Below are 56517 nucleotides of genomic sequence, written 5' to 3'. Positions count from 1 at the left end.
CGCCCGCGCGCACCTTGCGGAAAGCGGCCAACGCGGCTGCCTCGCCCGGGAGTTCATCGCTGCTCAGCCAGGGTTCGGCGGCCAGTGCACCGAGGGCCTCGGCGAGTCGGTCCACCTGTTCGCGGGTACCGGCGTCGACGGCTTCCAGCGGCTCTCCCCGCAGCAGGCGCTCCGAGGCATCGCGGTCCAGCCACCTGTACTGCTCGTCGGCCATCACATGTCCTTCTGCGTCCGCGAACGCGTATGCGTCACACCGGCGGACGTCACCGCGCGGGTGCGCGAACCTCGTTGCGGGGGTACGGCGTCCAGTGCGCCGGCGGATTCCGGATCGGCTCCGAGCAGCTCCGCGAGTCGTTTCAGGCCGCGGTGCGCCGCCGTGCGGACGGCTCCGGGGCGCTTGCCGAGGGTCTCGGCGGCCGTCTTGGCGTCGAGGCCGACCACGACGCGCAGGACGACGGCCTCCGCCTGGTCCTGCGGGAGCTGGGCTATGAGCGAGAGGGTGCTGTCGGTCGACAGCGCCTCGATCGCCTCGATCGCGGTGTCGGACTCGGCGGCCTGGCCGGTCAGCTCGGTCTCGTCGCCGCCTATCGCGGGGCGGCGTCCACGCATGCGTATGTGGTCCAGGGCGCGGTTGCGTGCGATCCTCGCCGCCCAGCCGCGGAACCGGTCCGCGTCCCCGCTGAACCGCTCCAGGTCACGGGCGATCTGGAGCCAGGACTCGGACGTGACGTCCTCCGCGTCCGGCTCGCCCACCAGCGTCCTCACGTACCCGAGCAGGCGTGGGTGCACCGCTCGGTACACAGTCCGGAACGCGGTCTCGTCCCCGGCCTGTGCAGCAAGTACCGCGGCGGTCAGCTCCGCGTCGTCCCCCAGCACCCCCGCGCCCCTCTTTGCGCCTCGACCGGCGCCGCTCTCGCGGACCGGGTCCTCGCCGTTGTCGTCCCTCGATGGACGGTTGTGGTCTCAGGTCCACGTGGTACTGGTCTCAGGTCCCACGTGGTCGCGGTCCCCGGATCCACGCATTCGTGGTCCCGGATCCCTCGTGGTTGCCGTCGTCCGTTCTCCGCACCCGGCGCGAAAGGAACGTTACGGCCTGAAACAGCTCCCCGTCCATGTTCGTACAACACGCAACTACATGGTGACGGAGCGAGGTGTGACACAAAACGCAGTCGCGGCGCTGTAGAGAATACGGGTCGCCGCGCGGCCCGTGCCGCGCGACGGTCGGGGCCTCTCCTGTGGGGGGTGGCGGCCCCGGCCGTTGCCATCGGCAGGGACGGACGCCGTCGCCGTCCGCAGGATGTGCGCCGTCGCCCTCGGCGAGGACGCGCGCGGCCGGACAGGCGAGAACATGCGCCGCGCGCCCACCGCGTCCCGAGACTCCCGCCCGAGAACGGGCTCACCCGCATCCCCGGTCACGTGCTCCGTGCCGCCCGGACCGGCCCGGGCGCCACGCCCCGCCGATCCCGGCCCGCCTACCGCCCGCCCTTGGCCTTCGTCGGCTTCGGCGTGACCGCCGAGGCTCCCGGAGCCGGCGTCCCGCCCGCGTTCCCGCTCTTCCCGCTCTTCCCGGTCCGCTTCGCGTCCTTGGTCCCGCTGTCATCGGCCAACCGCTCGGCGCAGAACGCCTCGACCTTGTCCTCGCCGCCCGCGGCCGTGACGAGCCGCTGCCAGGCCGTCGCGTTCAGGGCGTCGCCCCGGCCCCTGACCGAGGCGTACGCACGGCAGTGGGCCTCGGTGTCCTGGGCCCGCGGCGGACGGCCCGTGAGGCCGGGCGCCACGGAGCCGCCCGGGGTGGAGACACCGGGAGCCCCCGGACCGGCGGACGGCGCGGCCGCGGCGGGAAACCGGTCCTGGACGCTGTTCGACGGCCGGGCCCCGGCCCGGTCCCGGTCGCCGTCGCCGTGCGAGGACGACCCGATGGCCGCGACGGCGACGCCGCCGAGGGTCAGACCGGCCAGCAGTACGGCGAACGTGACCCGCACGGAACGAATCGGCGCCCACCGTTCCCTGGGGCGCCAGTCGTCCCGCCGCCGGGTGCGCGCGCCGTGCGCGCCACCGTCCCGCGCGGCCCGGAAGGCGGCCACGGCATGCGCCTCCGCCTCGGTGCCGTCCGCCCGGCCGCGGATCGCCGCGGCGAGGCGCGTCTCCAGCGCGGCCTGTTCGCTCCCGGGGTCCACCGGATGCGCGACCCGACGGTCGGGGGTCCCGCCGTCACCGTGCCGTTCACCCATGTCCGGTTCCATCTCCGCCTGCCGCTCCGCCCGACAACTCCTCGCCGTACGACGCCTTCCCACCGAACGGCGGCGTCTCGCCGTTCGGCGCCCCGGCTCCGCCCGGCAACCGCCCGCCGCACCAGGGCAGTTCGCCGTCCGGCGGTCCTGCGTCGTCCAACGTCCGGCCGCCGTACGACGGTTCCGTTCCGGGCGCCGACGGGGTGCCGGACGTCGCGTTCATCCCGACTCCCCCAGCGTCCGGGGCTCCTCATCCGTCACACCCGTGACGCCGAGCTGGCGCGCGAGCCGCTTCAGGCCCCGGTGGGCGGAGGTGCGCACCGCGCCCGGGCGTTTGCCGAGCACGCGCGCCGCGGCCGGTCCGTCGAGGCCGACGACCACCCGCAGGAGCACTGCCTCGGCCTGGTCACGCGGCAGTCCCGCGACCAGTTCCAGGGCGTACTCGGTGGACAGGCTCTCCAACGCCTCGTCGTGCGTGCTGTGCCTGCCGGGCAGGTCCAGCACGTCCTGCTCGAGGGTGGTTCCTCTGGGCCGAACCTTCAGCCGGCGCAGATGGTCCAGTGCCCGGTGCCGGGCGATGGTCGCGGTCCAGCCGCGGAACCCGGCGCCGTCCCCCCGGAACCGTCCCAGATCCCGGGCGATCTCCAGCCAGGCGTCGGAGGCCACGTCCTCCGCGTCGTCGCCGACGATCCCGCGCAGATATCCGAGCAGTCCGGGCTGCACGATCCGGTACGCGACCGCGAAGGCGGCCTCGTCCCCGTCCTGCGCCCGCGCCACGGCCACGCCCAGTTCCGCGTCGTACGGCTGCGCGCGGCGGGGTTCCCCTCCCTGGCCCAACACTGTCCTCGTTCGCACCGAGTTCGCTCGAATGTGCCCTGCCGACGCGGTCGGCCGCGTCGACACCCCCATGGTCATCAGCGTCGGGCCTCAAGGAAATGTCACAGTGCGTCAGAGGACCCACCCGCCTCAGGCGGATCACCGACCGCAGGCGGCAGGCGGCCACTGAACCCGAACACCCGCGCTCGCGGCCCGGGTCGAGCTCATCGACGTCGGACCAGGGCTTGCCGGCGGCCCAGCGCGCGACCCGGCCGGCGACCCGGGCTCGGCGCTGGTGTTCCCGAACTCGGCGCCGAAGGGCATGGCGCCCACATCGGCGATGTTCCGGACGTACCCCCGGCCTTGCGGACACGACGCTAGCGCGTGGCCTCCCGGCACAGCAGTCGGAGGGAGCCGTCGCCCGCGTAGCAGCGGCGGGCCTCCTCGATCGGGTCCCAGAGCCGCCCGTCGGGCGTGCGCAGCCAGTGTTCGCCGCCCGTCTCCCACCACTCGGCGCCGGTCTGACGGGCGACGACCTCGCCGGCGTACGCCCCGAATCCGCGCAGCACGCTCTCGACGGCGGCGTACGGCGCACCGTCCCGGCGGATCTCCTCGATCATGCGGTCGACACGCCACAGACTCTGCCCCGAGTAGTCGAGACGCAGCCGGGCGCCCTCGCGCATGGTCGCGACCGTGTCGGCCGCCCAGCGAACGGGCTTCGTCGCAGCTGCGGGCCTGGTTGCTTGAGTTGCGTTCACACTCGTAGAGCGTGACGGCGGCCGGATTCGTCACCCGCTCGGACGAGGGTTCGCGACACCGGCCCAGGACCGCCATCTCCGCCCCAGGACCGTCACAGGAACCCCGCAGGAACCAGGTTTGGGCGCGCCGGAGCCGCACCCCTCCTCCGGCGCACCCGCGTCCCGGTCTACGCCCGCCCGCGCGCCCTGCGCGACACCACCGCCCGCAGCACACGTCGCCCCTCCGTCGACGCGTCCAGCGCGAGCCGCAGTCCGCCCGCGCCGTGCTCGGCGAGCACTTCCAGGATGACGACCTGCCGGCGCAGCTCGGCGGCCACGAGCGGGGACATGCCCTCCGTACGCCCCTCGCGGCGGGCCGTCACACAACCCTCGGCGTCGTCGGCGTGGTCGAGGAACCGGTGCACCTGCAGCGCCGCCACCGAGCAGGCGTCCGCCCAGGCGCGGAGTTCGTCCCCGGAGGGCTCCGTGGGGACGGCGTCGAGCATGCGGCGTGCGAGTACGGCGGCCTGGTCCTCGTCGGTCACGGCCGGCCCGGGGTCCTCCGCGTCCAGCTTGGCGCGCGCCTGCTCCAGACGCGTGCCCCACTCGGCCCAGGTGTCCGCCTCCGCGAGGCTCGCCCACAGGGGCCGCAGGACATCGTCGTCCCCGCCCAGCAGCGGTACGCACCGATCCAAACAAGCCAGACCGCTCGCCGCCAGACCTCGCTCGTCCGCCTGAGCGATCAGTTCCACCAGACTCATCACGACTCCCTCGAAATGCCTCGACAGGGCGCCCATGCCTCACGGAGCCCGCACTTCCCCTTACTGCGTGCAACGGTCCAGGAGTGTCACAGTGGGACCACACCGAGCCGGTCGAGGAACTGGAAGAACAGGTTTTCGGCCAACGGCCCGGGCTCGGCACCCAGCACGTCGAGGAGCGGTCCGACCGCCACGGAGAGCCCCGCCTCGGCGGCCCAGGCGACCGCGCGCTCGGCCGCGTCGGCCGGCTCCAGGAAGTAGTCGTCGACGCCGAGTCCGCCCTCGGCGCCCTCGAGGTAACCGGCCATCGCGTCCCGCGCGAGACACGTGGTCCACGCGCCGCCCGACGGCGCCGCCGCCTCGACAGCCACGCAGGCGCTGTCCATGACGTATCCGAAGAGCGCGGGCGCGCCGGTCTCCCGGGCGAGCGCGTTCATGTTCCCGATCCCGCCGTCCCCGCTCGGGTACTCCCACACCTGCCAGCCGCCGGGCGCCGTGCTCCGCGCCAGCAGGCCCGGCGCCCCGGCCAGCGCGATCGTCTCCGCGAGCGGTGCCTCGCTTCTGCCCACGACGTAGTAGCCCCAGTAGCCCATACCGGTTCCCCCCGGGTGTGTCGGTTCAGCGGCTGGGGCCGAATACACCACAGCGGCGCGGGGGTTGGCCAGCGAAACGGACGAATCGGCGCGCGTCAGGCGCCGTGCGCGAGCGGACCCTCGTGCGCCTTCCGGTCCTGCATGCGGGTCAGCCTCAGCACGACGAGGATCGCGAGGCCCGCGGTCACGATGTCGAGGAGGTCGGCGACCATGACCTGGCCGACGGCGTCCCGGATCTCCTGGGCGGTCTCGGCCTTTCGGTACGCGGTGAAGGAGGCCCGGTTGGCCAACAGCCCGATGATCCAGAAGGTCCACCAGGTCTGGACGAGCCCGCGCCCGTTCCGGGCGCCTGCGGGGCCGCTCGCGTCCCAGATGTCCAGCATGATCCGCCGCGGGAACCAGAGGTTCACCACCGGCACGAACCAGCCCCAGCCCGCCCAGGCCCGGGACTTGGTGTGCCCGAACGGGTTGAAGACCTCGGCGTTGACGCGGACCCGCAGGAACCAGATCAGGTAGACGACGACCGCCGCCACGAGCGTCAACATCTGCGCGTTCCCGGCGATGGCGTAGAGCGAGTCCGCGTGATCGGCCCGCCGCTGAACGGCGTCACCGAACTCGCCGTCCGCGAGGGCGCCCGTCACGTCGAGCATCGTGTTGTCCGCCCAGAGCGCGAAGAGGTCGGCGGCGATCACCAGGCCGAGCAGCGCGGCGGTGGCCTTTCCGAGGGCGACCGGCGAGCGCAGCCAGGCAGCGCCGTGCGGCGGGGCGAGCGGCGGCAGCGGCGCCAGGGGGAGCGGCGATACGGGTCCCTGCGGCATGGGCTGCGGCGGGACGGGTCCCTGCGATGGCGGCATGGTCATGAAAACCCCCCGGAGGTGCCGGCACCGCGTGGTGACGACACAGGAAACCGGGCGCGCCCCTCCCCAGGGATCACGCCCGGCATACGAACAAGTAACCGGAAGATACGGTTCGGCGCGTCGCCGCGTCCAGCCCGTTCCCGACGCGCCGGTCCCGGCTCAGCCCAGCCGGTCGGCGAGCGCCCTGAACTCCGCCCAGGACAGGGCCGGCTTGCGCGGATCCCACAGCTTCTGGGTCAGGGCGCGCAGCGGCATGCGGATGCCGGCCGCGACCTGGTCCTGGGTCTGCGAGCCCGCGAGGTCGCACCAGACGGCGAAGGACGCGCCGAGGATCTGGGGGTCGTACTTCGCGGGGACCGGTGCCGTACCGCGCAGGACGAGGGGGGTCCACTGCTCGTAGATACGCTGCCCGGTCGGATAGACGAAGGTCTGGGGTTCACCGAGGACGTAGTAGAGGAACTCGTCGTTGTAGTTGATGACCTTGCGGCCCGTGCTCAGGTACGCGACCGGCGGCCGGGCCCCGATCTCCTTGCCGGTCCAGTACGCCACCTGGAGATCGCTGTCCGCCTGGACGGTGCCCCCGCTGAAGATGCCGTCGTTCCAGACCCGCGCCGTCCGGTCGTGCCCGTGGATCACCTTGGCGCGGTCGTTCAGCCAGCCGGTCGCGAGGTCGGCGACGCTCGCGCCCGCCCCGAACCTGTTCCGGGCCGCGGTGGCCAGCTGCGGGAAGGACGCCGCCGGGTTCGCCACCGTCAGAGCCTGGTACTCGTCGCCGCCGAGGTGCCAGTAGGCGCCGGGGAAGAGGCCCGCGTACTCGTTGAGCAGCTCGTCGACGATCTTCGCCGAAGCAGGCTTGGAGATGTCCACGGCGCCGCGTGTGGGGACCCCCGACACATTGCGCAACTGGAGGTCGGGGTGTGCCGCGATGACCGCGCCGAGGTGTCCCGGCGAGTCGATCTCGGGCACGACGGTGATGTGCCGGCTCGCCGCGAGGGCGAGGATCTTGCGCACCTCGGCCTTCGTCAGATGCTGCTGCGACACGATCTCGGGGTGCGTGTCGGACTGGATGCGAAAGCCCTGGTCGTCGGAGAAGTGCAGGCCGAGCTGGTTGTATTTCAGGTCCCCGAGCTCGCGGACCCGGTCCTCGATCCAGGCCGCCGTGAAGTGCTTGCGCGCGATGTCGAGCATGAACCCGCGGAACGGCTTCGCGGGCCGGTCGCGTACGACGCCCTCCGGCGCCGTACCGCCTCCGTGCACCTCTTGTTTGAGGGTGCGCGTGCCGTAGAAGACACCGGTCTCGGCGGGCCCGGTGATTTTGACCCGGCTGTTCTTGACGGTGAGGGTGTACGACTCCGGGCCCGCGCTCCCCTTGTCGAGGCCGAGCTCGACATCGCCGGCCTTGGAGCCCGTCCGCCCCGCGTACTTCAGTTTGAGCTCGCCGGCGAGCAGCTTGCCCTCGTCGGCGAGGTTGCTGTCGTTCACGACCACCCGGGAAGCGGCGGCCGGGCGCCAGCCGGGACCGCGGGCCGCGGTGTGCTCCCGTACGGCGGGGATGGTCGAAGGGGCCCGGGAGAGGGCGTAGCTCCGGCTCGGCGAGGGACTGGCGGCGGGCGACACGCCGGCGGTCGCGGCCTTCGACCGGTCGCCGGCCGGCACCCCCGCCCCGGCCGGCTGCCCGTCGCCGCCGGGCCAGACCGCCACGGCCACCGCGACGACGCCGGCGACCGCCAGACCGCCCGCTGCGAGCCCGGCCCGGCCGGTCCGCCCGGTCTGCCATGTCCGCCGCCGGGGCGCCCGCCGCCTGCCACCACTCACTCCGCAACCCTCATTCCGCCATGCTCATTCGCCACACTCATGCCGCCACGCTCATGTCGACACCGGGGTCCGCCCCCCCATCCAGGTGTACTCCTCCATCGGGAAGTCCACCTCTCCAGCCTCTCCGCACCACCGCGAACTCTGCCCCGACCGTCACCGTGACCGTCCACCGCACGCTCCGAAACTCTCCCGTGCGGGTGAAATCCGGGCATCCGTCGGACACCTCTCGACACACCTCGATAGCGTGAGCGGCACACCCTTCACTTCTCCCCCTGCCGAAACACACGTACCGCGCACACGTCACGCTCACGAGACGTCGCGCGTTTCCATCCCACCGCCGAGGACCCACGCTGACGTCGCACCGTCTCCCACGCCTCCCCGGCCAGGTCGCCCTCCCCGAGCAGAAGAGCGCGGCGCCGTCCCCGGCCCGCCTCGACGGATTCAACTCCGCACCCCTCGATGTGGTCACCCGCGCCCTGCTCACCTGCTGCCGCAGCCTGCGCTGGGCCCACCGCCTGGCCGACCACCGCCCCTACCCGGACCTCGGCGCCCTGCTGGCCGCGGCCGACGAGGCGGCGTACGACCTGACCTCCGCCGACCTGGCCGAAGCCCTGGCCGGCGAATCGCTCACGCTGCTCCCGGACGGCTCGTACTCCGCCGCCCACACCGCGCTGAGCGCCGCGCACGCCGCGTACGAAAGTCGATTCGGACATGTATTCGTCATTTGTCTGGACGGATTCGCCCCCGGGGAAGCCCTCGACCAGGTGCTCGTCGGCATCCGGTCGCGATTGACGCACGACCCCGAGGAAGAACGGGTCATCACCGCCGACGAGCTGCGCAGACTGGCCCGCGGCCGGCTGGCCCGACTCGCGCGCCAGTTCGCCGACGAACCGCGCCCCGCCGACATCAGGCGCCCGCAATAGCCCGAACGTGCCTGATTGATTGCCAGTTTGATCACATTGATAGGGCCGCTGTAAGCGTTCCGACAACACGTCGCTACGATGGCCGGGGCCGGTGGACCGTACCCGGCCGGGCCCGACCGACAGAGAAGCCGGCGCGGCCCCAATCCCCGCTTTCGGAGGGTTCTTCCGTGCCGGCTGGAACGCTGTACCGCGGCCGGGAAGGAATGTGGTCCTGGGTGGCTCATCGAGTCACCGGCGTCCTCATCTTCTTCTTCCTGTTCGTACACGTGCTGGACACCGCTCTCGTCCGTGTCTCCCCCGAGGACTACGACAAGGTCGTGTCCACGTACAAGACGCCGATCGTCGCGCTGCTGGAGTACGGCCTCGTCGCCGCCATCCTCTTCCACGCGCTCAACGGCCTGCGTGTCATCGCCGTCGACTTCTGGTCGAAGGGCCCGCGCTACCAGAAGCAGATGCTCTGGTCCGTCGTCGGCATTTGGGTCGTGCTGATGGCCGGGGCGCTCTACCCCGTGCTCGGGCACGCATTCCGCGAAGTCTTCGGGAGCTGACGCAGATGTCCACTACTGACACCGCCGCTTCCGGCATCGGGCCCGTCGAGGGTGCCGGAGAGTTCTCGGCGTACAGCGTCGACAACCCGGCCCCGTTCATCGAGGCCCCCCGCAAGCGCACCAAGAAGACCCCGAAGTCGACCCGCGGCAACTTCGAGATGTACGGCTGGCTCTTCATGCGCCTGTCCGGCATCGTCCTGGTCGTCCTGGTCATCGGCCACCTGCTCATCCAGCTCGTCCTCGACGGCGGCGTCTCCAAGGTCGGCTTCGCCTTCGTGGCCGGCCGGTGGGCGAACCCGTGGTGGCAGGTCTGGGACCTCGCGATGCTGTGGCTCGCCATGCTGCACGGCGCCAACGGCCTGCGTACCGTCATCAACGACTACGCGGAACGCGCGGGCACGCGCCTGTGGCTGAAGGGCCTGCTGTACACCGCCACGGTGTTCACGATTCTGCTGGGCACGCTGGTGATCTTCACCTTCGACCCGAACATCCGCTAGGCACGGGGCTGAGGCAACCACTCATGAAGATCCACAAGTACGACACCGTCATCGTCGGCGCCGGCGGCGCCGGCATGCGCGCCGCCATCGAGGCGACGAAGCGCAGCCGCACCGCCGTGCTGACGAAGCTCTACCCCACCCGCTCCCACACGGGCGCCGCGCAGGGCGGCATGGCCGCCGCGCTCGCCAACGTGGAAGAGGACAACTGGGAGTGGCACACCTTCGACACGGTCAAGGGCGGTGACTACCTGGTCGACCAGGACGCCGCCGAGATCCTGGCGAAGGAGGCCATCGACTCGGTCCTCGACCTGGAGAAGATGGGCCTGCCGTTCAACCGGACGCCCGACGGGAAGATCGACCAGCGCCGCTTCGGCGGTCACTCCCGCAACCACGGCGAGGCCCCGGTCCGCCGGTCCTGCTACGCCGCGGACCGCACCGGTCACATGATCCTCCAGACGCTGTACCAGAACTGCGTCAAGGAGGGCGTGGAGTTCTTCAACGAGTTCTACGTCCTCGACCAGCTCATCGTCGAGGTCGACGGGGTCAAGCACTCCGCGGGCGTCGTCGCCTACGAGCTCGCGACCGGCGAGATCCACGTCTTCCAGGCGAAGGCCGTGATCTACGCGTCCGGTGGCACCGGCAAGTTCTTCAAGGTGACCTCCAACGCGCACACCCTGACGGGTGACGGCCAGGCGGCCGTCTACCGTCGCGGGCTGCCGCTGGAGGACATGGAGTTCTTCCAGTTCCACCCGACCGGCATCTGGCGCATGGGCATCCTGCTGACGGAGGGCGCCCGCGGTGAGGGCGGCATCCTCCGCAACAAGGACGGCGAGCGCTTCATGGAGAAGTACGCGCCGGTCATGAAGGACCTCGCGTCCCGTGACGTCGTGTCCCGCTCCATCTACACGGAGATCCGCGAGGGCCGCGGCTGCGGTCCCGAGGGCGACCACGTCTACCTCGACCTCACGCACCTCCCGCCGGAGCAGCTCGACGCCAAGCTGCCCGACATCACGGAGTTCGCGCGCACCTACCTCGGCATCGAGCCCTACACGGACCCGATCCCGATCCAGCCCACCGCGCACTACGCCATGGGCGGCATCCCGACGAACGTCCAGGGTGAGGTCCTCTCGGACAACACCACCGTCGTTCCGGGCCTGTACGCCGCCGGTGAGGTCGCCTGTGTGTCGGTGCACGGCGCGAACCGTCTCGGCACCAACTCGCTGCTGGACATCAACGTCTTCGGACGCCGGGCCGGCATCGCGGCCGCGGAGTACTCGGCGAAGGCCGGATACGTCGAGCTGCCCGAGGCCCCGGCCTCCCAGGTCGTGGCCCAGGTCGAGCGCCTGCGCAACTCCACGGGCACCGAGCGGGTCGCCGCGATCCGCCTGGAGCTGCAGGAGTGCATGGACGCCAACGTGATGGTGTTCCGCACCGAGCAGACGATCAAGACGGCGGTCGAGAAGATCGCGGAGCTGCGTGAGCGCTACCTGAACGTCTCGATCCAGGACAAGGGCCGGCGGTTCAACACGGACCTCCTCGAAGCCATCGAGCTGGGCAACCTGCTCGACCTGGCCGAGGTCATGGCCGTCTCCGCGCTCGCCCGCAAGGAGTCCCGCGGCGGTCACTACCGCGAGGACTACCCGAGCCGCGACGACGTCAACTTCATGCGCCACACCATGGCGTACCGCGAGGTCGGCGACGACGGCACCGAGTCGATCCGTCTCGACTACAAGCCGGTCGTCCAGACCCGCTACCAGCCGATGGAGCGTAAGTACTGATGGCTACTCCCACCCTGGACAAGGCGGACGCGGCCGGCACACCCGAGCCCGGTTTCGCCGACTCCCCGTACATCACCGCCACGTTCCGCATCCGCCGCTTCAACCCGGAGATCTCGGCGGAAGCGGTCTGGGAAGATTTCCAGCTGGAGATCGACCCCAAGGAGCGTGTCCTCGACGCGCTGCACAAGATCAAGTGGGACCAGGACGGCACGCTCACGTTCCGCCGCTCCTGCGCGCACGGCATCTGCGGCTCGGACGCCATGCGGATCAACGGCAAGAACCGCCTCGCCTGCAAGACGCTGATCAAGGACCTCAACCCTGCCAAGCCGATCACGGTCGAGGCCATCAAGGGTCTGACGGTCCTGAAGGACCTCGTGGTCGACATGGACCCGTTCTTCCAGGCGTACCGCGACGTGATGCCCTTCCTCATCACGAAGGACACCAACGAGCCGACGCGTGAGCGTCTGCAGTCGGCCGAGGACCGCGAGCGGTTCGACGACACGACGAAGTGCATCCTGTGCGCGGCGTGCACGTCGTCCTGCCCGGTGTTCTGGAACGACGGCCAGTACTTCGGTCCGGCCGCGATCGTGAACGCCCACCGCTTCATCTTCGACTCGCGTGACGAGGCCGGCGAGCAGCGGCTGGAGATCCTCAACGACAAGGACGGTGTGTGGCGCTGCCGCACGACGTTCAACTGCACGGACGCCTGCCCCCGAGGCATCGAGGTCACGAAGGCGATCCAGGAAGTCAAGAGGGCGCTGATCACTCGGCGGTTCTGACGCCTTTCGCTGCACGAGCCTGTAGGCCCCGTTTCCGGATTCGCACCGGAGGCGGGGCCGACGTGCATCCGGCGAGCCTCGTCGTGCCTGCCTCGAGCGCGTTGCCATGCGCTGTGGGCAGAAGGACATTCGCGGGAGGGCGGGTGGCGAGCCGACGGTGGGCATCCGCGGTGACCCGTGCGACAGCCGCGTCCGACGCGACCCGCCGTGACCGCGTCCACAGAGCTGCCCGCCTCCGCCGCTGGATCTCCGTCAACACGCCGGCGAGGCGGGCAGTTATCGGCCACCTGTCCCAGTACCCCTCCAGCACTCGCACCGACCGTACTTGGAACGGATGCAGCAGCAGGGCGAGCACGCATGCACACGCCACAACCCCGAGGAGGGCCGAGGCCCAGTCGATGAGGGATGGAGGAGGAGCTTCGCTCCAATTACCCGGACCGTCGTAGCTCCCGGAGAAAAGCGGTCTGCGGACTCGTGAAGACGAGACTCCCGTCGATCAACTCCGTGTGCGGCGGGAGGCCCGGAATCCGGTCGAGGTCGTCCGCGGTCCAGCCCTCGGGGGGCGGGATCGGCCGGCGGTACGCCGGCTCGTCGTCGAGCCCGTTCCCGGATGCGGCGCTCATCAGTGCTCCCATGGACCGGAGTCTCGCCTGTCGATTCAGCGCACCCAGGGGGAATGGGAGGCGCTTCACCTCAACGGGTGATCACATGTTCGGGCCGCGGTCAGCCCGTCCCGTCTCTCCGCGGTCCGCTCCTAATCTGATGGCATGTCAGATGACGTGTCACACGAGCTTCTGGGGCTCGACAACGTGCTGCTGCCCGTCGGGAATCTGGGCGAGGCTGTGAGCTTCTACGAGCGGGCGGGGTTCCCGCCGGCCTTCCGGCTCGACGAGGCCGGCATCGCGGTACTGAAGGTCGGCAAGGAGACGCCGGGCGTGCTGTTGCGGCTGGACGACGAGCTGAGCCACCGGCCGCCGCCGTGGGCGTCGCCGCGGCTGTGGCTGGAGGTGGCGGATGCCCGGGCCGCGGCCCGCTCACTGGCCGCCGCCGGCATCACCGCCCTCGACGAGCCGTTCTCCGGAGCCACCGGCTGGACCGTGGAGATCGCGGACCCCTGGGGCAACGTCATCGGCCTGACGGACTACACCAAGCGCCCCGAACTGGCCCGCAGGGCCCAGCGGTAGCCCCCCCGGCGGCCCCCGGCAGCCCCCGCGCGCCACCCCTGGACACCGTGCGGCCCGAGCGCCGGGGGCGCGCTCACGAAACCCGACTTGAACATGTTCAAAAGCAGGTCTACATTCATCCCTGACAGCGTTTTGAACGCGTTCAAGAAGGGGTGGGGATATGGATCTCACGGTCGTCGCGTACGTCATCTATCTGCTGGTCAGCATCGCGCTGACGGTCTGGGTGGCACGCACGCTGAGCCACAACGGGCGGATCTTCCTGTCGGACGTACTGCGCGGGAACGAGAAGCTCGCCGACGCGGTGAACCATCTGCTGGTGGTGGGCTTCTACCTCGTCAACCTGGGCTTCGTCGCGCTCTATCTGCACCAGAGCGACGAGATCTCCAACGCCCGCGAGATCTTCGAAGCCCTGTCGACCAAGCTGGGCGTCGTCCTGCTGGTGCTCGGGGTCATGCACCTGGGGAACGTGTACGTGCTCAACAAGATCCGGCGGCGGGGTGTCATGGAGCGGGAGCAGACGCCGCCGGTGCAGCCGACGGACTGGATCGCCCCCGCGGCCGGGGCGTGAGACCGATGGCCGGCACCTCAGCCACCCGGGACCGGGGCGCGGCGCGCGTCCCGGTCCTCGGGCTCACCGTCCTCTACGACGCGCGCTGCTCGCTGTGCGCCTTCCTGAAGCACTGGCTCGCCAGGCAGGCCCAACTCGTCCCGCTCCGGTTCCTCCCCGTGGGTTCCGAAGAGGCCCGGCGGCGCTTCCCGCGGCTCGATCACCGCGCCACCCTGAGCGAGATCACCGTGGTGGGGGACGGCGGACAGGTGTACCAGGGAGCAGCCGCCTGGGTCGTCACCCTGTGGGCGCTGCGCGAGTACCGGGCGCTGGCCCATCGGCTGAGCACTCCCACGGGCGCCAGGCTGGCCAGGGGCGCGACCCTCGCCGCCGCCAAGTGGCGCGAGGCCCAGGCGTCCGAACGATGGGGCGGTGGCGCGTACCACTGGGGCGACGGGTGGAGCTACGACCCGACCGCGGGATGGACGTACGCACCCCCCGCCTGCGACAGCGGCGAATGTTCCACCGCTCCCACTCGTTAGGCTCGTCCCGTGCCAGCACCGACAGACAGCCCCGGCCCCATCGGGTCCTCCGAGCCCTCCAGTGCCTCCGAGAGCTCCGCGCCCTCCGAACCGGTGGACAAGGAGGCGGCGAAGAGCCCCGCCAAGAGCGAGCAGACCCGGGCCCTGATCCTGGAGACGGCGATGCGGCTGTTCCAGGAGCGGGGATACGACAAGACGACGATGCGGGCCATCGCCAAGGAGGCCGGGGTCTCCGTCGGGAACGCGTACTACTACTTCGCCGGCAAGGAGCACCTGATCCAGGGCTTCTACGACCGGATCGCCGGCGAGCACCAGGAGGCGGTCCGGGAGGTGCTGGACCGCGAGACGGACCTGGAGGCCCGGCTGGGCGGTGTCCTGAAGGCGTGGCTGGACATCGCCACGCCGTACCACGAGTTCGCGGTGCAGTTCTTCAAGAACGCAGCCGACCCGGACAGTCCGCTCAGCCCCTTCTCCCCCGAGTCGGAGCACGCGCGCATGGAGGCCATCAGCGTCCACCGGGAGGTGCTGGCCGGGGCGAAGACCAAGGTGCCGGAAGAACTGCGGGACGTGCTGCCCGAGCTGATGTGGCTCTCCCAGATGGGGCTCGTCCTGTACTGGGTCTTCGACCGTACGGAGGGCCGTGAGCGCAGCTACCGGCTCGCCGAACGCGGCGCACGGCTCACCGCGCGTGGCGTCTCGCTCTCCCGTTTCCGTCTCCTGCGGCCCCTCGTCCACGAGGTGCACGAACTGTTCACGGACTTCCTGCCCGGGATGACCAAGGCGCTGCCCGACCCGGCCAGGAAGAAGGACTAGGAGTCGGGGGCGCCCGCCGAAGGAGGAGGCGCGCCCGCCGGGCGAACACCCCTTGCCCGGCGGACACCCCTCACCCGGACGGTTCTCGCGTCCGGCCGCCTCAGCCGACCGCGTCGGCGTCCACCTCGCCCTCCGCCAACTCCACGTCGTACACGAGCGGTTCGTCCGTGACGACCACGTGCCGTGCCCGCGCCCCGTACGAACGGGCCGTCGCCGACAGCAGATACGTCCCCGGAGCGGGGACCGAGACGATGTACGAACCGTCGGCCAGCGAGGTCACGCGGTCCAGTTGACGGCCGCCTTTGGACAGCAGGGTGAGGACGGCGCCGTCGACGGGCGCGCCCTCCGCGTCGCGGACGAGGCCGTGGACGACCGACGCGCCGCCCTCGACGGGAACACCGTCCTCGGACGGCGCCTCCGCCGGCTCCACCGCCAGGTGCGGCAGCCGCTTCTCCAGGCCCGCGGGCAGCCACCAGTTGGAGTCGCCCAGCAGGTGCATCGCGGCCGGCACCAGGGCCGTACGGAGGATGAACGCGTCCAGCGCCACCGCGGCCGCGAGGCCGACGCCCGCCATCGCCGCTCCCGAGTCACCGCTCAGGACGAAGGCGAGGAAGACGCACACCATGATCAGGGCGGCGGAGTTGATGACCCGGCCGGTCTCGGCCAGACCGACCCGCACCGCGCGCGCGTTGTCCTTCGTGTGCACCCATTCCTCGTGCATGCGGCTCACCAGGAACACCTGGTAGTCCATGGAGAGGCCGAACAGGAGCGACAGCATGATGACGGGCAGGAAGGCGTTGATCGGGCCCTCCTTGCCCAGGCCGAGCAGCTCCAGGCCCCAGCCCCACTGGAAGATCGCGACGAGGACGCCGAAGGACGCGGCGGCGGCGATCAGGTTCATCAGCGCGGCCGTCAGCGGGACCACCAGGGAGCGGAACGCGATCAGCAGGAGCAGGAAGCCGAGCCCGATGATCGTGGCGACGAAGTACGGCAGCCGGTCACCGGTGATCGTGGCGAAGTCCTTCGAGACGGCGGTGACGCCACCGACGTGGGCCTGCGCCCCCGCGTCCGGGATCACCCGGTCCCGCAGAGTGTCGATCAGCCGGTCGGTCTCCACCGACTGCGGTGACGTCGTCGGCACCACCTGGATCACCGTCACGCCGTGCGCGGCCGGCAGCGCGGCGGCCTGCGCGACTCCGGCGGTGCCGTCGATGCTCTTCACCAGGGCGTCCGTGTCGCCGCCGGTCACGACCACCTGCAAGGGGCCGTTGAAGCCGGGCCCGAATCCCTGGGCGAGCAGGTCGTACGCCTGCCGGGTCGTCGTGGTGGCGTCGTCGTTGCCCTGGTCGGTGGCGCCGAGGCGCAGCGAGAGGACCGGGATCGCGAGGATCGCCATCACGGCCAGGGCGAGGGCGGCGATCGTACGGGGTCGGCGCTGCACGCTCATCGACCAGCGCGCCGCGGCACCGCTCGCCCGCTCCGGTTCGGGCCCCCGCGCCGCCAGTTTGCGCCGCTGGCGACGGCTCAGCACCCGGGTGCCGAGAAGTCCCAGGAGCGCCGGCAGGAGGGTGGTGGCCGCGAGCACGCTGAACACGACGGTGAGGGAGGTGCCGATGACCACGCCGTCCAGGAAGCGGAGGTTCGTCACGAGCATGCCCGCGAGCGCGATGCACACCGTGCCGCCCGCGAACAGCACCGCCCGGCCCGAGGTGTTGAGGGCGACGACGGCCGACTCCTCGGGTGCCATGCCGCGCAGGATGCCGCGACGGTGCCGGGTGACGATGAACAACGCGTAGTCGATGCCGACGCCGAGGCCGATCAGGGTGGCGAGCAGCGGGGCCAGGTCCGGGATGTCCGTGGCGTGGCTGAGCAACTGTGTGGAGAACAGCCCCGTACCCACGCCGAAGATCGCGATGCCGATCGGCAGCAGCATGGCGAAGAGCGAACCGAACGCGAGGAAGAGGACGACGGCCGCCGCCAGGATGCCGACCATCTCGGCGAGCCCGGTGGGCGGTTCCTGGACGCGCTGGATCGCCTGACCGCCCAACTCGACCTGGAGTCCGCCGCGTTCGGCGTCCTGCGCGAGGTCGACGACGTCCTGCACCAGCTCTTTGGGCACGGCGTTCGCCTGTTCGGCGAAGGTGATCTGCGCGTACGCGATCGTGCCGTCACGGCTGATCTGCGCGGCGCCCCCCTTCCCCTCGTACGGCCCGGCGACCTGGCCCACGCCCTTCATGCCGGCGATCTCGTCCAGCACGGGCTGGATCCGGGAACGCACGGACGCGTCCCTGACCGTGCCCTCGTCGACCTTCCAGACCACCGTGTCGGTGTCCCCCGCGCTGTTCGGGAAGGCCTTCTCCATCTGGTCGTACGCGCGCTTTGAGTCCGTGTTCGGGAGGGAGAAGACGTTCGCGTAGTCCGTGCCCGCGGTGGTCGCCGCGAAGCCCAGACCGAACAGTGCGCCCACCCACAGCAACAGGACCACCAGCCGGTGCCGATAGCACCACCGTGCCAATACCGCCACGTTCAACGCTCCTTAGTCGGGTCGGTCGGTCCCCCAGGTCCTGGCACCAGGATTGGTGGCGGCGCGCGTGCGGGGACACGACCCGCCCATGACTCTCAAGGAACTCCAAGGCGCGAACCGTGCGCGCTGCCGGTGGCCCCGCCGATACTGGGGGCATGACCGCTCACGAGGGAGCCACCGTCCTCGTCGTCGAGGACGAGCCGAGCATCGCGGACGTCCTGACCATCGCCCTGCGCTACCACCGCTTCGAGGTGATGGCGGCGGGCACCGTCCGCGAGGCGCTCGCGCTCGCCGAGCGCACCCGTCCCGACGCGGCGCTGCTCGACGTGATGCTCCCGGACGGCGACGGCCGGGCGCTCGGCCGTGAACTGCGCTTGCGACAGCCCGAGTTGGCCGTCGTCTTCCTGACCGCGCGGGACGCGCCCGCCGAGATCGTCGGCGCGCTCGGCTTCGGCGACGACTACATCACCAAGCCGTTCAACATCGACGAGGTCGTCGCCCGGATCACGGCCGTCCTGCGCCGTACGCGGCCCGACGACGTCCTGCCGCAGCGCCCGCCCCTGCGCTACGGCGATCTGGAGCTGGACGAGACGACGTACAGCGTCCACCGCGCGGGCACCACGGTCGAGCTCACCCCCACCGAGTACGCCCTGCTGCGCTTCCTCGTCCGCAACGGCGGGCGGATCGTGCCCAAGGAGCAACTCCTGCGCCATGTATGGCAGTACGAGCACCCGGCCGAGTCGACCGTGGTGGAGACGTACATCAGCTATCTGCGGCGCAAGCTGGAACCGCTGGGGCCGCCGGTGATCCAGACCCGCCGGGGCGTGGGATACGGACTCGCGTGAGCCTGATCGTCCGGCCCGGACTCCGCCTCCCGCGCTGCAAGCACGGCGTCCACTCGCTGAGGGGCCAGCTGACCCTGGCGAACGTGGGGCTGCTGGCCCTGGGCATCGTGGTGGCGACCGCCGTGAGCCTGATGGGCATGCGGCACTATCTGCTCGACCAGGTGGACGCGCAGCTCGTCAAAACGCGGGAGTCACTGGGTGTTTCGCAGCTCACCATGAGCCAGATCGACTCACTGAGCGCCCTCGCGTTCGTACGGGACCGGATCGGGCCCGCGGTGGACGAGTCACCGAACCCGGACTCGCTGTTCGTGGCCGTCGACCGGCGGGGTGAGGCGATCGAGGTGGCCGGTTTCGAACCCACCGCCACACAGCGCGCGTTCGCCGCCGCCGTCGACGAACCGGGCGCGCTCGCCCGCGACACCGAGCCGCGCGACATCACCGTGCGCGGCGCCGACTACCGGGCGACCGGAGGACGGCTCGCCGACGGGACGTACGTCCTGTTCGCCGCCTCGACCGACGGACTGCACAAGGGCATCGCGAAGGCGCTCAAGCTCGATCTGACCGTGGGCACCCTGCTGTTGGCGCTGCTCGCGTGCCTCACGATGTTCAGCGTGCGCCGCCGGATGCGGCCGCTGGAGGCCATGGTGGAGACCTCGTCGGCGATCGCCGAGGGGGATCTGACCCGGCGCGTGCCCTCCAGTCACCGTCCGACCCAGGAGGTCGAACAGCTGCGGCTCGCGCTCAACTCCATGCTGCAGCAGGTCGAGTCGGCCTACCGGACGCGTGAACACAGCGCGGCACAGCTGCGCCGGTTCGTCGGGGACGCCTCGCACGAGCTGCGTACACCGCTGGCGGCGATACGCGGCTACCTCCAGCTGTACGAGAAGGGGATGCTGACCGATCCGGCCGAGCGCAGGCGGGCCTGGGACCGGATGAACGGGGAGGCCGACCGTATGGGCCGGCTCGTCGACGAGCTGCTCACCCTGGCCCGCCTCGACCAGCGGCCCGAACTCCGCTTCAGGAACGTCGACCTGAGCCGGCTCGTGCGGGACGCGGCCGCGGACCTGCGCGCCCAGCAGCCCGGCCGCCCGGTGACCGTGGGCGCCGACGGCACGCTGCTCGTGCAGGCCGACGAGTCGGGGCTGCGGCAGGTGCTGGGCAATCTCGTGGGCAACGTACGCACGCACACGCCCGACGACGTGCCCGTGCGGCTCGGTCTGGAGCGCGCGGACGGCGCCGTACGGCTGTGTGTCGCGGACAAGGGTCCCGGGCTCACGGAAGAGGACGCGGCGCGCATCTTCGACCGCTTCTTCCGGGCCGGCGGCGGCGCGGGCAGCGGGCTCGGCATGGCGATCGTGCAGGGCGTGGTGCGGGCACACGGAGGCACGGTCGCGGTGCGGACGGCGCCCGGAGAGGGCCTGGCGGTGACGGTGACCCTGCCGGTGCGGTGAGGCCGCGGACGCCGGTGGGGTGATGGCGGCGTCTCGGGGCCGGTGACGCCGCCGAGCCTGCAGTGCGGGCCGGGAGGCCTCGTTCGCACCGCTGTGACCTGCTGGAACGGGCTTTGTGACCTGCTGGAACGGACTTGGGGAGAAGCTGACCGAGGCGGTTGAACACGGGCCGCCGTGGCGCCGTACACCACGATGAGGGCGGAATCGGTGTCATCCGGTCGGACCGCCACGCCACCACCGCGCTTCGCACGGAAGGACCGCCGGGTTGTCGTTCAAAACGAGCTCTCGACAGCTGCCGAAAACGGACGGGTCGCCTCCGCGGGACGAGCCGGGGCCGGAGCCGCTCGCGGACGCCGAAGCGGCCACGGAGGAGGGCGCCGCCTCGGGCGAGGGGGAGGGGGAGGCGGAGGCCGCGGCGGCCGAACCCGAGTCCGAGATACCCCGGGCCGACGCCACGGCCCCGGCCACGCCGACCGACGGAACCCCCTCGCTCCCGGCCGGGGACGACCCGGTCGGCACCCCGCCGGAGGCAGCAGCCTCCACCGCACCGGAAACCCCTTCCGGAACCGACACCGGCACCGGCTCCACCCCGACCGGGACCGAGGGCACTGCCGAGGTCGGCGCGGGCACGGGTGGGTCCTCGGCCCGGGCCGAGGACTCCGTGGAGGGTGACACCGGCGCCCCGGACACAGCAGCCGGGGACGGGGACGGGGACGGGGAGGAGCCTCCGGGCGGAGCGCCGCCCGTGCGCGGACGGTGGCGCGGGTGGCGGGGCCGGCATCCCGCCGCCGCCCGCATCCTCGCGGCGACCACGACCGTCCTCGCCGCCGCGCTCGTCCTGTTCGCGCTGCTCATGCCCAGCCAGTCGGACCGGTTCCGGCCCGCCGAGTTCCTGCGTCTCCCGGTGGAGGCGATCTTCGGAGCCGCCCTGCTGATGGTCCTGCCCCGCAAGCCGCGCACCGCCGTGGCGGCGCTCTCCGGGCTCGGCCTGGGCGTCCTGACCGTCCTGAACCTCCTCGACGTCGGCTTCCACGAATACCTCGGGCGAGGCTTCAACATCGTCCTCGACTGGTCGCTCCTCGGCGACGCGCAGGCCTACCTCCAGGACACGTTCGGCGAGGGCGGCGCCCTCGGCATCGCGGTCCTCGTGGTGGCGCTCGTGATCGCCGTACTGGCCCTCATGACGGCGTCGGTCGTCCGGCTGGGCAACCTGGTGGCCCGGAACTCCGAGACGGCGACGCGGACGACGCTCGTGCTGGCCGTCGTCTGGGTCGTCTGCGCGGCGCTGGGCGTGCAGTTCACCGGGGTGCCCATCGCCGCCGAGCACACCGCGCTGGTCGTCCAGGACCGGGCGGAGCGGGTGCGCAACACGCTGCGGGACGAGGCGGAGTTCGGCAGGATCGCGAAGAAGGACACCTTCGCGAACACGCCGCCCAGCCAGTTGCTCACCGATCTGCGCGGCAAGGACATGATGATCACGTTCATCGAGAGCTACGGCCGCAGCGCCATCGAGGACCCGGTCATGGCACCGGGCGTCGACGCGACACTCACCTCGGAGAACGAGAAGCTGACCCGCGCCGGCTTCGCGGCGAAGAGCGGCTGGCTCACCTCGGCGACCTACGGCGGCAGCAGCTGGCTCGGCCACTCGACGTTCCTGTCGGGTCTGTGGGTCAGCAACCAGCAGCGCTATCGCACCGTGACCGCGGGCGATCACCTGACCCTGCCCGGTGCCTTCAAGAAGACGGGCGACTGGGACACCGTGGGCATCATGCCGGGCATCCAGAAGGCCTGGCCCGAGCAGAAGTTCTACGGCATCGACAAGCTCTACGACTCCCGCGATCTCGGTTACCAGGGACCGAAGTTCAGCTGGTCGACCATGCCCGACCAGTACGCCCTGGCCGCGTTCGAGCGCCTGGAGCACGGCAGGAAGCACGACAAGCCGCTGATGTCGACGATCATCCTGACCTCCAGCCACCAGCCCTGGGCGCCGATCCCCAAGACGGTCCCCCAGGACCGGATCGGTGACGGCTCGGTCTACGACGCCATCGAGAAGGCGGGCAAGAGGCCCGGGGACATCATCACCAGCTCGCAGAAGTCGAAGGAGGAGTACGGCAAGTCGATCCAGTACTCGGTGACGAGCCTCATCGACTACCTGGTGCGGTACGGCGACAAGGACACCGTGCTGATCTTCCTCGGCGACCACCAGCCGATGGCCCGGGTCAGTGGCGACCACGCCAGCCGTGACGTGCCCGTCTCCATCGTCGCCAAGGACCCGAAGGTGCTCGGCAGGATCGCCGACTGGGGCTGGACGGACGGCCTCCGGCCCGAGCACAAAGCCCCGGTGTGGAAGATGAGCGCGTTCCGCGACCGCTTCCTGACGGCGTACGGGTCCACACCCCACCCGTAGGGCACCACCGGCTCGCCCGCGGGCGGCGTCACGGCGCGAGCCGCCGTCGCCGCCCACGGTCCCGGACTGACCCCGAACCGACCGGACTGACCCCGAACCGACCGGGACGGTCACCGCCGTCCATTTTCGCGGCGGGCTCTCAGGCCTCTCGCGAAGCCAGCTCCACGACCGTGATGTCCGAGGGCGCGCCGACTCGGGTCGGCGGCCCCCAGGCCCCCGCTCCCCGGGAGACGTACAACTGCGTGTCGCCGTAGCGCTCCAGGCCCGCGACCGTCGGATTGGCGGCGGCCGCGATGAGGTTCCCCGGCCACAGCTGCCCGCCATGGGTGTGTCCGGACAGCTGGAGGTCGACCCCGTGGCGCACCGCATCATGGATCTGCACCGGCTGATGTGCGAGCAGCACACAGGCCCGCGTGGTGTCCCGGTCCCCGAGCGCCTTGCCGAAGTCGGGCCCCTGCCCCTCGCTCTCGCCCTGTACGTCGTTGACGCCGGCGAGGTCGAATCCGGCCAGCTCGGTCCGCGCGTTCTCCAGGGGGTGGATTCCCAGCTCCCGCACCTCCCGGACCCACTGCTCGGCTCCGGAGAAGTACTCGTGGTTCCCGGTGACGAAGTAGGCCCCGTGCCGGGCCCGCAGCCCTGCGAGAGGGGCGGCCGCCGGTCCGAGATCCTTCACGCTGCCGTCGACGAGGTCACCGACGACGGCGATCAGATCGGGCTGCGTGGAGTTGATGGTGTCGACGACCTTCTGGGCGAACCCGCGTCCGAGCACCGGCCCCAGATGAATGTCGCTCACGACGGCGATCCGGAAGCCGTGGGCGGACCGGGGCAGTCTGGCGAGCGGCACGGTGACCCGCTTCACCGCGGGCCCGCGCAGTACGCCGTACGTCCCGTATCCCACGGTCCCCACCGCGACGGCCGCGGCGGCACCACCCACGACCCGGGAGACGAACAGGCGACGCGACGGCAGGCGAACCGTCCCCGTCGGCTCGGTCGACCCGGTGGGCTCTGTTGATTCGGTCGGCTCGGTCGGCTCGGTGGGAGCGGCCGATTCCGCCGGCCCCTCCGAGCCCACATGCCCGATGGATTCCGGCTGTTCCGCGGGTTCCGGCCGTTCCGCCGGACGCGTCGAGGACGACGAACCGGAGAGTCCGGTCGGCGCGGTCCGCGCCCCGGTCCCGCCGTCGCCTCTACCCGCCGCCGCGCCGGACCGGGAACGGACGCTCTCGCGCGGACCCGCCTGCCCGGCCGCGGCGGGGGACGCCGACCCGTCGGCCTCCTGCCGTCCGCCTGCCCGGCGTTCCCCGAGCCTGCGCAGCACCGGCCGCACGAACTCGCCCGCCAGCAGGGCCAGCACCAGGTAGAGCAGCAGCGCCATCCACAGGAACCCGGGCCAGGCCAGCGTCCGCTGGAGCCAGAAGGGAGCACCCGCACGCTCACTCGCGACGGCACCGAACATCAGCAGCGGCCCGGCGGCGAAGGCGACCGCGCCCACCCGGCGGACCGCTCCGGGGCCGGCCGTGGTGTCCCGCACCAGCCGTCTCCAGGCATACCAGTGCGACCCACCGAGCACGGCCAGGACGGCCACACCCACCAGCACGAACACGATGACCATGACGCCGTATCCCCCGTTATGACGTCTGGCGCAAAGCGCGTACGCCGCGCAACCCGATGACCCCGACGACCGTCCCCAAGACAAAGGAAACGACGGCGAGCGTCAGATGCACCCAGAAGTACGCCGTCGGATCGCCCGCGTCGTCGAACGCGAGCCCGCTGCCGTCCTTGTACAGGTTCTTTATGAAAGTGACCCAAATGACCCAACTCCACACCCCGAAGGCGAGCAGGAACCAGGACACGGGGCGGCTGAGCTTCATGCGTTCAGTATCGCCGTCGCCGACCGTGACCCGGCGCCGGGGTGGAGAGGGCGAGGAGGCTTCCCCGAGAGGTGATGGGACTTCCCGTCGTGAGCCCTGTACTTTCTCGACCGTGCCTGCCTCGAAAAAGACCGCCAAGCGATCCTTGTCGGTCGCTTCCGCCACGCTGTTGGCCCTTTCGCTCACAGCACCCGCGTTCGCCGACACCGCCGACGAAACGAGCCCGGCGAAGAGCCCCACGGCCTCGCCGTCGGCCACTCCCCCGGCGGACATGTCGACCGTCGGCGGTGAGCAGCTCGGCCGGTCCGGGAACCAGGTGAACCTCGGCAGCGGCGTTCCCGTCCTGCCCAAGGACATCACCGCCCGCTCCTGGATCGTCGCCGACGCGGAGTCGGGCGACGTCCTGGCCGCTCACAACGCGCACTGGCGGCTGCCCCCGGCGAGCACCCTGAAGATGCTGTTCGCCGACACGGTGCTGCCCAAGTTCCCGGGGACCACCCCTCACAAGGTGGCCTCCTCCGACCTGGCGGGCATCGGCTCGGGCTCCAGCATGGTGGGCATAAAGGAGAACGAGACGTACACCGTCCACGACCTGTGGCTCGGTGTCTTCCTGCGCTCCGGCAACGACGCCGTGCACGTGCTGTCCGCGATGAACGGCGGCGTCGACGAGACGGTCAAGGACATGCAGGCGCACGCCGAGGACCTCCAGGCCCTCGACACGCACGTGGTGAGCCCGGACGGCTACGACGCCAGGGGCCAGGTGTCTTCGGCGTACGACCTGACGCTGTTCGCCCGTTCGGGGCTCCAGAAGAAGGACTTCCGGGAGTACTGCTCGACGGTGCGGGCGAAGTTCCCCGGCGCGACGGCCAAGAACAAGAAGGGCAGGACCACCCGGGAGTCCTTCGAGATCCAGAACACCAACCGGCTGCTGACCGGCGACAGCGACGTCACCACGTACCAGGGCATCGCGGGTGTGAAGAACGGCAACACCACCAACGCGGGCGCCACCTTCACGGGTGTCGCCGAGCGCGACGGCAAGGTGCTGCTCGTCACGGTGATGAACCCGGAGAAGAACGAGCACAACGAGGTCTACAAGGAGACCGCACGGCTCCTCGACTGGGGATTCAAGGCCTCGGGCAACGTCCAGCCGGTGGGCGAACTGGTCCCGCCCAAGGGCGTCGACACCTCCGCCCAGCCGGGTGCGAAGGCCTCGGACGGGGCGAGCTCGGACAGCGCCTCCACCAAGCCGGTGGCGGCCGCCACCGCCACGAAGAAGGGCGGTGCGAGCGGGATCGGCGTCGCGCTCGGCCTCACAGGCGGCTTCCTCGTCCTTCTCGCGGCGGGCGTCTTCCTGGTCAACCGCCGCTGGCCGCTGCCGGACCTGATGCGCCGCCGCCGCTGATCCCCCGGGGCTCCGGAGCCTTCGCGTTCTTCGGAGCCCCCGAGGTCCTGCGGCCCTCCGACCCGGACGCCTCGTCCGGCTCCGCCGCTTCGTCCGGGTCCGCCCCTCCCCGCGCGGCCTCCGTCCGCTCCCCCGCGTCGGCCTCTTCCTCTCCCCGCGCCGACTCCTTGCTCCTCGTCGCCGTCCAGGCGGCGCAGTACAGGAGCAGTTTCGACGTGAAGTTGATCCACAGGAGCAACGCGATCGGCACCCCGAAGGCGCCGTACATGCTCTTCGACGCCACACCCCGCATATAGCCGCTGAGCAGCAGCTTGAGCAGCTCGAACCCGGCGGCGCCGATCAGCGCCGCGACCATCAGCCGACGGCGCGGCGGCTCGACCCCGGGCAGCAACGTGAGGACGTACAGCAGGACCAGGAAGTCGGCGAGCACGGCGACCGTGAAGGCGACGGCCTGCAGGACGACGCTGCCCCAGCCGTTCTCGTCGAGGCCGATCTGGCGCGCCGACCAGCCGACCGCCGTGGACGCGAGCGTCGAGACGGCGATGGTGAGGAGCACGGCGCCGCCCAGCCCGACGAGTACGCCGCCGTCCTTGAGCTTGCGCAGGAGGGGGTTCTCCTCGCTGTCGGGCAGCTCCCAGACCGCGCGCAGGCACTCCCGCATCGAGCCGACCCAGCCGATGCCGGTGACCAGGAGCAAGGCGCCCGCGATGAGCCCGATCGTGCCGGCGTTCTGCACGAGGCTGTTGATGTCCAGCTGGTCGGAGATGCCCGGCACCTGCTCGGCGAGCTTGTCCTGGAGGTCCTTCTGCTGCTGACTGCTCAGCGTGGCGGCACCGATCGCCGCGGCCACGGTCAGGAGCGGGAACAGCGCCACGAAGCTGATGAAGGTCATCGCCGCGGCGAGCCGCGTCCACTTCACCCGGTCCAGCCGCTCGTACGACCGCCACGCGTGCGTGGCCATCAGGCGCACGACCAGGGGTCCCACGCCGGGAATCTTTTTCAGCCAGTCCATGATCCGACTCTGCCCTCGCCTCGGAAAACCAATGACCGAGCACCCCAAAAACGCAGGACAGTGGCGAGCGCCATGCCGATTCCCGCGCCCGAGACGGTGTCCGCGCGCTGCGAGGTGAACCCGAGTCCGTAGTGGCTGACGGCGAGGCACAGCAGCTGCACGAGAGCGCCCGCGATGTTCACCGCGAAGAAGATCATGTACTGGCGCGGGCCACGGGCCGCCGCGTGCCGGTAGGTGCCGAGCGCGTTTCCGGCGTACGCCACCGAGCAACCCGCCAGGAAGGACAGCGCCTTGGCGGTCAGCGGGTCCAGACCCACCGGGCCGCGCAGCCAGACGAAGAGGCCGAGGTCGGCGGCGTAGGCGAGGACCCCGACCGAGGCGAACCCGAGAAGTTCACGCAGGAACGGCTTCCGGAGGCCGATCGCCCCGGGGGGCATCACCGTCTCCCTGGCTGCGATCAGCTCCGTGACCGCGGTCCCCGGGGCGATCGGCTCCGTGACCGCGGTCCCCGGGACGATCAGCTCCGAGGCGGCGGTCCCCGGGGCGATCGGCTCCGAGGCGGCGGTCCCCGGGTCGGCCGGCTCCGCGACGGCCGCTCCTCGGGCGACAGGGAGCCCGGGGCCGGGCCGGCCCTCGGCGACGCTCACCAGTTCGCCACCGCGAGCCCGTACAGCGCCAGCCACACCAGTCCGATGAGGACGAGCGCGCGATCGCGCAGGACCACGTCCTCCGGCTCGCCCGCCGTACCCCGGTCGGCAAAGACGGCGTAGCGCAGGACGGCCAGGATGAAGGCGATCATCGACAGCTGGCGCCACGGCAGCACTCCGGCGCTCGGTACTCCGCCCTCCTCCAGGGCCCACAGGCAGTAGCCGAGGACGGAGACCCCGGCGGCCAGCTGCCAGACGAAGCGCAGGTAACCGGTCGTGTACTCGGTGAGCAACGCGCGCGTGGCCCCCGCCTTCCCCGCCATCTGCACCGCCTCGGAGTACCGCTTCGCCGAGACCATGAAGAGCGCCCCGAAGCCGGTCGTGATCAGGAACCAGCGCGAGAGCGGGATACCGAGAACCAGCCCGCCGATCATCGCCCGCATCAGGAACCCGGTCGTGACGACGACGAGGTCCACGACGAGCACATGCTTCAGGCTGACGCAGTAGGCCAGTTGCATGCCGATGTACGCGGTCAGCAGCGCGCAGACGGCCGGTGCGCAGAACCAGGCGGCGACGGCTGGAGCGAGGACCGCGAGGCTGCCCCCGACGGCGTACGCGACCGGGACGGGGACCTGTCCCGCGGCGACCGGGCGGTGGCGCTTCACCGGGTGGGCCCGGTCGGCGACGACGTCCCGGGCGTCGTTGATCAGGTACACCGCGGCGGCGCAGGCCGTGAACAGGGTGAAGACGAGCGTGAGTTGGCCGAGCGCGTGCCGGGAGAAGAGCTGGCCCGCGGCGGCCGGGGCGGCCACGACGAGCACGTTCTTCACCCACTGGCGGGGACGCGCGGTCCTGACGAGGCCCCGGACGACGCCGGTCAGGCTCCGTGGCGGCGGGGCGGCGGCCGGGGTGCGCTCCAGGAGCGCCGTGCGCTCAGCCATGGCCGGCCCCGATCCAGCGGGCGCCCAGTCCGGCCGCCGCGGCGCCCAGGGCCGCGCCGGCGGCGACATCCGTGGGGTAGTGGACCCCGACGACGAGCCGCGAGAGGCACATCGCGGCGGCGAGCGGCGGGACGGCGTACGCGCCGAGCATGCCGTAGGCGACCGCCGCCGCGGCCGCGGAGGTGGCGTGCGAGCTGGGGAAGGAATGCCGTCCGGCCGTGCGCACCAGCGGCGTGACGTGCGAGGGGCGCGGGCGGCGCACGATCCGTTTCACGCCCATGCTCGCGAGGTGCGCGGTGGCGGTGAGCGCCGTCGCACGCAACCACGCGCCGCGTCGCTCCCGGTCGGCGGCCGCCCCCACGAGTCCCGCGGCGAGCCACAGAGCTCCGTGCTCCCCGCTCCAGGACAGGGCCCGTGCGACGACCGCGACGCGCGGGTCCCCGCCGTACGAGTGGAGCGCGGACAGCAGCCGACGGTCCACGTCATCGAGCCGACGGTCCACGTCATCGAGTCGGCGGTCCATGGCGTACGGCTGCCGGTCCATGTCGTCGTGATCGTCATGGTCGTCGAGCCGTCGATCCATGCCGTCATGGCGGTCACGTTCGTCCGGCCGTCGGTCCATGTCACCGCGGTGGCCATGGTCGTCAAGCCGCCGATCCACGTCGTCACGGTCGTCAAGGTCGTCCATGTGATCCCACTCTTCTAGGGCGCGGTCGCAGAACTACGGCAATCTAGGACGACATCCCATTAATCACCCATTTCGGTGAGGAGCCGTGAGGGCCGGTTAGATTGCCCCGTTGTGCACCCTTGGCGGCGCTACGGTCACGGTCATGCCTGCCGACACCGTCTCCGTCACGGGTTGGGGCCGCACCGCCCCGACCTCCGCCCGTCTGGTCCGCCCGCGCACCTACGAGGAGGCGGCGGCCGCCGTCCGGGAATGCGGGGCACGGGGAGGGATCGCCCGAGGGCTCGGGAGGGCGTACGGCGACGCCGCGCAGAACGCGGGCGGGGCGGTGCTCGACATGACGTGCCTGGACCGGATCCACGCCATCGACGTGGCCGGCGGCACGGTCCTGTGCGACGCGGGGGTGTCCCTGCACCGGCTCATGGAAGTCCTGCTCCCCCTCGGCCGGTTCGTGCCCGTGACGCCGGGGACCCGCTATGTGACCGTGGGCGGCGCGATCGGCGCGGACATCCACGGCAAGAACCACCATGTGTCGGGCTCCTTCGCCCGGCACGTCCTCTCCTTCGAGCTGCTGACCGCGGACGGCGAGATCCGGACGGTCGGGCGCGGCACCCCGCTGTTCGACGCCACGGCGGGGGGCATGGGGCTGACCGGTGTGATCCTCACGGCGACCGTCCGCCTCCAGCCGGTGGAGACCGCCCTGATGTCCGTCGACACCGAACGCGCGGTGGACCTGGACGACCTGATGGCCCGGCTCACCGCCACCGACCACCGGTACCGCTACTCGGTCGCCTGGATCGATCTCCTCGCGCGCGGGGCGCGGATGGGGCGCTCGGTCCTGACCCGCGGCGATCACGCGCCGCTGGACTCGCTGCCCCCACGCGCGCGCAGACACCCGCTGACGTTCCGCCCCTCGCAGCTGCCGGCCGCCCCCGCCTTCGTACCCGAAGGGCTCCTCGGGCGGACGACGGTGGGCCTCTTCAACGAGCTCTGGTACCGGAAGGCGCCCCGCGCGCGGACCGGTGAACTCCAGCGGATCCCGGCCTTCTTCCATCCCCTCGACGGGGTCCCCCACTGGAACCGCGTCTACGGGCGCGGCGGCTTCGTCCAGTACCAGTTCGTCGTCGGACACGGCCGGGAGGAGACCCTGCGCCGGATCGTGCGGCGCATCTCCGAACGCCGCTGCCCCTCCTTCCTCGCCGTCCTGAAGCGCTTCGGAGAGGGCGATCCGGGCTGGCTGTCCTTCCCCGTGCCCGGCTGGACCCTCGCCCTGGACATCCCGGCGAACCTGCCCGGCCTCGGCGCCTTCCTCGACGAGCTGGACGAGGAGGTGGCGGGCGCCGGAGGGCGCGTGTACCTCGCCAAGGACGCGCGGCTGCGGCCCGAACTGCTGGCCGCGATGTATCCGCGGCTCGACGCGTTCCGGTCCCTGCGGCAGGAGTTGGACCCACGAGGAGTCTTCACCTCCGACCTGTCCCGCCGACTGTGCCTGTAGCCCGGCGTTCCCGGTCGCCCGTCTTCGTTCCCTCGTCTCAAGGAGCTGTCATGAAGGACGCTTTCGGTATCCCCCAGTCCCTGCTGATCCTCGGCGGTACGTCCGAGATCGCGCTGGCCACCGCGCATCGGCTGATCACCCGGCGCACCCGTACGGTGTGGCTCGCCGGACGGCCGACGCCCGCCCTGGAGGAGGCCGCCGAGCAGCTGCGCGCGCTGGGCGCGGACGCCCGTACCGTCGCCTTCGACGCCCTCGATCCCGAGTCCCATGAGGCCGTGCTCGGCAAGGTCTTCACCGAGGGCGACATCGACATGGTGCTGATGGCCTTCGGAGTGCTCGGCGACCAGGCCGTGGACGAGAAGGAGCCGGTCGCGGCGGTGCGGGTCGCGCAGACGAACTACACGGGCGCGGTGTCGTCCGGCCTGGTGTGCGCGCGGGCGCTGCAGGCGCAGGGGCACGGCTCCCTGGTGGTGCTGTCCTCGGTCGCGGGCGAACGCGCCCGCCGCTCGAACTTCATCTACGGCTCCAGCAAGGCGGGCCTGGACGCCTTCGCGCAGGGCCTGGGCGACGCCCTGTACGGCACGGGCGTGCACGTCATGGTCGTACGCCCCGGGTTCGTCCGTACGCGGATGACGGCCCATCTGGCGGAGGTGCCGCTGTCGACCACTCCGGAGGCGGTGGCCGCGGCGATCGAGCTGGGGCTGAGGCACCGTTCCGAGACGGTGTGGGTGCCGGGGGCGCTCCGGATGGTCATGTCGGCGCTGCGGCACGCGCCGCGAGCGGTGTTCCGGCGGCTGCCGATCTGAGGTTCCGCGGACGGCCGTGACCACGGAGGCCGGGGCCCGGGGCGTACGGGCCGGTCGTCCTAGAGCGCCGGGAGTGTGGTGTCCCGCTCGGGGGCGCCCGCCTGCGGGGGTACGACGGCGCTGCCGAAGGCGAACTCGCGGAGCTTGCGCCACACGTCGTCGGCGCCCTGCTCGTAGAGGGCGAATCCGGTGCAGGGCCACTGGGCCTCGTATCCGGAGAGCGCCTCGAAGGCGCGGTCCATCGCCTCGTCCTCGATGCCGTGCGCCACGGTGACGTGCGGGTGGTACGGGAACTGCAGCTCGCGGGCGACGGGTCCTGAGGCGTCCCTGACCTGCTTCTGCAGCCAGGTGCAGGCCTCCGCGCCGTCGGCCACCCGTACGTACACGACGGGCGACAGGGGGCGGAAGGTGCCGGTGCCGGACAGCCGCATCAGGAACGGGCGTCCGGTGGCCGCGACCTCGACGAGGTGCGCCTCGATCGCGGGCAGCGCCGCGTCGTCCACCTCGGTCGGCGGCAGCAGGGTGACGTGCGTGGGGATACCGGAAGCCGCGGGGTCACCGAAGCCCGCGCGCCGCTCCTGGAGCAGGCTGCCGTGAGGCTCCGGGACCGCGATCGACACGCCGATCGTTACGGTCCCCACGTCGTCTCCTGTCGTTGTTCGATGGTCCGGGCTGTGCGGTGGTACTGCGCGGGCAGGGGCGGTTGTGCGGCCTGCCCGGCTATCGACTGTACGGCGGTATCGCCCGCAATCGGCTGCCGTACGAGTGTCGCGCTCGTCTCGTACTGACTGCCGAGGGGGCTGTGGTAGAGGGCCGTGCCGCCACCTCGGGGCGGCCGGACGGCCGCGGGTACGGTGGCGGCCCCGGCCGTCAGTGCTTGGCGGGCAGGAATCCGACCTTGTCGTAGGCCTGGGAGAGCGTCTCCGCGGCGACGGCACGGGCCTTCTCGGCGCCCTTGGCCAGGATCGCGTCGAGGGTCTCCGGGTCGTCCAGATACTGCTGGGTGCGCTCCCGGAACGGCGTCACGAAGTCGGTCATGACCTCGGCCAGGTCCGTTTTCAGCGCACCGTAGCCCTTGCCGGTGTACTTCTGCTCCAGTTCCCCGATTCCGGTCCCGGTGAGGGTCGAGTAGATGGTCAGCAGATTGCTGATACCCGGTTTCCCCTCCGTGTCATACCTGATGACCGTGTCCGTGTCGGTGACCGCGCTCTTGACCTTCTTGGCGGTCGCCTTCGGCTCGTCGAGCAGATTGATGAGCCCCTTCGGCGTCGAGGCCGACTTGCTCATCTTGATCGACGGGTCCTGGAGATCGAAGATCTTCGCCGTCTCCTTGAGGATGTACGGCTTGGGGATCGTGAACGTCTCGCCGAAGCGACCGTTGAAACGCTCCGCGAGGTCGCGTGTGAGCTCGATGTGCTGGCGCTGGTCCTCACCGACCGGGACCTCGTTGGCCTGGTACAGCAGGATGTCCGCGACCTGGAGGATCGGGTACGTGAAGAGGCCGACGCTCGCGCGGTCGGCGCCCTGCTTGGCCGACTTGTCCTTGAACTGGGTCATGCGGGAGGCCTCGCCGAAACCGGTGAGGCAGTTCATGATCCAGGCGAGCTGCGCATGCTCGGGGACATGGCTCTGGACGAAGAGCGTGCACCGCTCCGGGTCGAGGCCGGCGGCGAGCAGCTGCGCGGCGGCGAGCCGGGTGTTGGCACGCAGGTCCGCGGGGTCCTGCGGAATCGTGATCGCGTGCAGGTCGACGACCATGTAGAACGCGTCGTGGGACTCCTGGAGGGCCACCCACTGACGGACGGCGCCGAGGTAGTTGCCGAGGTGGAACGAGCCTGCCGTGGGCTGGATTCCGGAGAGCACGCGAGGACTGTCAGAGGCCATGTTCACCATTCTCTCAGGTGCCGGGGCCCGCTCCGGAACTGGCTGGAAACAGTTGCGCCGCGGGTGGGAACCGATGGGCCGCGGGCGGTGTAGCAAGAGTGTGAGGACGCGGGAGGGGGGCCGCATCGTCGTAGACGAGGCCGTGGTGATCGCACGTGTACGCGCCGGGGAGCCGGAGGCGTACGCGGAGCTGGTCCGTGCCCACACGGGCATCGCGATCAGAGCGGCCAGGGCGCTCGGAGCGGGTGCGGACGCGGAGGACGTGGTGCAGCAGGCCTTCATCAAGGCGTACTGCTCCCTGGGGCGATTCCGGGACGGCTCGGCTTTCAAGCCGTGGCTGCTGTCGATCGTCGCCAATGAGACGAGGAACACAGTGCGGACGGCGGTGCGTCAGCGGACGCTGGCCGGCCGGGAGGCCGCGCTGGCGGAGGCGGCGCCGCCGATACCGGAATCGGCGGACCCGGCGGTCGCGGCGCTGGAGTCCGAGCGGCGCGCCGCGCTGCTGGCCGCTCTGGAGCAGCTGAGCGAGGACCACCGCCTCGTCGTCACCTACCGCTATCTCCTGGAGATGGACGAACCGGAGACGGCCCAGGCCCTGGGCTGGCCGCGCGGCACGGTGAAGTCCCGGCTCAACCGCGCCCTGCGCAAGCTGGGCCGGCTGCTGCCCGCTTTCGAATCCCGGGAGTCCCGGGAAGGGGGTGACGAGCGTGAGTGAGTCCTACGAGGACGGAGGTGGCGCGGAGTCCGGCCGCGAGCGGGCCCGGCCGGCCCGTGCGGACGTCTCCCGGCTGCCGGACGAGCTGCGGGCGCTCGGGCGGTCGCTGGACGGTCCGGGTGCCGACGGCGACGAGTCGATGGTCGAGCGGGTGCTGGAGGACATACTCGCGATGGGGGTACCGCCCGTGCCTTCCGGGCGGCTGGAGGGGATCCGGGTCCCACCGGCCGGGACTGCGGGGCCCCGCGAGCGGCTGCGCGCGGTGCGCCGCTGGGCGCGGGCCCGCCGACGCGCGCTCACCGCGGGCCTGTGCGGAGTGCTGGCGGTCCTCGTGCTCACGCCCCCGGTGCGGGCGGCGGTCGTCGACTGGTTCGGCTTCGGCGGGGTCGAGGTGCGGTACGACCCGTCGGCGGTGCCCTCGGCCGGGGCCCGGGTGCCGGGGTGCCCCGGGCGCTCGCTGACGCCGGCGCAGGCCGGGCGGCGGGCCGGGTTCGAGCCTCTCGTGCCCGATGCCCTCGGCGCGCCGGACGCGGTGACCGTGACATCCGGGCCGGGAGGACGGCTGCTGATGAGCCTGTGCTGGCGCGAGCACGGACACACGGTCCGGATCGACGCGTATCCGGCGCGGCTGGACATCGGCTTCACCAAGACGGTGCGGGAGCCGCCGGAGTGGCTGCGGCTGGACGGCGACGAGGAGTTCGGCGACCCGGCGCTGTGGTTCCCGAAGCCGCACCTGCTGAGCTTCTGGCTCGTCGACGCGGACGGCGACCGCTTCACCCGCTCCGAGCGGACCGCCGGGCCCACGCTGCTGTGGACGCACGACGGCGACGTGACGCTCCGGCTGGAGGGAGTGTCCTCGAAGAAGCGGGCGCTGGAGATCGCCAGGTCGGTGAAGTAGCCGGGCTCGCCGCCGGGCCGGACTCGGAATTCGCGGACGCCGGACGGGAACCCCGGCCGGTCGAGCGGTGTACCAGAAGTGACACACGACGTGCGGACGGGCCGCACGTCGATCCACCGGCCGGGCGGGGGTTCCATGCGCAGAGTTCGTGAACTGCTCACGGTGGTGGGGGCGTTGGTGGCGGGCCTCGCGGTGGCGCTGTCGGCGGCACCGACGGTTGGTGGGCGATACCCGGCGCGGCGGCCGGGGCACTGCCGGCCCGGATACGCCGCCCTCATCGGGGGGAGCCTCGACAGGAGCCGCGGGACGTGTGAGGTGCCGGTCGGACGAGGGGGACATATGAGGGTCCGGGTCGAACGGATCAGGAACGGGGTGCGGGTCCTGTTACTCGTGTCCACGGCATTGGCCGCGCTCGGCGCAGCACGGGCCCCCGCCTCGGCGGGCACCTGGGGGCTCGGGAAGGGCGACAGCCCGGACATGGCCCTGGTGATCGCCGGTGACACGGGGCGGACGACCACGCTGCACGCCGAGGAGCGGGACTTCGGACGGCTGTGGCGGCTGCTGTCGCCCCGGTACACGGGGACCGAGAGGGTGCCCGGAGCGTGGACGCACGGCCGCTTTCCGGAGGTGCGGGTCACCGTGATCTGGGGGCTGACCGGTGTCGGGGGCTGGCCGCAGACCAGTCGGGCGCCCGGCGGCGATGTCGCCATCGAGCGCCAGGACCAGGTGTTCCTCGCGCCGGACGGTACGCCGTGGGTGCGTTCGGATCCCTCTCCCGATGTGGTGGACGACGACATCCGCTGGCATCGGGCGCCGAGCTCGGTGTTCGGGCAATTGGCGGAGGAGGGGAGGCTGTTCGGTTCCCGGCCCGCGGCGGTGGCTGCCGTTGCGGAGCCGGACGCGGTGGAGCGGGCGCGGTGGGTGCTGCCCGGACTCGCGGTGGGCCTGGCTCTCGGCGTCGGCGTTCCGTGGTTCATACGCCGCGCGGCGGCCCGGCGTGAGGACGCAGGGCCGCCGCGGGAGCCACGACAGGAGCTGATCGACTTGTAGGGACCGGACGGCCGAGTGCCTCGGGCCGGTCCGGGACCGGGTCGGCCGGTCCCCGGTCCGGTGCGTCAGCCGAGGTCGATCTCCGGGTAGAGCGGGAAACCGGTGAGCAGGTCGGTGGCCCGGTGGGAGATCTCGTCGGAGATCTTCGCGTCCAGGACGTGCTGGGCCTTGGAAGGGGCGCCCTTGGCGGTGGTGCCGGCCTCGGTCGCGGTGAGGACACGGTCGATCAGACCGGCGATCTCGTCCATCTCGGTCACGCCGAGACCACGGGTGGTCAGAGCGGGGGTGCCGATGCGGATGCCGGATGTGTACCACGCGCCGTTGGGGTCGGCCGGGATGGCGTTGCGGTTGGTGACGATGCCCGAGTCGAGCAGGGCGGACTCCGCCTGACGGCCGGTCAGGCCGTAGGAGGAGCCGACGTCGATGAGGTTGAGGTGGTTGTCGGTGCCGCCGGTGACCAGGGTCGCGCCGCGGCGCATCAGGCCTTCGGCGAGGGCGCGGGAGTTGTCGACGACGGCCTGGGCGTAGTCGCGGAACTCGGGGCGGCGGGCCTCGGCTAGCGCGACAGCCTTGGCGGCCATGACGTGGGGAAGGGGGCCACCGAGCACCATCGGGCAGCCGCGGTCGACCTGCTCGGCGAGGGTCTCGTCGCACAGGACCATGCCGCCGCGCGGGCCGCGGAGCGACTTGTGCGTGGTGGTGGTGACGATCTGGGCGTGCGGGACCGGGTCGAAGTCACCGGTGAGGACCTTGCCCGCGACCAGGCCGGCGAAGTGGGCCATGTCGACCATCAGGGTGGCGCCGACCTCGTCGGCGATCTCCCGCATGATGCGGAAGTTCACCAGGCGGGGGTAGGCGGAGTAGCCGGCGACGATGATCAGCGGCTTGAACTCGCGGGCGGAGGTGCGCAGGGCCTCGTAGTCGATGAGGCCAGTGGCGGAGTCGGTGCCGTAGGAGCGCTGGTCGAACATCTTTCCTGAGATGTTCGGGCGGAAGCCGTGGGTGAGGTGGCCGCCGGCGTCCAGGGACATGCCGAGCATGCGCTGGTTGCCGAAGGCCTGGCGCAGTTCGGCCCAGTCTGCCTCGGAGAGGTCGTTCACGTTGCGGACGCCGGCCTTGGCGAGTGCCGGGGCCTCGACGCGGGCGGCCAGGACGGCCCAGAAGGCGACGAGGTTGGCGTCGATGCCGGAGTGCGGCTGGACGTAGGCGTGCTCGGCGCCGAACAGTTCGCGGGCGTGCTCGGAGGCGAGGGCCTCGACGGTGTCCACGTTGCGACAGCCGGCGTAGAAGCGGCGGCCGATGGTGCCCTCGGCGTACTTGTCGCTGAACCAGTTGCCCATGGCCAGGAGGGTGGCCGGGGAGGCGTAGTTCTCGGAAGCGATCAGTTTGAGCATGTCGCGCTGGTCGGCGACTTCCTGGCCGATGGCGTCGGCGACGCGGGGCTCCACGGCCCGGATCACGTCGAGGGCGCTGCGGAAGGCGGTGGACTCGGTGGAAAGGGGCTCTGGCATGACGGCCTCCGGACGTGGCGTTCAGCGTTCACGGGTCGGCCCAGGCGCACGGCACTCGGTTGCCACGACTCCTCGCCCGGACACTCCGGGTCCCTCAGGACGGCCTGATTCTCCGTTCCGAGGTCCGGGGTGGCCCCCGGGAAGTCACAGCGTGGGTGCCGCTCCCCGATGGTCGGTCCCATCCCAGCGCGCCAGTCACGGCCCCGCCGGTCAGCCTACCGGGCGCGCCGGATCGCCGGGGTCCCCGGTCCACCATGCGAGCGACGATAGGAAATAGGCCACAAGCCCGTCCCCGAGCGGGCATCACGTGCCCGCGCCCGGGGAGAACGCGCCGTGCGGCGTGCCGGGGAGGACCGTGCCGCTCCCCCGCGCCGCTCGTCAGAGAACGGAGATCCCGTGACCGCCATGGATGCCAAGGAGACGACGGAGGCCTTCATCGCCTCGGCCGACGCGCACAGCGCGCACAACTACCACCCGTTGCCGGTCGTCGTGGCGACGGCGGACGGGGCCTGGATGACGGACGTCGAGGGACGCCGCTTCCTCGACATGCTGGCCGGATACTCGGCCCTGAATTTCGGCCATGGCAACCGGCGGCTGATCGAGGCGGCGAAGGCCCAGATGGACCGGGTGACGTTGACGTCGCGGGCGTTCCATCACGACCGGTTCGCGGACTTCTGCCGGGAGCTGGCGTCGCTGTGCGGCATGGAGATGGTGCTGCCGATGAACACCGGCGCGGAGGCGGTGGAGACGGCGGTGAAGACGGCCCGGAAGTGGGGCTACCGGGTCAAGGGCGTCCCCGCGGAGATGGCGAAGATCGTGGTCGCGGGCAACAACTTCCACGGGCGCACGACGACGGTCATCAGCTTCTCGACGGACCCGGAGGCGCGGGCGGACTTCGGCCCGTACACACCGGGGTTCGAGATCGTGCCGTACGGGGACCTGACGGCGCTGCGGGGGGCGGTCACGGAGAACACCGTGGCCGTGCTGCTCGAACCGATCCAGGGAGAGGCGGGCGTGCTCGTGCCGCCGGCCGGCTATCTGCCGGCCGTGCGGGAGCTGACACGGGAGCGCGATGTGCTGTTCGTCGCGGACGAGATCCAGTCGGGGCTGGGGCGGACCGGCCGGACGTTCGCGTGCGAGCACGAAGGCGTGGTGCCGGACATGTACGTCCTCGGGAAGGCGCTCGGCGGCGGGGTGGTGCCCGTGTCTGCGGTGGTGTCGAGCGCGGAGGTGCTGGGGGTGTTCCGGCCCGGGGAGCACGGGTCGACGTTCGGGGGGAATCCGCTGGCCTGCGCGGTGGCGCTGGAGGTGATCGCGATGCTGAGGTCGGGCGAGCACCAGCGGTGGGCCGCCGAGCTCGGTGAGCATCTGCACCATGAGCTGGGGGTGCTGAAGGACTCGGGTCATGTCACCGCGGTGCGCGGGCGCGGTCTGTGGGCGGGCGTCGACATCGCCCCGGAGTACGGCACGGGCCGGGAGATCTCCGAGAAGCTGATGGACCGGGGTGTCCTCGTCAAGGACACCCACGGCGTCACCGTCCGGATCGCCCCGCCCCTGATCATCAGCAAGGAGGACCTGGACTGGGGACTCGCCCAGCTGCGGACCGTGCTGGGGGCGTAGGGACGGCGCCCGTCGCCCGGGGCGGGCCGCTAGAGGATCACGTGGGGCAGGAAGCGGGCGTACTCGTCCGTGATCGGGCCGGCCGACTCCCGGATGCCGAGGCCCGCCGACTCGTCCTCGACGACCCAGGCTCCGAGGACGACACGGTTGCCGTCGAAGGACGGGAGCGGTGCCAGCTCCTGGTAGCAGCAGGCCTCTTCGCGTTCGACGGGGGCGGCGCCGGGTTCGTGGATCGTCACACCGGCGCCCTCGCGGCCGAGCAGGGGCTTGGCGACGTACCCGTTCGTCCGGGCCAGCTCGCGGGGGCCGTCGAGATAGGCCGGGAGGAGGTTCGGGTGGTCCGGGTAGAGCTCCCAGAGGATGGCGAGGAGGGCCTTGTTGGAGAGGAGCATCTTCCAGGCGGGCTCGATCCACAGGGTCGTGCCGGTGCCGCCGCCGTTGTCGAGGGTGTCCAGGACATGGCCGGCGAAGTGGTCGGAGGTGAGCCACTCCCAGGGGTAGAGCTTGAAGCAGCTGCGGATGAAGCCGAGCCGGTTGTCGACGAAGCGCCCGGAGAGGGGGTCCCAGCCGATCTCCTCCATGGAGATCCAGTCGGTGGCGAGGCCGGCTTGTTCCGCGGTCTCCTTCAGGTAGGCGACCGTCATCAGGTCCTCGCCCAGCTCGTCGGCGGCGGAGTGCGCGAAGTAGAGGGGGCTGCCCGGCGGAAGGAGGGCACCCTGCTTCTTCCAGGCGGCCACGAGGCGTTCGTGCAGGGAGTTCCACTGGTCGGCGCCGGGGAAGCGGTCCTCCATCCAGAACCACTGGGGGCTCGCGGCCTCGACCAGCGAGGTCGGCGTGTCGGCGTTGTACTCGAGGAGTTTCGCCGGACCCGTGCCGTCGTAGCGGAGGTCGAAACGGCCGTAGACGGACGGGAGTTCGGCGCGCCGGTGCCAGGCTTCGGCGACGGCCGCCGCGACCCGCGGATCGTCGATGCCGAGGTCGGCGAAGCGTCCTCGCTCGACGATGTGGCCGGCCGCCGCGAGGCACATGCCGTGCAGTTCCTCGACGACCTCCTCCAGCGCCTCCACCTCGGGGAGGGAGAGGGCGTAGTAGGCGCTCTCGTCCCAGTAGGGGCGCAGGGAGTCGTCGGGGTGGCGGGTGAGCGGGTAGACGAGTCCCTGCTCCTCGACGGTCTGCTGCCAGCCGGGGCGGGGGGCGATGGTGCGGCGTTCCATGGGTGCGTCGGTTCTCTGTTCGGCGGGTGGGGCGGGCGCGTTGCGTACACGCCGGACGCGCCGCGTGCGGGCCCGCGCGCGTTGCTTACGCGTCGGACACGCCGCGTGCGGGCCTGTTGGGCGGTGGGGCGACACGCCCGCCGATCAGCCCCCGGAGCCGCCCTTGCCGCCGCCGAAGCCGCCGCGGTGCACGCCGCCGCCCGAACCGCCGGAGCCACCGGGTTTGGTGAAGGAGCCGCTGTCGATCCAGCCGCTCTTCTTGTTGCCGCCGTAGTACCAGGTGCCGTGGGACGAGGTGTTGGTGGACTTGCAGTTCTCGTCGGCGACGACCTTGTAGCCCTTGCCGAGGTTGTAGCTGTCGCGGTCGACGCAGCGCTTGTCGGGGTCCGAGGAGCAGGCGGTGAGCGCCGCCGCGAGGAGGCCCATGCCGCCCAGGACGACCGTGCCCGAGCGCAGTTGGCGTCGTACGTCTGCCATGTCCGTTCCCCCGTTTGTTCTGTGCAGATCATGTTTTGGTTGAAGAGGAACAGATTAGAGATCGCGTACGGCCCGTCTGCGGCAGCCCCCCGGGAAGCACCGTCCCCTACAGTCGCTTCGTGCTCTTTGGAATGATCTGCGCCCTTGGCGCCTCGGTCTGTTTCGGTACGGCGACGGTTCTGCAGGCGATGGCCGCGCGGGCGGTGGGCGAAGACGGGAAGGGCGGCGGGGCCGTCGGCGCGGCGGCACTGCTGCTGCGGGCGCTGCGGCAGTGGCGGTATCTGGCGGGACTGGGCCTCGACGGGGTCGGGTTCCTGCTGCAGATCGCCGCGCTGCGGTCGCTTCCCATCTACGCCGTCGGCGCGGCCCTCGCCGCGAGCCTGGCCGTGACCGCGGTGGTGGCCTCGCGGCTGCTCCATGTGCGGCTGAGCCGGGTCGAGTGGGGCGCGGTGGCGGTAGTGTGCGCCGGGCTCGCGATGCTCGGGCTGGCGTCCGGGGCGGAGGGGGACCGGACGGGGTCCCTGGCGTTGAAGTACGCGGTGCTGGGGACGTCCGTGGCCGTTCTGGTGCTGGGGCTCCTCGGTGGGCGGCTGCCCGACCGGGGGCGAGCGCTCGCGCTGGGACTCGGGGCCGGGTTCGGCTTCGGCGTGGTCGAGGTGGCCGTGCGGCTGATCGAGGACCTCGATCCGGGGACGCTGCTGTCCAATCCGGCGACGTACGCGCTGCTGATCGGTGGCGGGGCGGCGTTCCTGCTGCTCACCACGGCTCTGCAGCGAGGTTCGGTGACGACGGCCACCGCGGGGCTGGTCATCGGGGAGACCATCGGGCCCGCGCTGGTGGGGGTGGTCTGGCTGGGCGACCGTACCCGGGAGGGGCTGACCTGGCTGGCGGTTCTCGGTTTCGCGGTGGCCGTGGCGGGGGCCCTGGCACTGGCGCGGTTCGGCGAGGCGCCGGAGACGTCGGAGGAACGGGAGGCGGAGGCGGAGGCGTCGGAGGAAGCGCCGGAGGCGTGAGAGCGCCGCGCGGTTGCCCTCCCGATGGTGGACCGAACGGAGCGCAATCTCAGGATCGGGGAGGCCGGGGAGCCGATCGTGCTCACCGAGGACTCGACGGAGCCGAGGGCTCGGGGACTCGGGGGACTTGGGACTCGGGGACTCAGGGGCTCAGGGGACTCGGGGGACTTGGGACTCGGGGACTCAGGGGACTCGGGGGACTTGGGACTCGGGGACTCGGGGATTCGGGACTCCGGGGACTCGAGGGAGCCGAGGGAGCCGAGGCCCGGTCATCCGCGGGACCCCTTGTCGAGGTCAGGTCCCCCGGTTCAGGGAAGCGCTCGGCACAGCGCGTCCAGCGCGCCGGACCACGCGTGGTCCGGCGGTGTGCCGTAGCCGACGACGAGGGCGTCCTGGGGCGGGGCGGAGGCGTCGGGGTGTCGGTGGCGGGCGAGGCCGTGGACCGCGAGGCCCTGCCAGACGGCGGCCTGGACGACCGACTGCTCGGTGCCCGGCGGGAGCCGCAGCACGGCGTGCAGCCCGGCGGCGATGCCGGTGGCGTGCACGGCGGGGGCGCGGACCGCGAGCGCGGCGACGAGAGCGTCCCGGCGGCGCCGGTAGCGCAGGCGGCCGGCGCGGACGTGGCGGTCGTAGGCGCCCGAGGTGATGAACTCCGCCAGGGTGAGCTGGTCCAGCGCGCCGGTGGACCAACCGCCCTCGCCCTTCAGCGAGACGACCTCGTCCACGAGGGACGGCGGCAGGACCAGCCAGCCCAGGCGCAGCGCGGGCGCCAGGGACTTGCTCGCGGTGCCCAGGTAGACCACGTGGTCGGGGTCCAGTCCCTGCAGCGCGCCGACGGGCTGCCGGTCGTAGCGGAACTCGCCGTCGTAGTCGTCCTCCAGGACGAGCCCCCCGGTGCGGCGGGCCCAGCCGACGACGGCGGCCCGGCGGTCGGGGTGCAGTGGCACGCCCATCGGGAACTGGTGGGCGGGGGTGAGCAGGACGGCTCGTACACCTGACATGTGGCGTGTGTCGGTGCCGAGTTCGTCGAACGGCAGGGGGGTCGTGCGCAGGCCCGATCGGTGCAGCAGATTCCAGTGCACGTCCAGGCCGTACGACTCCACGGCGAGCGAGCGCAGACCCCGCTGCCGCAGGACCGCGCCGAGCAGCGTCAGGCCGTCCGAGAAGCCGGAGCAGATCACGATGCGGTCCGGGTCGGCGCGTACGCCCCGGGCCCGGGAGAGATAGCCCGCGAGGGCGGTGCGCAGTTCGGGGCGGCCGCGGGGATCGCCGTAGCCGAGGGCGTCGTGCGGTGCGCCGGTCAGGGCGCGGCGGGCCGCCTTGAGCCAGGCGGCGCGCGGGAAGGACGCGAGGTCGGGGCGGCCGGGGACGAGGTCGTAGGCCGGAAGGCCCTGTTCGCGGTGGCGCGGCGCGGCCTCCGGCGCCGGTCCTACGACGGTCCGCTCGGCGACCCGGGTGCCCGAGCCCTGGCGGGCGGTGAGCCAGCCCTCGGCGACGAGGTCGGCGTAAGCGTCGGCGACCGTGTTGCGGGCGATGCCCAGGTCGGTGGCGAGCGAGCGGGAGGACGGCAGACGGGTGCCGGGGGCCAGCCGGCCGCTGCGGACCGCCTCGCGCAGCGCCTCCGTCAGCCCTTTTCGGACGCCGGACCCGGTCGGCTCGACATGAAGGTCGACGCCCAGAGTGGCCCATGTTTTCGCCATACAAATGGACCATACTCCTGGGCTACTCCCCTCGTAAGGTCGATCTCATGACGACGCAGGACATGACCACGCAGAACACCACGACGGCCACCACGACCCCCACGACTTCCACGACCTCCACGACCGACGGCGGGACCGCGCGGTACGCGCCCGAGCACGCCCCCCGACTGCACTGGGCCAAGCTCGCCCCCGACGTCTACAAGGCGATGGTCCGGCTCGACGCGGCGGCCCGGCGCGGGGTGGATCCCGTGCTCCTGGAGCTGGTGAAGATCCGCGCCTCACAGCTCAACCACTGCGCGTTCTGCCTCGACATGCACACCAAGGACGCGCTCGCGGCGGGTGAGAGCGTGGAGCGGATCGTGCAGCTCGGCGCGTGGGAGGAGTCGCGGCACTTCTACACGGAGAAGGAGATCGCGGCGATCGAGCTGACCGAGGCCGTCACCGTGCTCACCGAAGGGTTCGTGCCGGACGAGGTGTACGAGCGCGCGGCCCGGCACTTCGAGGAGGCCGACCTCGCCCAGCTGATCGCCTCGATCACGGTGATCAACGCCTGGAACCGGTTCGGTGTGACCTGCCGGATGGTGCCCGGCCACTACCAGGCGGGCCAGCACAAGTGACGGCCCGGCGCGCCCCGGAGGGGAGTACGCGGTGGTGACCAGGGCCGAGACCTTCCGGGCGCTGCACCACGGGCGCGTGCCGGGCGATCCGCTGGTGCTGCCCGGACCCTGGGACGCCGCGAGCGCCCGGGTGTTGGCGGACGCGGGATTCCCCGCGCTCGCCACGCCGAGTGCCGGGGTCGCCGCCTCGCTCGGGTACGCGGACGGGGAGACGCCGGCCGACGAGATGTTCGCCGCCGTCGCGCGGATCGTACGGGCGGTCGACGTACCGGTGTCGGCGGATGTCGAGGACGGCTACGGGCTGGCGCCCCAGGAGCTGGTGGAGCGGTTGCTGGAGGCGGGCGCCGTCGGCTGCAACCTCGAGGACTCCGAGGGCGGTGTCCTCAAGGACGCGGCCCGGCACGCCGATTGGCTGGCCGAGGTGCGGAGCGCGGCGGCGGACCTGCTCTTCGTCAACGCCCGTGTCGATGTCTTCGTGCACGGTGACGGAGACCCCGGTCGGGTCATCGAGCGGGCCGCGCTCTACGTCGCCGCGGGGGCGGACTGCGTGTATCCGATCGGGGCACCGACCGACGTGCTTCCCCTGCTGCGGTCCGGCATCCGCGGGCCGCTGAACGTGTTCGCCGGGCTCGATGGGATGCCGGCCGGCGAACTGGGTGAACTCGGGGCCACGCGGGTCACGTTCGGACCCGGGCTGCAGCGCCGGGCGGCCGCGGCGCTGGGAGACATCGCGGCGAAGCTGAGGTAGGGGGCGCGGGGCGGATGCCGCTGTTTCCGGCACCCGCCCCACCGCCCCGCTACGTCGGCTACGACGGCAGCCACGCCCGCCAGGTCGACTCGTGGCGGTCGACCCACTTCTTCGCCGCCTCCTGAGCCGTCAGCTTGTCGTTGGCGATCATCAAGGAGACCTCGTTCTGGTCCTCGGTCGTCCACTTGAACTTCTTCAGGAAGGCGGCGGCCTTCCCGCCGGTCTTCGCGAAGTCGGCGTTGAGGTACTTCTGCAACGGGGTGTGCGGGTAGGCGCAGGCGACCTTCGCCGCGTCGGCGTCGCAGCCCTCCTTGTAGGCGGGCAGCTTCACCTCGGTCATGGGGACCTTCTCGAAGAGCCACTGCGGGGAGTACCAGTACGTGAGGAAGGGCTTCCTCTCCTTCGCGAACTGCTTCATCTGCGTGATCTGCGCGGCTTCCGAACCGGCGAACACCACCTGGTAGTTCAGCTTCAGGTTGTCCACCAGGGCCTTGTCGTTGGTGACGTACGACGGGGAGCCGTCGAGGAGTTGGCCCTTGCCGCCGCTCTCGGGTGTGCGCATCCGGTCGGCGTACTTGTCGAGGTTCTTCCAGTCCGTGACGTCGGGGTGCTGCTTCGCGAAGTACGTCGGGACGTACCAGCCGATGTGCCCGGTCACTCCCAGATCTCCGCCGGGCGCGATCGTCTTCTTGCCCTCGACGTAGCGCTTCTCCTGGTCGGGGTGTCCCCAGTCCTCCAGGATCGCGTCGACGCGGCCCTGGCTGAGCGCGTCCCAGGCGGGCACCTCGTCGACCTGGACGGTGTCGACGCGGTAGCCCAGCTCGTGTTCGAGCAGGTACTGCGCCACGCCCACGTTGGCCTGGGCGCCGACCCAGGACTGCACGGACAGGGTCACCGTCCTGGCGCCCTGGGCGTTCGCGAAGGGCGAGGCCTGCTTGGTCATGTCGGCGGCGCCGCAGCCGGTGAGCAGCAGCAGGGCCGACGCGCCGGCCACCGCGGATGTCGTACGAAGTCGCATGTCAGGCTCCCTTCTTCGGGCGGCGTTCGGTCGGCTGGGTCACCCGGTCGAGCATCAGGCCGAGGCAGACGATCGCGGCGCCCGCCACCAGACCGGTGGCCAGATCGCCCTGAGCGAGGCCGAACACGACGTCGTAACCGAGCGCGCCACCGCCGACCAGACCGCCGATGATGACGACGGCGAGGACCAGGACGACGCCCTGGTTGACGGCGAGTTGCAGCGCCGGGCGGGCCAGCGGGAGCTGGACCTGGCGCAGCTGCTGCCCGGGGGTCGCGCCGAGGGAGCGAGCGGCCTCCATGGCGGCCGGGTCGACGCCGCGCAGCCCCTGGGTGGTGATGCGGACGACGGCGGGCAGCGCGTAGACGACCGCGGCGGCGACGGCGGGTGCGCGGCCGACGCCGAACAGCGCGACCACGGGGATGAGGTACACGAACTGCGGCATGGTCTGGAACACGTCGAGAACGGGCCGGAGCAGCCGCTCGAAGCGTTCGCTGCGGGCGGCCGCGATCCCGATGGCGAAGCCGAGGACGAGGGTCACGGCGACCGCCGCGAGCACCTGGGAGAGTGTGTCGAGGGACGGCTTCCACACGCCCAGCACGCCGATCGCGGCCATCGCGAGAACGGCGGTGAGCGCGGTGCGCCAGGTGCCGATCAGCCAGGCCAGTGCGGCGACGATCAGCAGGACCGACCACCAGGGCAGCCACTGCAGGCCATCCCGGAGCGGGTCGAGGACCCAGGTGGTGAAGTGGCCCGCCCAGTCGGCGGTGCCGCCGATGTAGGGGACGCCGGAGTAGAGGTGGCTCGTCATCCAGTCGACGGCGCTGTTCACCGGCCCGGCGATGTTCACCACCCAGGCGTCGGGCCAGTCCAGCCGGCCCGCGAGGCGTCCGGCGACCGCGACGGCCACGGCGGCGACCGCCGCGTGGAGCCAGGGGGTGCTCGTACGGGTCTCGCCGAGGCGTTCGCCCGCCGCGCCCGTGACGCGGTCGAGGACGACCGCGAGGAGCACGATCGGGATGCCCGCGGCGAGTGCGGCGCCCACGTCGACGGAGGCGAGGGCCTGGTAGACGCGGTCGCCGAGACCGCCGGCGCCGATCACGGAGGCGATGACGGCCATGGACAGGGCCATCATGATCGTCTGGTTGAGGCCGAGAAGGAGTTCCTTGCGGGCCAGCGGAAGGCGGGCGGTGAACAGGCGCTGGCGGGCCGTGGCGCCGAGGGAGGCGACGGCCTCCATCACGCCCTCGTCCGCGTCGCGCAGGCCGAGCGCGGTGAGACGGGCCATCGGAGGGGCGGCGTAGACGACGGTGGCGAGCACGGCCGCGGGGACGCCGATGCCGAAGACCAGCACGACCGGCAGCAGATACGCGAACGCCGGAAGCACCTGCATGGTGTCGAGGACGGGGCGCAGTGCGCGGTGGGTGCGGTCGGAGAGCCCCGCAGCGAGGCCGAGCAGCGCGCCCAGCGCGACGGAGGCGAGAACGGCCACCACCATGACCGCGAGGGTCTGCATGGTGGGGACCCACATACCGAGCAGTCCGCAGGCGAGGAACGCGGCGCCGGTGCCGAGGGCGAGGCGCACGCCTGCCGCGCGCCAGGCGACGAGTGCGGCCACGGCGGTCACTCCGGCCCAGCCCGCCGCGAGCAGCAGTAGATAGACGCCGCGGACGGAGAGGACGACGGCGTTGCTGACGTAGCCGAAGAAGTACAGGAAGAGTGGGTGGCTGTCGCGGTTGTCGATGATCCAGTCGCTGGCTCTGCCGAGCGGCTCGGTCAGGTCGACGGTCAGCGCGTGCGGCCAGCTGCCGTCGGCCCAGCGGGCGTTGGCGAGGGGCACGAGCACCGCCGCGACGACGGCGAGCAGCAGGAGCTTGCCGACGGCCGGGTGCCGGAGGCGACCGGGAAGGACCGTGCGGGGAACGGATGCGGTGACTGCGGCCATCACACCGCCTCCTTCCGCGGGCCCGCACCGGCGTGTGGGTCCGAGTCGCCACGCGTGTCCGAGCCGGCGCGCAGATCCGAACCGGCGCGCAGATCTGAACCGGCGACAACGGCGAGCAGCCGCTCGTGGTCGACGACGCCGAGGCAGCGGCCGTCCTGGACCACGCAGGCGGCGCGCCCGCTGAAGGAGACGGCCTTGATGGCGTCGGCGACGACGGTGTCGGGGGCGAGCGCGCCCGGGTGGTCCGGTCCGCCGCAGTCCCCGGCCCGCATGGCCGTGCGGACCGTCATGACCTGCTCGCGGGGCACGTCGCGGACGAACTCGCGGACGTAGGCGTCGGCCGGGGAGCCGACGATCTCCTCCGGGGTGCCGAGCTGGACGATCCGGCCGTCGCGCATCAGGGCGATACGGTCGCCGAGGCGCAGTGCCTCGGTCAGGTCGTGGGTGATGAAGACCATCGTGCGGCCCTCCTCCCGGTGCAGCCGCACGACCTCCTCCTGCATGTCGCGCCGGATCATCGGGTCGAGCGCGCTGAACGGCTCGTCGAAGAGCAGGACTTCGGGGTCGACGGCGAGCGCGCGGGCCAGCCCGACCCGCTGCTGCTGACCGCCGGACAGCTGTCCGGGCCTGCGCTGCTCCATGCCTTCCAGGCCGACCTTGGCGACGACCTCGGCGGCCTTCGTCCGGCGTTCCTCACGCGAGACGCCCTGGATCTCCAGGCCGTAGGCGACGTTGTCGAGCACCGAGCGGTGCGGCAGCAGACCGAAGTGCTGGAAGACCATGGCGGCGCGGTGGCGGCGCAGTTCGCGCAGCCGGACCTTGTCCATCGCGATGACGTCCTCGCCGTCGATCGCGAGGCGGCCCGAGGTGGGCTCGATCAGCCGGGTGAGACAGCGCACCAGCGTGGACTTGCCGGAGCCGGACAGGCCCATGACGACGAAGACCTCGCCCTTGCGCACGTCGAAGCTGACGTCGCGGACGGCGGCGGTGCAGCCGGTGGCGGCGCGGAGTTCGGCGGCGTCGAGCGCGGCGAGTTCCGGGTCGCCGGGGACCCGGTCGGCCTTCGGACCGAAGACCTTCCACAGATTGCGCACGGAGAAGACGGGCACGCTCGCCTCGCCGGGCTCGGTTTCCTTGCCGGACTCGGTCCCTTGGCCGGGCTCGGTTCCCTTGCCGGGTGCGGTGGTTGCCGTACCGGCAGCAGCCGTACGGACGTCGGTCGCCGTGCCGTCGGCCGTGGCGGCCGTCGCGGCCGTCGTGCTGTCGTCCGCGGCGGACATGTCGTTGCCGTTGGTGGTCGTACTCATCACGCACCACCCCCGATCAGTTCAGCGGCTTTCTCGCCGACCATGAGCACCCCGATCATCGGGTTCACGGCGGGCATGGTCGGGAAGACGGAGGCGTCGGCGATGCGGATGCCGTCGAGGCCGCGCACGCGCAGTTCGGGGTCCACCACCGCGAGTTCGTCCGAGAGCTCGCCCATCCGGCAGGTGCCCGCCGGGTGGTACACGGTGTGCGCGACCTGCCGGGCGTACGCGCTGAGTGCCTCGTCGTCCGTGACACCGGGACCGGGGCACACCTCGCGCTTGAGCCAGCCGGCGAGCGGTTCGGCCTCGGCTATCTCGCGGGCGATCTTGATGCCGTCGACGAGGGTACGGCCGTCGTAGTCGTCCTCGTCCGTGAAGTACCGGAAGTCGAGGGCGGGTTTGACGGCCGGGTCGGCGCTGGTCAGGTAGAGACGGCCGCGGCTGCGGGGCTTGGGGATGTTGGGGGTCATCGAGACGCCGTGCGCGGGGCGTTCGTAGCCGAGACGCTCCGGGTTGTCCGTGAAGGGGATCTGGTAGAAGTGGAACATCAGGTCGGGGCCCTGGTGTTCGGGGTCGCGGCGCACGAACAGACCCGCGTCGGAGTCCATCGCGGAGTTCTCCGGGATCGGCCCGTTCGTCTCCCAGACGATCACGGACTCGGGGTGGTCGAGCAGGTTCTCCCCGACGCCCGGCAGATCGTGCACGACGGGAATGTCCAGCTCCTCCAGGTCACCGGCGGGTCCGATGCCGGAGTGCAGCAGCAGGCGCGGCGAGTCGACGGCGCCCGCGCAGAGCAGGACCTCGTTCTTCGCGCTCACGAGGACCTCGTCGCCGTCCTTCGTGCGGACGTGGACTCCGGTGACCCGGGTCCCGTCGAGTTCCAGCTTGTACGCCCAGGTCTCCAACAGGAGGGTCAGGTTGGGGCGTTCGTCCATCACGGGGTGCAGGTACGCCACCGAGGCGCTCGACCGCTTGTTGTTCTCCGGGTGGTACGCGAGGTCGAAGAAGCCGACGCCCTCGGTGAACGGCTGCCGGTTGAAGCCCTCGACGCGCGGCACGTCGAGCGCGCTCCGCGCGGCGTCCACGAAGTCCCTGGCGATGGCGTTCCGGTCCTTCTCGTCGACCGGGACGATGTTGTTGAGGAGCCGCGCGTAGTACGCCTCCATCGGCACCGCGCCCCAGCCCTTGGCACCGGCCGCCTCCCACTCGTCCCAGTCGGACGGCAGCGGCTTGAACGCGATCAGCGTGTTGTGCGACGAGCAGCCGCCGAGCACCCGGGCGCGGCTGTGCCGGATGTGCGAGTTGCCGCGCGGCTGCTCGGTGGTCGGGTAGTCGTAGTCGAGTTCCCCGCCGAGCAGGCCCATCCAGCGGCGCAGGGTGAGGACGTCGTCGCGGTCGACGTCACTGGGGCCGCCTTCGATGACGGCGACGGTGACGTCGGGGTTCTCGGTGAGGCGGGATGCGATCACGGAGCCCGCCGTGCCGCCGCCGATGACGACGTAGTCGTACGTGTTCTCGTGCTGGGACATGAAGTGGTACTCCAAGGTGCCTTGTGCGATGGGGGGTTGGAGGAACAGGGCGATGGGGAGGGGGACGGAGAGGAAGGCGGGGTACGGGTCCGCACCGGGCGGCGGCTCAGGTCGTCACCCCCGGCGGAGCGGCGAACCGGCGGCCGGTGCAAGACCGTTGACCCGCGGGCCGGGGAGGGGCCGGACCGCCGGTCTCAGCCGGCGAACCAGCGCACGGGCTTCGGCGCGAGGTTCTGGTAGACGTGCTTGGTCTCGCGGTACTCGGCGAGCCCGGCCGGGCCGAGTTCGCGTCCGACGCCGCTCCGGCCGAAGCCGCCCCACTCCGCCTGCGGGAGGTAGGGGTGGAAGTCGTTGATCCAGACGGTGCCGTGGCGCAGCCGGCCCGCGACGCGGCGGGCGCGGCCGGCGTCGGCGGTCCAGACGGCGCCCGCGAGGCCGTACTCGGTGTCGTTGGCGAGGGCGACGGCCTCGTCCTCGGTGGAGAACGTCTCCACGGTCAGGACGGGCCCGAAGACCTCCTCACGGACGACACGCATGCCGCGGTGGCACTGGTCGAGGACGGTCGGCTCGTAGAAGTACCCGGTGGCGGGGCGGACACCGGACGGCTCGGGCCGCTTGCCGCCGGCGCGCAGCACCGCACCCTCGGCCAGCGCGGAGGCGACGTACTCCTCGGTCTTCGCACGCTGCTGCTCGGAGACGAGCGGGCCGCACTCGACGCCGTCCTCGGTTCCGCGGCCGAGCCGGATGGCGGCGGCCCTGCGGGCGAGTTCGGCGACGAAGCGCTCGCGCACGGACCCCTCGACGATGAGCCGCGAACCGGCCGAGCACACCTGGCCGCTGTGGATGAAGGCGGCGTTGAGGGCCTGGTCGACGGCGGTGTCGAAGCCTTCCTCGGTGGCGCAGGCGTCGGCGAAGACGACGTTGGGGTTCTTGCCGCCGAGTTCGAGCGCGACCTTCTTGACCGTGTCGGCGGCTGCGCGTGCCACCTTCGTACCGCTGGTGAGGCCGCCGGTGAAGGAGACGAGGTCGACGTCGGGGTGTTCGGCGAGGCGGGCGCCGACGGTGTGCCCGGGGCCCGTGACGAGGCCCGCGACACCGGCGGGCAGTCCGGCCTCGGCCAGCAGACCGAGCAGCGCGACGGTGGTCAGCGGGGTGATCTCGCTCGGCTTGACCACGAAGGTGTTGCCGGCGGCGAGCGCGGGAGCGATCTTCCAACTGGCCTGGAGGAGCGGATAGTTCCAGGGCGTGATGAGCGCGCACACGCCGACGGGCTCGTGCACGACGACGCTGTGGATGTCGGACGACCCGGCGTCCACCACGCGCCCACCGCCCTCCCCCACCACGAGGTCGGCGAAGTAGCGGAAGGCGTCGGCGACACAGTCGATGTCGACGCGCCCCTCTTCCAGGGTCTTGCCCGCGTCCCGGCTCTCCAGCAGGCCGAGTTCCTCGCGGTCGCGGACGAGGAGGTCGGCGACGCGGCGCAGCAGAGCGGCGCGGTCGGCGACGGGGGTGTGCGGCCAGGGGCCCTCGTCGAAGGCGCGACGGGCGGCCGCGACCGCGAGGTCCGTGTCCTTCTCGTCACCCTCCGCGACCACGGCGAACGGCTCGGCATCGGCGGGGTCGAGGATCTCGCGCGTCGCGCCGGAGAGTGCCGCGCGCCACTCGCCGCCCACGTGGATGGTCTGTTCTGCCTGGTGTCCAGCCATGATCGGTGTTGCCTTCCGTTCCTGTTCGACGCCCCTGTGTCAGGCGTGTGTCACTCCCGGGAGCCGTGAGCACCTGCCCCCAGGCCCCGGATGCATGCACAATCCGTCACCAAAAGTGCGCCGAGTCACTGAAAAATCCCCCGAAACACGAACAGACCGGTCGATGGACACCGATGGACAGCCCTGTTTCCTTTGACTAAAGTCAAAGGAATATGGAGCCAGTGTCAGCGGACCAGGTGACGGCGCTGCGGCGGTTCAACCGCTACTTCACCCGGCGCATCGGCGTTCTCGACGACCACTACCTCGGCCAGGACCGCCCCCTCGGCGAGGCCCGGCTGCTGTTCGAGATCGGTGGCGCGGGAGCCTCCCTGCGGGAACTCCGGGCCAGACTCGGCCTGGACGCCGGGTACTTGAGCCGGATGGTGCGGGCCCTGGAGAAGCAGGGCCTCGTCCGGGTGAGCGTTCATCCCGGCGACAGCAGACTGCGCGTCGCGGAGCTCACGGCCGCCGGCCAGGTCGAGGTCAGGGAGCAGAACCGACTGGCCGACGGGCTGGCCGAGGGTCTGCTCGGCGGCCTCGCCGCTCCCCAGCGCGCGGAACTGACCGCGGCCCTCGACACGGCACACCGTCTGCTCCGGCTCGCCGCCATCACCGTCCGGACCGTCGACGGCGCCTCCCCCGACGCCCGCGCCTGTCTCGCCGCGTACGCCGCCGACATCGACGAACGGTTCCCCGAGGGCTTCGACCCCGGCACCCTAGTCCGGCCCGACGAGGTGTCGGGCGACGCGGGCGCCTTCCTCGTCGCCTACGAGGAGGACCGCCCCGTGGGCTGCGGCGCGCTGCGCCGGCTCGCTCCCCGAGCGGGCGAGATCCGCCATGTGTGGGTGCACCCCGGCGCCCGCCGGCTCGGCCTCGGACGCCGCGTCCTCGACGGCCTCGAACAGCAGGCCGCCGAGCGGGACTTCACGGTCGTACGGCTCGACACGCACGCCGTGCTCACCGAGGCCCGGGCGATGTACCGGGCGTGCGGATACACGGAGATCCCGCGGTACGACGACAACGTGTACGCGGCGCACTGGTTCGAGAAGCGGCTGCCCGGCGACGGGGCCGAGGAGCCGTCCGGACGCTAGGTGCCGCTCGTGCAGGCGTACCCGGTCGGGCAGAAGGAGTTCACGGCCGTCGTGAGCTGCTCGGTCAGGTCCGTGCCCGTCGGACCGCTCGCGACGACGGCGTACGGAGTGCCGTCGGCGGCCTGGAAGCGGTGGTCGACGGTCTGGGTGGCTCCGAATTGCTTGCTGTCGTAGCGGTAGCTGAACTCCGTCCAGTCGGCGCCGGTCCGCCGGTCGAGGTACTGGTACCCCTTGAACCCCTCCGCGATCGCCTGGGCCTGGGCGGAGGACTCCGTCACGGAGATCTCCTTGACCTCGAACACCATGAGCCGACGGTCGCCGCCGGGGGCCGTGTAGGTGACGACGGGCGCCAGCTTGCCCTGCGTCTCGTCGCGCGCCCAGCCGTCCGGCACGTCCACGGCGTAGCCGAGCGGATCGACCGCCCGGCTGTAACCGGGCGACGGCGCCGGAGCGGTGGTCTCGGCCGGGTCGGCATAGGCGCCCTCGCTGCCGGAGCTGTTCAGGGTGTCCGGAGTCGCCCCGGGCTGCGTCGCCGTGACGGTCACCGCGGGACCGGTCGGGCCCGCGTCCGGGTGCCCCGCCGGGTCGTCCCTGGTCAGCGCCCACAGCCCGCCGCCCACCCCGCCCGCCAGAACGGCCACGGCCACGATCACCAGAAGCAGCCGCCGCGAGTCACCGGCCCGCTGCGGCCGGCCGCCCCCGGGCGCCGCGCCACCCCCGGGCCAGGGCTGGGGCTGCGGGGGCACCTGCGGCTGCGACCAGGACTGGGACTGCTGCTGCTGCCATTGTTGCTGCGGCGGCTGCTGAGGCATCGGCTGCGGTGCCACGGGGACCGCGGGCGGATATTGATCAGGCCGCAGCGAACCCGCCTGCGTGGCAGCCGCCCACCACTGCTGCTCCCCGTCGGGCGGCACCCCGCCGGCATCGGCACCGTCCTGGACTCCACCGGCCTCGGGCCGTCCCGTACCGTCGTCCACCCATTGCCGACGGTCCGCGTCCCATCTCTGCGCCATCCCGTCACCCCCCGCTCCCCGTCGGCCGCACCCGGCGGCACCGATCCTGGACGCTCTCGTCGCCGAACCCCTGCCGCGCCCTTGCCCCCCGGCGGACCGTACGTAACGACGATAGTGAGGATTCCACCTGCGGCACCCCTCTTTATGACGACAAAGCACATACGTTCGATACGTACTTTCCGTACGCCTCACCGACCCCGCCGGACCCGGAACACAGCGATGCCCGGGCGGTGTTCACCGCCCGGGCATCGCGCGTACCGCGACGGACCCGGCTCACCCGAGCCGGACCCGTCAGATCCGATCGGATCAGATCAGGCCGAGACCGCGAACCGCCTCGCGCTCCTCCTCGAGCTCCTTCACGGAGGCCTCGATGCGGGTGCGGGAGAACTCGTTGATGTCCAGGCCCTGGACGATCTCGTACCGGCCGTCCTTCGTGGTGACGGGGAAGGAGGAGATCAGGCCCTCCGGCACACCGTACGAACCGTCCGACGGGATACCCATGGAGGTCCAGTCGCCGTCCGCCGTGCCGTTGACCCACGTGTACACGTGGTCGATGGCGGCGTTGGCGGCCGAGGCGGCCGAAGACGCGCCACGGGCCTCGATGATCGCCGCACCGCGCTTGGCGACGGTCGGGATGAACTCCTCGGCGAGCCACTTCTCGTCGTTGACGACCTCGGCGGCGTTCTTGCCGGCGACCGACGCGTGGAAGATGTCGGGGTACTGGGTGGCGGAGTGGTTGCCCCAGATGGTCAGACGCTTGATGTCGGCGACCGTGGTGCCCGTCTTCTTCGCGAGCTGGGTCAGCGCGCGGTTGTGGTCCAGACGGGTCATCGCGGTGAAGCGCTCGGCGGGTACGTCCGGGGCGGCGGCCTGGGCGATCAGCGCGTTGGTGTTCGCCGGGTTGCCGACGACCAGGATCTTGACGTCGTCCGCGGCGTTGTCGTTGATGGCCTTGCCCTGCGGCTTGAAGATGCCGCCGTTGGCCTCGAGGAGGTCGCCGCGCTCCATGCCCTTGGTACGGGGGCGGGCACCGACGAGCAGACCGACGTTGGTGCCGTCGAAGGCGACGTTCGGGTCGTCCGTGATGTCGATGCCCTGAAGGAGCGGGAAGGCGCAGTCGTCGAGCTCCATGGCGGTGCCCTCGGCGGCCTTCAGCGCCGGCGTGATCTCCAGGAGGCGCAGCTTGACCGGCACGTCCGCGCCGAGCAACTGGCCGGAGGCGATGCGGAAGAGCAGGGCGTAACCGATCTGGCCGGCAGCGCCGGTGACGGTGACGTTCACGGGAGTGCGGGTCATGGCGTTCTCCGTATGACAGCTGGCGGTGGGGCGTCCCTGCCCCGGGTGCAGGATCGTCCCCTGCAACCACCGCAATGATCGATCAAAGGTTCCGATGATCGATCTCTCGGCGTCAAGAGAGATCCGCCGTCAGGCTATCGCGCATCCGGGACCCCGGACGTCCGGGTCCGTGTGGCCCACCCCACAGATCCCCCAAGTAGGCGGCCGCCGGGCCCGGGAGAGGGTGAGCTCGGCGACCGCCAAAGGGGGTACCAGGGGCTGCGGGAGGGATCTCTCCGTCCCCGACAGCACCGAATCCCGTGGGGGTACGCAGCGCCCGCCCCCTCCTCGCGAACTCAATCCCCCCATCCAGAGGATTTTCGAGGGGGAACCCAACAACCTTTTCTCGCCCCCTCCGCCCCTACCCGTCCCGTACCTGGGGCTCCGCCCCGGACCCCGCTCCTCAAACGCCGGAGGGGCTGGATCTTGCACCCGCAGTGAAAAGCGTGCCGGGGGCCGCGCCCAAGCCACGAATCACCCGCAGCCGTCCGCGCACGGGAGGGGCCGTGCCGGTACATCCCTGATGTCCGTCGCTTACGTCCGGATCGAGCAGCGGTTCCCTCCTGGACCCACGTCTGATCCAGCG

At 71.5% G+C, this 56517-nt stretch carries 53 protein-coding genes and 1 pseudogene (1 of these 54 only partly in view); 23 read left to right on the top strand and 31 right to left on the bottom strand.

Going from position 1 to position 56517, the window contains the following annotated elements; all coding sequences use genetic code 11:
• The 10 genes from ACWD68_RS27485 to ACWD68_RS27440 form a co-directional block, all read right to left on the bottom strand.
• A protein-coding gene (locus ACWD68_RS27485; protein ID WP_451809136.1) for a hypothetical protein crosses the window boundary here: on the bottom strand, positions 1–214 show its start. The gene continues 890 nt to the left of window position 1, outside the view; the window shows 214 of its 1104 coding nt (coding positions 1–214); it begins with the start codon at positions 212–214; its stop codon lies beyond the left edge, outside the window.
• Positions 214–876, bottom strand: a complete 663-nt coding sequence (locus tag ACWD68_RS27480; RefSeq protein ID WP_451809135.1) for an RNA polymerase sigma factor — start codon at positions 874–876, stop codon at positions 214–216. Before ACWD68_RS27480 ends, ACWD68_RS27485 begins: the two co-directional genes overlap by 1 nt.
• Before the next feature lie 596 nt (positions 877–1472).
• Positions 1473–2231 carry a hypothetical protein gene (locus ACWD68_RS27475; RefSeq protein ID WP_451809134.1) on the bottom strand — a complete coding sequence of 253 codons (759 nt, stop codon included), beginning with the start codon at positions 2229–2231 and terminating at the stop codon, positions 1473–1475.
• Complete coding sequence (locus tag ACWD68_RS27470) at positions 2224–2454, bottom strand: hypothetical protein (protein ID WP_451809133.1); 231 nt, start codon at positions 2452–2454, stop codon at positions 2224–2226. Before ACWD68_RS27470 ends, ACWD68_RS27475 begins: the two co-directional genes overlap by 8 nt.
• Positions 2451–3068 carry an RNA polymerase sigma factor gene (locus ACWD68_RS27465; RefSeq protein ID WP_451809132.1) on the bottom strand — a complete coding sequence of 206 codons (618 nt, stop codon included), beginning with the start codon at positions 3066–3068 and terminating at the stop codon, positions 2451–2453. Before ACWD68_RS27465 ends, ACWD68_RS27470 begins: the two co-directional genes overlap by 4 nt.
• 356 nt (positions 3069–3424) lie before the next feature.
• The gene (locus ACWD68_RS27460) at positions 3425–3805 is read right to left on the bottom strand and encodes a hypothetical protein (RefSeq protein WP_451809131.1); all 381 of its coding nucleotides are present in this window, start codon (positions 3803–3805) and stop codon (positions 3425–3427) included.
• Positions 3806–3972: 167 nt separating this feature from the next.
• Entirely contained in the window at positions 3973–4545 is a 573-nt protein-coding gene (locus tag ACWD68_RS27455; RefSeq protein ID WP_451809130.1) for a hypothetical protein, read from the bottom strand.
• A gap of 86 nt (positions 4546–4631) precedes the next feature.
• The gene (locus ACWD68_RS27450) at positions 4632–5135 is read right to left on the bottom strand and encodes a hypothetical protein (RefSeq protein ID WP_451809129.1); all 504 of its coding nucleotides are present in this window, start codon (positions 5133–5135) and stop codon (positions 4632–4634) included.
• A gap of 95 nt (positions 5136–5230) precedes the next feature.
• Positions 5231–5995, bottom strand: coding sequence for a DUF4328 domain-containing protein (locus tag ACWD68_RS27445; RefSeq protein WP_451809128.1), 765 nt, complete (start codon positions 5993–5995; stop codon positions 5231–5233).
• A gap of 156 nt (positions 5996–6151) precedes the next feature.
• Positions 6152–7807: a beta-N-acetylhexosaminidase gene (locus tag ACWD68_RS27440; RefSeq protein ID WP_451809127.1), complete on the bottom strand. Its 1656-nt coding sequence runs from the start codon at positions 7805–7807 to the stop codon at positions 6152–6154.
• Positions 7808–8157: 350 nt separating this feature from the next.
• Here ACWD68_RS27440 and ACWD68_RS27435 point away from each other — a divergent pair, with 350 nt between their 5' ends.
• The 5 genes from ACWD68_RS27435 to ACWD68_RS27415 all read left to right on the top strand — a co-directional run bounded on the left by ACWD68_RS27435 (position 8158) and on the right by ACWD68_RS27415 (position 12332).
• Positions 8158–8730 carry a 2-oxo-4-hydroxy-4-carboxy-5-ureidoimidazoline decarboxylase gene (locus ACWD68_RS27435; protein WP_451809162.1) on the top strand — a complete coding sequence of 191 codons (573 nt, stop codon included), beginning with the start codon at positions 8158–8160 and terminating at the stop codon, positions 8728–8730.
• A 167-nt stretch (positions 8731–8897) separates the two neighbouring features.
• On the top strand, positions 8898–9278 hold the full coding sequence (gene sdhC, locus ACWD68_RS27430) for a succinate dehydrogenase, cytochrome b556 subunit (protein ID WP_121405616.1): 381 nt from the start codon (positions 8898–8900) through the stop codon (positions 9276–9278).
• Positions 9279–9283: 5 nt separating this feature from the next.
• On the top strand, positions 9284–9775 hold the full coding sequence (locus ACWD68_RS27425; protein WP_451809126.1) for a succinate dehydrogenase hydrophobic membrane anchor subunit: 492 nt from the start codon (positions 9284–9286) through the stop codon (positions 9773–9775).
• A 23-nt stretch (positions 9776–9798) separates the two neighbouring features.
• Positions 9799–11553, top strand: coding sequence for a succinate dehydrogenase flavoprotein subunit (sdhA, locus tag ACWD68_RS27420; RefSeq protein WP_451809125.1), 1755 nt, complete (start codon positions 9799–9801; stop codon positions 11551–11553).
• On the top strand, positions 11553–12332 hold the full coding sequence (locus ACWD68_RS27415) for a succinate dehydrogenase iron-sulfur subunit (protein WP_451809124.1): 780 nt from the start codon (positions 11553–11555) through the stop codon (positions 12330–12332). The genes sdhA and ACWD68_RS27415 overlap by 1 nt, the downstream gene beginning before the upstream one ends.
• 455 nt (positions 12333–12787) lie before the next feature.
• On the opposite strand, the pseudogene ACWD68_RS27410 reads toward ACWD68_RS27415, so the two are convergent.
• A pseudogene (locus ACWD68_RS27410) lies at positions 12788–12955 on the bottom strand (Uma2 family endonuclease); the annotation flags it as partial.
• Between the two features lie 144 nt (positions 12956–13099).
• Here ACWD68_RS27410 and ACWD68_RS27405 point away from each other — a divergent pair.
• The 4 genes from ACWD68_RS27405 (at position 13100) to ACWD68_RS27390 (ending at position 15418) form a co-directional block, all read left to right on the top strand.
• Positions 13100–13516: a VOC family protein gene (locus ACWD68_RS27405; RefSeq protein ID WP_451809123.1), complete on the top strand. Its 417-nt coding sequence runs from the start codon at positions 13100–13102 to the stop codon at positions 13514–13516.
• Between the two features lie 160 nt (positions 13517–13676).
• Positions 13677–14084: a hypothetical protein gene (locus ACWD68_RS27400; RefSeq protein WP_451809122.1), complete on the top strand. Its 408-nt coding sequence runs from the start codon at positions 13677–13679 to the stop codon at positions 14082–14084.
• 5 nt (positions 14085–14089) lie between these two features.
• A complete protein-coding gene (locus tag ACWD68_RS27395; RefSeq protein WP_451809121.1) occupies positions 14090–14605 on the top strand; it encodes a thiol-disulfide oxidoreductase DCC family protein in 516 nt (171 codons plus the stop codon).
• A gap of 162 nt (positions 14606–14767) precedes the next feature.
• Positions 14768–15418, top strand: a complete 651-nt coding sequence (locus ACWD68_RS27390) for a TetR family transcriptional regulator (RefSeq protein WP_451809161.1) — start codon at positions 14768–14770, stop codon at positions 15416–15418.
• A gap of 100 nt (positions 15419–15518) precedes the next feature.
• Here ACWD68_RS27390 and ACWD68_RS27385 read toward each other — a convergent pair whose 3' ends face one another.
• Positions 15519–17933 (bottom strand): MMPL family transporter, encoded by a 2415-nt coding sequence (locus ACWD68_RS27385; protein ID WP_451809160.1) that lies wholly within the window; start codon positions 17931–17933, stop codon positions 15519–15521.
• Between the two features lie 164 nt (positions 17934–18097).
• Here ACWD68_RS27385 and ACWD68_RS27380 point away from each other — a divergent pair, with 164 nt between their 5' ends.
• The 3 genes from ACWD68_RS27380 to ACWD68_RS27370 all read left to right on the top strand — a co-directional run bounded on the left by ACWD68_RS27380 (position 18098) and on the right by ACWD68_RS27370 (position 22645).
• A complete protein-coding gene (locus ACWD68_RS27380; protein WP_451809120.1) occupies positions 18098–18787 on the top strand; it encodes a response regulator transcription factor in 690 nt (229 codons plus the stop codon).
• The gene (locus ACWD68_RS27375) at positions 18784–20238 is read left to right on the top strand and encodes an ATP-binding protein (RefSeq protein WP_451809119.1); all 1455 of its coding nucleotides are present in this window, start codon (positions 18784–18786) and stop codon (positions 20236–20238) included. Before ACWD68_RS27380 ends, ACWD68_RS27375 begins: the two co-directional genes overlap by 4 nt.
• A gap of 265 nt (positions 20239–20503) precedes the next feature.
• Complete coding sequence (locus ACWD68_RS27370; protein ID WP_451809118.1) at positions 20504–22645, top strand: sulfatase-like hydrolase/transferase; 2142 nt, start codon at positions 20504–20506, stop codon at positions 22643–22645.
• A gap of 139 nt (positions 22646–22784) precedes the next feature.
• Here ACWD68_RS27370 and ACWD68_RS27365 read toward each other — a convergent pair whose 3' ends face one another.
• Together ACWD68_RS27365 and ACWD68_RS27360 are read right to left on the bottom strand one after the other, a co-directional pair.
• Positions 22785–24257, bottom strand: coding sequence for a metallophosphoesterase (locus ACWD68_RS27365; protein ID WP_451809117.1), 1473 nt, complete (start codon positions 24255–24257; stop codon positions 22785–22787).
• 16 nt (positions 24258–24273) lie between these two features.
• The gene (locus ACWD68_RS27360; protein ID WP_451809116.1) at positions 24274–24516 is read right to left on the bottom strand and encodes an SCO4848 family membrane protein; all 243 of its coding nucleotides are present in this window, start codon (positions 24514–24516) and stop codon (positions 24274–24276) included.
• Positions 24517–24628: 112 nt separating this feature from the next.
• On the opposite strand from ACWD68_RS27360, the gene ACWD68_RS27355 reads away from it, so the two are divergent.
• Entirely contained in the window at positions 24629–25918 is a 1290-nt protein-coding gene (locus ACWD68_RS27355) for a D-alanyl-D-alanine carboxypeptidase family protein (protein WP_451809115.1), read from the top strand.
• Here ACWD68_RS27355 and ACWD68_RS27350 read toward each other — a convergent pair.
• The 4 genes from ACWD68_RS27350 to ACWD68_RS27335 form a co-directional block, all read right to left on the bottom strand.
• Entirely contained in the window at positions 25872–26930 is a 1059-nt protein-coding gene (locus ACWD68_RS27350) for a YihY/virulence factor BrkB family protein (protein WP_451809114.1), read from the bottom strand. The genes ACWD68_RS27355 and ACWD68_RS27350 overlap by 47 nt on opposite strands.
• Positions 26918–27367, bottom strand: a complete 450-nt coding sequence (locus ACWD68_RS27345; RefSeq protein ID WP_451809159.1) for a GtrA family protein — start codon at positions 27365–27367, stop codon at positions 26918–26920. The genes ACWD68_RS27350 and ACWD68_RS27345 overlap by 13 nt, the downstream gene beginning before the upstream one ends.
• A gap of 206 nt (positions 27368–27573) precedes the next feature.
• On the bottom strand, positions 27574–28518 hold the full coding sequence (locus ACWD68_RS27340; protein ID WP_451809113.1) for a decaprenyl-phosphate phosphoribosyltransferase: 945 nt from the start codon (positions 28516–28518) through the stop codon (positions 27574–27576).
• Positions 28511–29041, bottom strand: a complete 531-nt coding sequence (locus ACWD68_RS27335) for a phosphatase PAP2 family protein (RefSeq protein WP_451809158.1) — start codon at positions 29039–29041, stop codon at positions 28511–28513. Before ACWD68_RS27335 ends, ACWD68_RS27340 begins: the two co-directional genes overlap by 8 nt.
• A gap of 307 nt (positions 29042–29348) precedes the next feature.
• On the opposite strand from ACWD68_RS27335, the gene ACWD68_RS27330 reads away from it, so the two are divergent.
• A complete protein-coding gene (locus tag ACWD68_RS27330; protein WP_451809112.1) occupies positions 29349–30698 on the top strand; it encodes an FAD-binding protein in 1350 nt (449 codons plus the stop codon).
• Positions 30699–30748: 50 nt separating this feature from the next.
• Positions 30749–31504, top strand: a complete 756-nt coding sequence (locus ACWD68_RS27325) for a decaprenylphospho-beta-D-erythro-pentofuranosid-2-ulose 2-reductase (protein WP_451809111.1) — start codon at positions 30749–30751, stop codon at positions 31502–31504.
• Between the two features lie 59 nt (positions 31505–31563).
• On the opposite strand, the gene ACWD68_RS27320 is transcribed toward ACWD68_RS27325, so the two are convergent.
• Together ACWD68_RS27320 and trpS are read right to left on the bottom strand one after the other, a co-directional pair.
• Positions 31564–32145 carry a 2'-5' RNA ligase family protein gene (locus ACWD68_RS27320; protein ID WP_451809110.1) on the bottom strand — a complete coding sequence of 194 codons (582 nt, stop codon included), beginning with the start codon at positions 32143–32145 and terminating at the stop codon, positions 31564–31566.
• A 229-nt stretch (positions 32146–32374) separates the two neighbouring features.
• Positions 32375–33388, bottom strand: a complete 1014-nt coding sequence (trpS, locus tag ACWD68_RS27315; RefSeq protein WP_451809109.1) for a tryptophan--tRNA ligase — start codon at positions 33386–33388, stop codon at positions 32375–32377.
• 145 nt (positions 33389–33533) lie between these two features.
• Here trpS and ACWD68_RS27310 point away from each other — a divergent pair, with 145 nt between their 5' ends.
• The 3 genes from ACWD68_RS27310 (at position 33534) to ACWD68_RS27300 (ending at position 36051) form a co-directional block, all read left to right on the top strand.
• Positions 33534–34103, top strand: a complete 570-nt coding sequence (locus ACWD68_RS27310) for an RNA polymerase sigma factor (RefSeq protein WP_451809108.1) — start codon at positions 33534–33536, stop codon at positions 34101–34103.
• On the top strand, positions 34096–35001 hold the full coding sequence (locus ACWD68_RS27305; protein WP_451809107.1) for a hypothetical protein: 906 nt from the start codon (positions 34096–34098) through the stop codon (positions 34999–35001). Before ACWD68_RS27310 ends, ACWD68_RS27305 begins: the two co-directional genes overlap by 8 nt.
• A 390-nt stretch (positions 35002–35391) precedes the next feature.
• Entirely contained in the window at positions 35392–36051 is a 660-nt protein-coding gene (locus tag ACWD68_RS27300; protein ID WP_451809106.1) for a hypothetical protein, read from the top strand.
• 65 nt (positions 36052–36116) lie between these two features.
• On the opposite strand, the gene ACWD68_RS27295 is transcribed toward ACWD68_RS27300, so the two are convergent.
• Positions 36117–37562: a glycine hydroxymethyltransferase gene (locus ACWD68_RS27295; protein WP_451809105.1), complete on the bottom strand. Its 1446-nt coding sequence runs from the start codon at positions 37560–37562 to the stop codon at positions 36117–36119.
• Between the two features lie 405 nt (positions 37563–37967).
• On the opposite strand from ACWD68_RS27295, the gene rocD reads away from it, so the two are divergent.
• Entirely contained in the window at positions 37968–39182 is a 1215-nt protein-coding gene (gene rocD, locus ACWD68_RS27290) for an ornithine--oxo-acid transaminase (RefSeq protein ID WP_451809157.1), read from the top strand.
• A 29-nt stretch (positions 39183–39211) separates the two neighbouring features.
• Here rocD and ACWD68_RS27285 read toward each other — a convergent pair whose 3' ends face one another.
• Positions 39212–40396 (bottom strand): glutathionylspermidine synthase family protein, encoded by a 1185-nt coding sequence (locus ACWD68_RS27285; protein WP_451809104.1) that lies wholly within the window; start codon positions 40394–40396, stop codon positions 39212–39214.
• Between the two features lie 144 nt (positions 40397–40540).
• Positions 40541–40873, bottom strand: a complete 333-nt coding sequence (locus ACWD68_RS27280) for a hypothetical protein (protein WP_451809103.1) — start codon at positions 40871–40873, stop codon at positions 40541–40543.
• Between the two features lie 131 nt (positions 40874–41004).
• On the opposite strand from ACWD68_RS27280, the gene ACWD68_RS27275 reads away from it, so the two are divergent.
• Positions 41005–41886 carry a DMT family transporter gene (locus ACWD68_RS27275; RefSeq protein ID WP_451809156.1) on the top strand — a complete coding sequence of 294 codons (882 nt, stop codon included), beginning with the start codon at positions 41005–41007 and terminating at the stop codon, positions 41884–41886.
• 308 nt (positions 41887–42194) lie between these two features.
• Here ACWD68_RS27275 and pdxR read toward each other — a convergent pair whose 3' ends face one another.
• Positions 42195–43586: a MocR-like pyridoxine biosynthesis transcription factor PdxR gene (gene pdxR / locus ACWD68_RS27270; RefSeq protein WP_451809102.1), complete on the bottom strand. Its 1392-nt coding sequence runs from the start codon at positions 43584–43586 to the stop codon at positions 42195–42197.
• A 62-nt stretch (positions 43587–43648) separates the two neighbouring features.
• Between pdxR and ACWD68_RS27265 the strand changes: the two genes are divergently transcribed.
• Positions 43649–44203, top strand: a complete 555-nt coding sequence (locus tag ACWD68_RS27265) for a carboxymuconolactone decarboxylase family protein (protein WP_451809155.1) — start codon at positions 43649–43651, stop codon at positions 44201–44203.
• Between the two features lie 34 nt (positions 44204–44237).
• Positions 44238–44951, top strand: coding sequence for an isocitrate lyase/PEP mutase family protein (locus tag ACWD68_RS27260; RefSeq protein ID WP_451809101.1), 714 nt, complete (start codon positions 44238–44240; stop codon positions 44949–44951).
• A gap of 58 nt (positions 44952–45009) precedes the next feature.
• Here ACWD68_RS27260 and ACWD68_RS27255 read toward each other — a convergent pair whose 3' ends face one another.
• The 5 genes from ACWD68_RS27255 to ACWD68_RS27235 all read right to left on the bottom strand — a co-directional run bounded on the left by ACWD68_RS27255 (position 45010) and on the right by ACWD68_RS27235 (position 52453).
• A complete protein-coding gene (locus ACWD68_RS27255; RefSeq protein WP_451809100.1) occupies positions 45010–45969 on the bottom strand; it encodes an ABC transporter substrate-binding protein in 960 nt (319 codons plus the stop codon).
• Position 45970: 1 nt separating this feature from the next.
• Entirely contained in the window at positions 45971–47911 is a 1941-nt protein-coding gene (locus ACWD68_RS27250) for an ABC transporter permease (RefSeq protein WP_451809099.1), read from the bottom strand.
• A complete protein-coding gene (locus tag ACWD68_RS27245; RefSeq protein ID WP_451809098.1) occupies positions 47911–49218 on the bottom strand; it encodes a quaternary amine ABC transporter ATP-binding protein in 1308 nt (435 codons plus the stop codon). The genes ACWD68_RS27250 and ACWD68_RS27245 overlap by 1 nt, the downstream gene beginning before the upstream one ends.
• On the bottom strand, positions 49218–50747 hold the full coding sequence (locus ACWD68_RS27240; RefSeq protein WP_451809097.1) for a GMC family oxidoreductase: 1530 nt from the start codon (positions 50745–50747) through the stop codon (positions 49218–49220). Before ACWD68_RS27240 ends, ACWD68_RS27245 begins: the two co-directional genes overlap by 1 nt.
• A 194-nt stretch (positions 50748–50941) precedes the next feature.
• Entirely contained in the window at positions 50942–52453 is a 1512-nt protein-coding gene (locus tag ACWD68_RS27235; protein ID WP_451809096.1) for an aldehyde dehydrogenase family protein, read from the bottom strand.
• A gap of 212 nt (positions 52454–52665) precedes the next feature.
• Between ACWD68_RS27235 and ACWD68_RS27230 the strand changes: the two genes are divergently transcribed.
• Positions 52666–53583, top strand: a complete 918-nt coding sequence (locus tag ACWD68_RS27230; protein ID WP_451809095.1) for a GNAT family N-acetyltransferase — start codon at positions 52666–52668, stop codon at positions 53581–53583.
• On the opposite strand, the gene ACWD68_RS27225 is transcribed toward ACWD68_RS27230, so the two are convergent.
• Together ACWD68_RS27225 and ACWD68_RS27220 are read right to left on the bottom strand one after the other, a co-directional pair.
• Positions 53580–54596 carry a hypothetical protein gene (locus tag ACWD68_RS27225; RefSeq protein WP_451809094.1) on the bottom strand — a complete coding sequence of 339 codons (1017 nt, stop codon included), beginning with the start codon at positions 54594–54596 and terminating at the stop codon, positions 53580–53582. The genes ACWD68_RS27230 and ACWD68_RS27225 overlap by 4 nt on opposite strands.
• Before the next feature lie 306 nt (positions 54597–54902).
• A complete protein-coding gene (locus ACWD68_RS27220) occupies positions 54903–55892 on the bottom strand; it encodes a malate dehydrogenase (RefSeq protein WP_451809093.1) in 990 nt (329 codons plus the stop codon).
• Positions 55893–56517 lie beyond the last annotated feature (625 nt).

It is taken from the genome of Streptomyces sp. NPDC005141 (assembly GCF_053599975.1).
This window is presented reverse-complemented; position numbering and strand designations above follow the sequence as displayed.

Coding starts and splice junctions, on each gene's coding strand:
- ACWD68_RS27475 (WP_451809134.1), bottom strand. CDS start 2,231: ATGGGTGAACGGCACGGTGACGGCGGGACCCCCGACCGTCGGGTCGCG.
- ACWD68_RS27470 (WP_451809133.1), bottom strand. CDS start 2,454: ATGAACGCGACGTCCGGCACCCCGTCGGCGCCCGGAACGGAACCGTCG.
- ACWD68_RS27455 (WP_451809130.1), bottom strand. CDS start 4,545: ATGAGTCTGGTGGAACTGATCGCTCAGGCGGACGAGCGAGGTCTGGCG.
- ACWD68_RS27450 (WP_451809129.1), bottom strand. CDS start 5,135: ATGGGCTACTGGGGCTACTACGTCGTGGGCAGAAGCGAGGCACCGCTC.
- ACWD68_RS27445 (WP_451809128.1), bottom strand. CDS start 5,995: ATGACCATGCCGCCATCGCAGGGACCCGTCCCGCCGCAGCCCATGCCG.
- ACWD68_RS27425 (WP_451809126.1), top strand. CDS start 9,284: ATGTCCACTACTGACACCGCCGCTTCCGGCATCGGGCCCGTCGAGGGT.
- sdhA (WP_451809125.1), top strand. CDS start 9,799: ATGAAGATCCACAAGTACGACACCGTCATCGTCGGCGCCGGCGGCGCC.
- ACWD68_RS27415 (WP_451809124.1), top strand. CDS start 11,553: ATGGCTACTCCCACCCTGGACAAGGCGGACGCGGCCGGCACACCCGAG.
- ACWD68_RS27405 (WP_451809123.1), top strand. CDS start 13,100: ATGTCAGATGACGTGTCACACGAGCTTCTGGGGCTCGACAACGTGCTG.
- ACWD68_RS27400 (WP_451809122.1), top strand. CDS start 13,677: ATGGATCTCACGGTCGTCGCGTACGTCATCTATCTGCTGGTCAGCATC.
- ACWD68_RS27395 (WP_451809121.1), top strand. CDS start 14,090: ATGGCCGGCACCTCAGCCACCCGGGACCGGGGCGCGGCGCGCGTCCCG.
- ACWD68_RS27390 (WP_451809161.1), top strand. CDS start 14,768: ATGCGGCTGTTCCAGGAGCGGGGATACGACAAGACGACGATGCGGGCC.
- ACWD68_RS27380 (WP_451809120.1), top strand. CDS start 18,098: ATGACCGCTCACGAGGGAGCCACCGTCCTCGTCGTCGAGGACGAGCCG.
- ACWD68_RS27365 (WP_451809117.1), bottom strand. CDS start 24,257: ATGGTCATCGTGTTCGTGCTGGTGGGTGTGGCCGTCCTGGCCGTGCTC.
- ACWD68_RS27360 (WP_451809116.1), bottom strand. CDS start 24,516: ATGAAGCTCAGCCGCCCCGTGTCCTGGTTCCTGCTCGCCTTCGGGGTG.
- ACWD68_RS27350 (WP_451809114.1), bottom strand. CDS start 26,930: ATGGACTGGCTGAAAAAGATTCCCGGCGTGGGACCCCTGGTCGTGCGC.
- ACWD68_RS27345 (WP_451809159.1), bottom strand. CDS start 27,367: ATGCCCCCCGGGGCGATCGGCCTCCGGAAGCCGTTCCTGCGTGAACTT.
- ACWD68_RS27340 (WP_451809113.1), bottom strand. CDS start 28,518: ATGGCTGAGCGCACGGCGCTCCTGGAGCGCACCCCGGCCGCCGCCCCG.
- ACWD68_RS27335 (WP_451809158.1), bottom strand. CDS start 29,041: ATGGACCGCCGACTCGATGACGTGGACCGTCGGCTCGATGACGTGGAC.
- ACWD68_RS27330 (WP_451809112.1), top strand. CDS start 29,349: ATGCCTGCCGACACCGTCTCCGTCACGGGTTGGGGCCGCACCGCCCCG.
- ACWD68_RS27325 (WP_451809111.1), top strand. CDS start 30,749: ATGAAGGACGCTTTCGGTATCCCCCAGTCCCTGCTGATCCTCGGCGGT.
- trpS (WP_451809109.1), bottom strand. CDS start 33,388: ATGGCCTCTGACAGTCCTCGCGTGCTCTCCGGAATCCAGCCCACGGCA.
- ACWD68_RS27295 (WP_451809105.1), bottom strand. CDS start 37,562: ATGCCAGAGCCCCTTTCCACCGAGTCCACCGCCTTCCGCAGCGCCCTC.
- rocD (WP_451809157.1), top strand. CDS start 37,968: ATGGATGCCAAGGAGACGACGGAGGCCTTCATCGCCTCGGCCGACGCG.
- ACWD68_RS27285 (WP_451809104.1), bottom strand. CDS start 40,396: ATGGAACGCCGCACCATCGCCCCCCGCCCCGGCTGGCAGCAGACCGTC.
- ACWD68_RS27280 (WP_451809103.1), bottom strand. CDS start 40,873: ATGGCAGACGTACGACGCCAACTGCGCTCGGGCACGGTCGTCCTGGGC.
- ACWD68_RS27275 (WP_451809156.1), top strand. CDS start 41,005: ATGATCTGCGCCCTTGGCGCCTCGGTCTGTTTCGGTACGGCGACGGTT.
- pdxR (WP_451809102.1), bottom strand. CDS start 43,586: ATGGCGAAAACATGGGCCACTCTGGGCGTCGACCTTCATGTCGAGCCG.
- ACWD68_RS27265 (WP_451809155.1), top strand. CDS start 43,649: ATGACCACGCAGAACACCACGACGGCCACCACGACCCCCACGACTTCC.
- ACWD68_RS27255 (WP_451809100.1), bottom strand. CDS start 45,969: ATGCGACTTCGTACGACATCCGCGGTGGCCGGCGCGTCGGCCCTGCTG.
- ACWD68_RS27250 (WP_451809099.1), bottom strand. CDS start 47,911: ATGGCCGCAGTCACCGCATCCGTTCCCCGCACGGTCCTTCCCGGTCGC.
- ACWD68_RS27245 (WP_451809098.1), bottom strand. CDS start 49,218: ATGAGTACGACCACCAACGGCAACGACATGTCCGCCGCGGACGACAGC.
- ACWD68_RS27240 (WP_451809097.1), bottom strand. CDS start 50,747: ATGTCCCAGCACGAGAACACGTACGACTACGTCGTCATCGGCGGCGGC.
- ACWD68_RS27235 (WP_451809096.1), bottom strand. CDS start 52,453: ATGGCTGGACACCAGGCAGAACAGACCATCCACGTGGGCGGCGAGTGG.
- ACWD68_RS27230 (WP_451809095.1), top strand. CDS start 52,666: ATGGAGCCAGTGTCAGCGGACCAGGTGACGGCGCTGCGGCGGTTCAAC.
- ACWD68_RS27225 (WP_451809094.1), bottom strand. CDS start 54,596: ATGGCGCAGAGATGGGACGCGGACCGTCGGCAATGGGTGGACGACGGT.
- ACWD68_RS27220 (WP_451809093.1), bottom strand. CDS start 55,892: ATGACCCGCACTCCCGTGAACGTCACCGTCACCGGCGCTGCCGGCCAG.